Raw genomic sequence first — 54,128 nt, forward strand, 5'->3', positions numbered from 1 at the left:
AATATCGCCAGCCATAGCATGGCTGACGATACAAAAATTTATTATTTTTTATTGTCCTCTTGACGGGGAGCATACCAAAATACGGGGCTTGCTTTTATTCTGGTTATATAAATCAATCCTTATATGCTTTATTTCGCAGGTAAGAATCCCTTACTTGTCTTCACAATCACCTTATCAAATACCATGAACATCGACGGTAATACAAAGATGACTACGATCATACTGATGATTGCACCTCTCGCCATCAATATACACAACGAGCTGATCATATCAATATTTGAATACAATCCGACACCAATTGTTGCTGCAAAGAAACTCAGCGCACTTACCATGATCGACTGTGCTGATGCACGGTGTGCGGTAGTGATCGCATCGTATTTCTCCGCTCCGTGATTGCGTTCTCTCTTATATCTCGTTGTCATAAGGATCGCATAATCCACCGTTGATCCAAGCTGGATCGTGCCGATGACAATCGATGCGACGAATGGCAGTTTCGTTCCTGTATAATACGGAATTCCCATATTTACAAAGATGGCAAATTCAATAACACCAACCAGAATAACCGGAAGCGAAATGGATTTAAATAATATCAATATGATCACGAAAATGATACCGATCGATACCATACTGACTGTCTTGAAATCCGTATCCGTAATATCGATCAGATCTGCTGTCAACGGACCCTCACCGATCAACATGCCACCTTTGTCATATTTATGTAATATTTTATTCAGATCTTTGATCTGGGCATTCAATTCATCCGATGCAACCTTATACTCAGAATTGACCAATAGCAGTTGATACTTATCATTCTTCAACATATCTGTTACAGAATTCGGGATCATGTCCTGCGGAATTGCCGGTCCGATCAGTGCATCCAGTCCAAGTGCCCATTTAACACCATCGACATCATCCATCTTATCAATCATTTTTGCAACATCTGCCGATTCTACGGAACTGTCCACAAGAATCATATGCGTCGTATTCATGTCATAATCTTTTTTCAGCTTCTCATTTGCAATAATACTTGGAAGGTCTTTTGGCAGTGTCTCATCCAGATTGTAATATACGGCTGTATGGTTATTTCCATAGATTGCAGGGAACAAAAGTACAAGGAAAAGGATTACATAGATCATATACCGCTTCGTAACTTTATCTGATATCTTTCCAATATCCGGAAGGAAAGGCTTATGCATCGTCTTCATGATCCATTTGTCACAGCACAGGATCATAGATGGCAGGATTGTCACACAGGCAATCACTCCGAGGATGACACCTTTTACCATAACTACACCGATATCCATACCCAGTGTAAATGTCATAAAACACAGGGCAATAAATCCCGCCACTGTCGTAACCGAGCTCCCGATTACAGATGAGAATGTCTGTGATATCGCATGTGCCATTGCCCGTTCTTTATCACCGTTGTAACGGATCTGCTGTTCTTCATAGCTGTGCATCAGAAAGATCGAATAATCCAGTGTCACTCCGAGCTGAAGTACTGCTGCCAGTGCCTTTGTAATATACGAGATCTCTCCAAAGAAGTAGTTGCTTCCCAAATTATACACGATTGCCATTCCGATACTCAGCATAAAAAGTAAAGGAATAAAATAGGAATCCATCGTAAGACCTAATACGATCACTGCCAATACGACTGCGATCAGTACATATAACGGTGTCTCCTTCTCAGCCAGATTCTTCGTATCCGTAACAATTGCTGACATACCACTTAAAAAGCACTGTTTTCCTGCCAGTTTACGGATCTCCCCAATGGCATCCATCGTTCCGTCAGATGAAGTACCCTCGTCAAAAAAAATCGCCATCATCGTTCCTGTACCGGAATTGAACACCTCATAGACATCCTTTGGGATCATACTCTTTGGCATACTGATATCTGCCAGCGAATCATACCATAAAACTTTCTGAACATGTTCCACGTTCTCAATCTTTGCTTTCAGGGCCGACACCTCTTTATCTTCCATTCCATCCACAATAAACATGGAAAATGCACCGGTTCCGAAGTCTTTTACCAGAATATCCTGTCCCTGCATCGTCTCTATATCTTCCGGCAAATACGTCAGCACATCATAATTGACTCTTGTATTCACATATCCAAGCCCTGCCGGAATCAGGAGTAAGATACTGATGATCATTATCGGAATTCTGAACTTTACTACCTTTTTGCCAAATGCGACCATATTCATAACCGCCCCTCCTTTATGACTATTGGTCATTTTTTGTACCTAATTGCAATATACATCAAAAAAGACCAACAGTCAATACAGTTTTTGACTATTGGTCATTTTTATTCTTATACAATTTTCTCAGATTGTATCGCTGCATTTTCGGATTGAAATTTTCCTATATTTCCAGCATTCCAAGTCTTGCCAGAACCTTCAGATCCATGTTCTTTACATTGTCTCCAAACTGTATCCGGATGTGATCATCCTCCATGTCTACCACGACACCCTCACCGAATTTCTTATGCTTTACAATCATGCCTTCTCCAAGTGCATCTGCGAGTTCCTGATAGCTTTTTCCCGGTTGCTTCTGAGAGCCATGATACATTCCATTTTCCTTTACGCCATATGTTTCCGCCGGACTATAATCTCCCCATTTCTTTATTCCTGCATATTCTTTTTGCCGATTCTCTCTCAGATTCCTCTTTCCCAGCAGCTCACTGCAGAATTTAGACGGCTTATTCGTCGTAAATACATTCAGCTGATTCTTTGCCCTGGTCACACCTACATAGAAAAGTCTTCTTTCTTCCTCGTAAGTTTCAAGTTCTTCTTTCGATGCCGTCCGCGGATTTACCAGAACTTTTTCCGGCAGTATCCCATCCATAACATCCAGAAGATAGACGGTATCATATTCCAGTCCTTTACTCGCATGCATGGTAGACAGAATAAATGGACAGTCGCTTTCCGTCTTCTTTTCCCGGATGATCTTTCTAAGCTCTTCCAGACGTTCCAGTAATTTTTCCGGAGAGTCTACCCTGCTTCCAATCATCTTGACAATCTCTAATTTATTTGCATTCATGCCCATTTTCTTCAGATAATCCTGATAACCCATATATGTCAGTATCTGATCAACCGCCTCATCCCCTGTCATCTTTAAGATGCGTTCCATCTGCCGTCTCAGATTACGGATATTATCCTCCTGATACTTTTCCAGATTATCATACTTAAGTACCGCATCCAGAACCGCCATATCTTTCTCCTTGCTCAAGTTAACATATCTTAAAGCATCTTCCTTACGGAAGAACAATTTCAATCTGTAATATATCTGCATGAATCTGTCAGTATCTTTCGGATTCATTGCAAACCGTATGATATTCTCTACATCCAGAACCGTACGGTGTGTGAAAAAAGACAGCTCTGCATTCCGCATCCTGTACGGAATATTCTTCCTCTCCAAAAGATCTATCAACGGAATAGCACACTCGTTATCCCGGTATAGAACCGCCGTCTCCGCTTTCCGTGCATCCATACCGTTCTTTTGCAGGCTGCTTTCCCGGGTCATACATTCCTGTGCTACCCTCATCAGATATACATACTCTGCCTTTCTGGATTTTAAAGAAATTTCTCTGATATCCGTCCCTGCCTCTCTTGCAGGCTTCATATGTTTTTCATGACGAAGCGTATTTTTCTGGATGAATTTATCCGCTGCCTCCACAATCTTCGCATTCGATCGGAAATTTTCTTCCATCAGAAGTACCTTTGCACCTTTATGATTCTTTTCGAACGACAACAACGCTTCCGGATAAGCCGCCCGGAATCCATAGATACTCTGATCCTCATCTCCGACCATAAACAGATTTCCCGATTCTGTCGCCAGCAAAGCAATGATCGCATGCTGAATTTTTGATGTATCCTGTGCTTCATCTACACAGATATACGGATACAATTTCTGAAAATACGCCAGAAGTCCAGGATCCATTCTCAGCATCTTATATGCATACAACATCTGATCATCATAATCCATCAGATTCTGCGCACGCATCTGACTACAGTATTCACGGTAGATTCCTGCAATTCGGATATCCGACTCTTCTTCTAACTTCTGGAGTTCTTCTTCGGTCAGCATCATATTTTTTATATATGTGATCAACGTTCTTACATTCTTAAGATCACTCTCCGTCGGATATCCTATGCCATGATCCTGACAGATTCTGATCAGCATCCCTGTCGTTGTCTTTTCATCCTTCACCAGTTCGAATGGTGTCTTTCCAATCCGTCTTCCGTAATACTGGATAATCCTCGCACAGATTCCGTTGATCGTCCTAAATTCCAGTCTCTTTGCCATATCCTCGCCAAAACGGACTGCAAATCTTTCGGACATATCTTTTGTCGCTGCCACCGTATATGTAACCGTAAGTATGCTCTCCGGAGGAATATTCCTACAGTAGATCATATAACCAAGACGTGTCACCAGTACCGTGGTCTTTCCTGATCCGGGTACGGCAAGAAGCAGTACCGGCCCTTTTGTGCTCTGTACTGCTTCTTTTTGCTGTTGATTTAATTTTACCGAAAATGTTGTTTCAAATTCTTTCCATTCCATACTTCTTTTTATGTTAATTTGTGAATCCACTTATAGCTCCTAAATCGTAAAAATACCGGAATTCCTTTGAACAACTGGTCCGACTGCACTGCAATCACGACCAGTTCCACCGGGAGTTTCCACACGAATGCCGTCAAAAATGACAGCGGCATCACGATCCCCCATGTAGAGATCAGATTCATATACATGGAGAACTTTGTATCTCCCCCACCTTGAATGACACCTATCGATACCGGCATCTGATATGACATTCCTACCATAACTATGCTCATGATCATAATGAAATGATCTGCCAGGACTGCTGCCGTATCTGTCAGTTTATACATGGATAACAGCGGTCCTCTCAATACAAATAGCAGAGAAGCAAGCACTACACCGATCAGAAGATCAATCACAGAAAGCGTTCTTCCATCAGATTTTACTCTTTCAATATCTCCCTCTCCGATATCTTTCCCGATCACAACTGCAGATGCAGATGATATGGCGATTACGATCACCTTCAGATACTGGAAGAATGTGCTGGATACAGAATTTGCAGCAATTGCATCTGCGGACAAATGTCCGAGAATTGCCGTCTGCATCGGTACCGAGATTGCCCAGATCATCCCTGAGCACATGATTGGAAATGCAACTTTTAAGAATGCCCTCCATATCTTTCTATTCTCCGGCGCAAATATGATTCTGATCAAATCAACGTCAAATAACCGGACTTTCGTATCTATCTTCCACACATACACCACAATGATCAATAGTTCCAGCATTCTTGCAGTTAACGTTCCCACTGCTGCTCCCTTGATCCCCATCTCCGGAAATCCAAAATGTCCAAAAATCAATGTGTAATTGATACAACCGTTTGTGATCAATGACACTACTGATATGACAAATGAAATCTTCACTACCTCTACACTTCTAAGCATAGCAATCAGCAGATTACTTATCATGAAAAGTAAAAATGTCCACTTCAGGAGTCCCAGATATGCCTTTCCTTCCGCAATAATCTCAGGTGACGTCGTAAATATTCCCAGGAGCCACTCCGGCATGCACGTACAGGCTGTCACGACCACTGCTGCGATCAGAATACTGAGTGCCAGTGCTGCTCCTGTCAGCTTCCGGATTTCCTCAGTCTCCTGCTTTCCCCAGTACTGAGAACAGATTGCTACCAGTGCATTTCCAATAGACAATGCCAGCTGGTTCACAATAAAGAATATCTGGTTCACCGTTGCCGCACCGGACAATGCATTCTGGCTGTAACTTCCAAGCATGATATTATCAAGCATATTCACACTGTAAGCCACCAGATTCTGAAGTGCCACAACCAGCATCAACCGGAAAAATGTCTTATAAAAATTTTTATCTCTTGTAAAAAATGTTGTTCTTGCAGTTTTCATTATCTCAACAGATTTCTTACCATTTCTGCATCAAATGTAACAGATTTCACATGATCTACCTCAATCTGATACAGGGCATTCGCCGCAATGTGTTCAGCCGCCTGCTCCAGATCACGGATTCCGGATGTATTAGAATATAACTTGATCAATTCATCCAATCCTTCCTCACTCATGATACACTCGTCTTCCTTAAGGCTCATTCTCTTTAATACCTTCGGAAGTGCGAATTTGGAGAAGATCACTTTCTTCTCTTCCGGTGTGTAATCAGGGATATCGATCACGGCAAATCGTGACATCAGCGGTGCACTGATCTGAGACTTGTCATTCGCAGTCGCAATCGGATATACTCCTACGGTCGGAATCATACACTCGATATAGTTATCTGTAAATCCAAGATTATCCAGTAATGTCAGAAGTACATCGGCCGGATTGCCATTTCCTTTTCCGGATGCTGCTTTATCCAGCTCATTAATGATGAATACCAGATTTGATTCTCCTGCCATGGCAAATGCATCCATGATGATACCTGTCTTTGCATTGGCATAGATACGAGAACTTCCTGTCAGCTGCTCAGGATCATTGATCGAACTCATATCCAGAGTCGTCCATGGAAGCTTCAGGATACGTGCCACCGCATAGGCAATCTGTGATTTACCGGTTCCCGCCGGTCCCACTAACAGAAGTCCATATGCCGGCAATGTATGTGTACGGTTGATCTGGATTATGGTCTCGATGATTCTCTGCTTTACGCGCTCCATTCCGTAAAGTTCTTCATCAAGAATTCTGCGCGCTTCATCCGGATCGATCGCTTCAAAATAATTGCTCTTCCACTGTACATTCATCATAATAGAAAGCGCTCTCTGTGCATGACGTCTTTCTTCCGGTGATACTTCATGAGAACGTGCCACGGCAAGATTACGTCTTGCCCAAAGGCGGATATTATCCGGAAGGGTTCTTCCCGCACAGTTCATGAAGTCTGTGATACTCTGAAGACTGGTAAGCTTCATATCATCTCCTGCTTCGTCTTCATCTTCATCATTCTCCTCTTCTGCCGGTGCATTACTTGCCAGAAGACGCTCGATCATAAATTGCAGGAATCCATCTTCTGCAGATAACTTTGTACCGCCGCCAAATGCAATCTCGCGGATCTTGTATACTGCATATCCTTCTTCTGTATTCTCTCCTGAGAGACGCACATTAATATGATTCTCTCCGAGCCATTTTAACAGACTTACAAACCTTGCATCGATCTTTAAGATGTCTGCACTTACGGTTCCGTCTTCCTGCTGAAATTCGAATGATGTCCTCTTGATCGGATTGGTAAATACGCCGCAGGAATGATGTTCCCATTTACATTGCTTATTATCCAGGATCATCATTGGTTTTTCTATAGTTGCTTCATTTTCATTAGAGCGGATTACCGTATATGTACATTCCGCTGGTTTCTTCTCGTCCGGCGTTGCGTTAAAATCAAAAACTGGCATATTCTTTTCTCCTTTTGTATATTCTTACATTTCCATGCATAATTATTGTTCATACTGCATTAGTGTAACATAATACACGCTCTTCTTCCAGAAGTATTTGTCAGGCAGCCTGCCTAACTCGTTGCGCCGCCTCAGCTGGAACCGGCTCCCGCCGTGCATGCATAACAATGCTTATCCATCCGTATTTTACGAACCTGATATGGTTTTCCTGTCACATCAAAAATTTTCTGATTTCCAACAACCGGAATTCCTGCCGCAAGATTAAAATCACAATCATACAACTGTCCATCATAATCCACGGAAATCTGCGTCCTACACATCAATGCCCCCACTGTATCTGCATTGAATGCATCGAATAATTTTTTCATATAACGATTCAGATTCCCTGATTTTCTTAAGAACGCTCCGAATCTTCCCATCGGATTATTATACAAAGTGTAAAGACTATTGAATTCAATTCCGAAATCCTGCAATAGCTTCTGTTTATATTCTTTTTCCATTGCTTCCTGATCAGGTGGGAAGAAAGCACCTGCCGGATTATAGACCATATTCAATACCAGTTCTGGATTTCTTCCATATCCTATCGCATTCAGGTGTTTGATTACTTCAATAGCCTTATCAAATGATCCTTCTCCGCGCACCTTATCCATCTCTGCCGCACGATAATACGGAAGAGAACACACAATTTCTACTTTATTCTTTGCATACACTTCCATTAGCTGTTCATATTCTTCCTCCAATAATATGACCAGATTCGTTCTGATGATTACATGGTTACAGATTCTACTGCTTTCTTCTATCAGATATTCCAGATGTGGATTCATCTCTGGTGCACCTCCGGTAATATCTATCGTTGCAATATTCTGTTCCTTTGCAAATGTAAGACAGGCATCCATCACTTCTTTTGACATTTCTTCTGTTCTTGCAGGTCCGGCATTCACATGGCAGTGTTTGCAAAGTAGATTACATTTCCGTCCGATATTCATCTGCAATACATCCAGATGCTCTTCTGTATCCATATACTTCTTATCCGGCACCATCTCCTGGAATACCGGAATCTCTGTCAGCTCATGAAAATCTTTGATGATATCATTCATTACACAACCTCATTCAATATTTCAATGGTATCTCTTACTATTTCCGGGCAGAAATCAAACAAAAGTCCCTCTTCCAGTATCTTCTGCATGCCCTCTGGATCTGCAATATCATGTTTTAATAATCCTTTACAGCTACAGACACCATATTTTTCCTGAAATTTTGTCAGAAACTCTGCTCTTTTGGCATTCATGATATCTTTCTGTTCCATATGCTCTGTATCACAATGTCCAAATTTCAGTCCCAGTACGATCATTGCACCAACTACTGCACCGCAGGTTTCACCGATTCCCATTCCACCGCCAAATCCTGCAGCCATCTTATATGCTTCTTCCTGTGTGATCCCCAGTTCTTCTGCAAATGCCCCTGCTACAACCTGAGAACAGTCAATCCCTTTCATAAAAAGTTCCGCAATTTTTTCTTTTTCCATCTCTTTTCTCCTTATTCTCACTTACATTATTGTTCCAAAAATATTTCTATTTTTTCTAAAAATCCATCACTCAGATAATCCTCCAGCTTCCGATATGTAGATTCATTTATGATCAGTTTATCCGGCTGCTGATACTGCACCCATGCCATTGCGCACCAGGTGATTCCTCTTAAGCATGTAATCTCCATAAATACTTTTGTTCGTTCTTTTAATCCCGTTATATCAAAACGCGCCCACACACATTTCAGATATTCATTCAGAAAATTTTCTATCTCTTCTTCCCTCAATATCACATCCGTTTTCCAAAACGTCGTTGTCGGTGCAAGGAAATGTCCCAGATCCTGTGCCGGATCTCCAAATAACGGCTTTTCCCAATCAATGAGATAGTTCGGCTTTCCTTCTCCTCCAATCAAGAAATTCGTGGAATTCAGTTCTGTATTAATGCAGCATTGATACGGTGAATCTTCCATATGGAATTCTTTTGCCTTTTTCCATGCCTTATCAAGCAAATCTCGGATTTTCCTTTTCATCCTGTCTTTTCCAAGCGGTGAATCCATATATATCTTCACCATCTCTTCGCACTCTTCCAATATTGCGGTCAGTGGATTCTCTGGCCGAATCAAACCCGATTCTGATTCCGGTATTCTGACACTATGTATATCAGCCAGACACTCTGCCGCATATTTTAAATCCGTATGATAGTCTAATGCTTTTCCCGGCAGATATTCCATTACCAGTACTCCGTAATCTAAAAATTTCCTGCTCCCGTCTACATAAAGCACTTTTGGCGTTCTTCCCGATGCTTCCAGCAATTGCAGTGCATGACATTCATACCCAATCTGATTTTCCAGATGCATCTGACTCCCACAATTGACACGTAACAGAAGTTTTTTCCCTGTCTTTGGATGCGTGAAGCTGTAATTAATATTATACTCTCCCTGTGCAAGCATTGTATATTCTTCTTCCTGTTCATTCGGAAGATTTAATGCTTTCCTATACTTTTCATTTTTCACATATTCATTTAATCCTTTTATACGTTCCATAATCCCGATCCCCTATTGGCTATATTGTTTCCTGACATTTTATCTTACATCTTTATATAACTTCGATATCGTCTCTATCGGCACACCATCCCGGTACATTTTTCTTAGCCGGTTCATCTTCCACATCACTTTTAACTGCGGAATCACCTTTTTAGGGAATCTCCGGTCTGACGTATAGATTCTGTGCCTAGCAATGCCAAGCTTTACTCCCATTTCCTTTAACGTAAGCGAAAACTGGTAATCTTCCATAATCGGAAGAGCCGGAAACATCCCCGCTTTGAAGAACAGTTCTCTTGTGATAAAAATCCCCTGATCTCCAAACATCACTTTTCTGTCTTTTATCCTATGATTTGAAATAACTCTGCATGTCCACATAAAAAACTGTCTGGAATGAAATGCAATGCCAAAGCATCCTGCTTCATGATCTTTTATCACTGCTTTGATTTCTTCCAGCGGTCTTTTCGGAAGTTCACTGTCACTATGAAGAAAGAAAAGAATATCTCCGGTACTTTCTTTTGCGCCAAGATTCATCTGGTTCGCCCTGCCTTTTTCCGAATGCAGTACTTTAAATCCCGGTCTGATCATCGACAATGTTGCGTCTGTACTCCCACCATCGACTAGAATGATCTCACACTTTCCCTGTAAGTTTTCTAATTGCTCCTGCAGTTTCTCTATCGTTGTCTCTTCATTATAGATCGGCACAATGATAGAAATCTTCTGTTTTTTTAGCAGGTAACGTCCAGTATGTGTGTTCTGAAGTAACTTCTGCCTCCTCATCCGGCTCCGATACGCCGTAATATCATCTCTGTCATCCATATCCTGCAATCTTCTTACATATCCGATTGTCAGTCCCATTTCCTGTAATGGCTGCACGGTCTGCTCCAGTACATTTCCTGTTCCATATGTCTTCTTTTCAAACACTTCACATACCGGTCTTTTCATTCCGACCAGATAATACCCTTCGTCTACGGTGGGACCAAAGACTACATCATTTACATCCAAAAGCCTGAACGCATACTCCAAATCCGAACATTTCAGTTCCGGTATATCCGTTCCTATTAATACACAGGAATCATACCCTTTTTCCAGTACATATTCGATTGCCTGATACATCCTTTCTCCCAGACCTTCCCCTGTCTGGGAAATATATTCTTTTGCTTTCCTGAATAATTTTTCCAGATATGCTTTCCCTTTTTCCGGTGTGTAGCATACGAATATGTCAGCATTTACTTTTTCGCATTCCTGTGCAATATCTTTCAGAAAATTTTCATGAAGTTTTGCACATTCTTCCGGCGAAAAATATGGCATCATTCTTGTCTTTGTCTGTCCCGGAATGGGAACTCTGGTAAATACGATCACTGCCCATTTCATTTCCGTCGTTATCCCCTTATATAAATTTTGTTTTCATCCTATTCAACATCGATTTCCCTGTATCGGCTTTTTCATCTGTTTCTAATATTTCTGTCAAAATATGAGTGACATTCTTACATCCGTTCCGATTTAGATTGCCTGCACAGGACGCACAATAGCTGTAAATCTTCTGCCCGCCACTGTTTTTTAACGCTGCTCCCATATTTTTTGCAAGTTCTGGTTCTTTTACAGGGGCACAGCCACCTAAGCCACAACACTGTACCTCTTCGATTGGAGTCAGCTTTCCTTCTATGTATTGCTCTATCTCTCCTAACAGTTCTTTCTTTTCCCTGTCAGGACATGGAAGGAACACCTTTGCCGGAAGCAGATTCTTCTTTCCGATTCCGAATTCCTCAAGCTTTTCATAAATGCTTACAACCTTTACTTCTTCCATTCTTGGTTTTAAATATGCATAGCAGTTCGGACAAAGCATGATTACTTCTTTGATTTTTCTTTTATGCAATTCTGATTGTATCTGACTTATAATCCTTTTTTCATCCTCTTTCATGCCAAGTTCTACAATCGGCTTTCCACAGCAGTCATATGCCACTCCTATACCATATTTTTTCAGTTCATTTACCAGCCTCTTAGTCGTCTTTGGATAAAAAGAAGGAAAATTACATCCCGGAAACAGAATACTTTCCCCTTGTGCATGTCTGTAATTCCGATATATATAATCTTTTTTTTCTTTTAACAGCATCCCATATCCTTTTTCTTCCAAAGTTCCACCGGATTTTTCTACTTTTTCTCTCCGGAGATTTAGAATATACTCTCTTCCATCAATATTCTCAGGGCATACCTCTGTGCACTTTCCACACAGGAAACAATGATAAGAAAGCTCTTTTAACTTCTCTGTATCTCCGATATCTATTCCGTACTTTTTCAAAAATTCACACTGATTCTGGCAGACGTGACAATGGGTACACGCTTCTACTGTATTGTTATCCTTCATTTTTTTCCTCCTGCACATAATGCTTCTTAAGGAACGTACCAAGCCCTATTACCATCCCAGCCAGAACAATTGCTATCCCGATATAAAGAATACGGTTCTCTTTGTCTGCAAGTCCTGCCATTCCAACCGTATACATAGCTGTTCCCGGAAGCATGAAGATCAAAGAACAAATGGAATATGTTGAAAACTTAATATCTGTCACACCATAAGCAAAATTCTGCAGATTATACGGAAATAATGGAACCAGTCTTGTGATCATCAGAATAAATACTTCATTATTTCCAGACTCATCAAATAACCATTTTTTTAAATATTTGTTCTTCATCGCCATCGGCTTAATAATGTCCTGTAAGAAAAATCTTCCTACAACAAATGCTACCATAGCCCCAAGTGTAGTCGCTACGGAACAACAGATGGTTCCAAGTACCGGTCCAAATACCAGACCTGCAACGATTGCAAATGTCACCCCCGGAAGTGCAAGTACCACACAGCTTATGATGGTAAGTATGGTATAGATGCCAATCGCCAACACTAAATTTTCCTGTACCATGTTTTCCAGGAATTTCAGATTCTCTGTATTTCCCAGATAAGAAGACCAGCCAAATATGTGATTTAATATCAAAATCAGAACAATAATTCCGATAAATATCCACAATTTTTTATTTTTCATTCTTTTTTCTTCCTATATCCCACAATAATTAATACGATAAGTACAATAGCAGCAGCAACTGTAATATATTTTAGTATATCATAAACAGGATTCTTCTGGATCTGCATATTCTGATAATTCACCCACCGGAGCATCCCCAGTTTTTTTCTTGTAAAATATTGGAACGCATATCCTCCGATCAAAAACGCTATGGTTAATAAATCTAAACATATATAAATAATTTTTTTCATTTTTCTCCTTAATACTACCAAACGCTGTCACTGATATCCAGTGACAGCGCCCATAACCTTTGTATTATATTTTCGCAGAAATTCTCTACACTCTCTGCTATGTTTTATTTTGCAGCTTTTCCTGTAGGAAGTTCTCCAACTGTTGTGTGAACACACTCATCACTTGCCGGATCACCAACCTGTACCGGATAGTCATCATGCATTAGCCACTCATACCATCCACCATCATACACAGAAATGTTATCATATCCATTTTCATAAAGTACAAGAAATGGTACGGTTGCTCTCCAGCCTGTTCCATCATCATTTGTAAACCACAACAGATTCTTTCGAACACCTATCTTTACTCTGTTACAAAAGCTGCGGATACATCACCGTCTTTTGCTCCATTCTCAATGATAAACAAATTATCTGTATCAAATCCTGCATCTTTCATTACTGAAATTGCTGTTTTTGCACATTTATTACCACTGTAGCAGAGAATATATACAGGCTCGTCCTTGTCCATCTTGTCTTTTGCAAGATTGTACATCTCTGTCTGTGCTTCCGGTGTATCAAATTCCTTCAGGCTGCACTGAAGTGTTCCTTTCAGATGACCTGCTTTATAGGTATCATCATCACGAACATCTAAAAATTGTACATCTTTATCTCCTACCTTGTCAACGGCATCCTTTCCTGATACATATTTCCAATCGATATTTTCTTCTGTACGGTCTGTGGTCAATGCCCCATTTTCTTTACCAAGTGCTTCTGCTCCACCTTCTACTGTATAGATGGATGTTGGTTCAATTCCTGCATCTCTTAATACAGCTGTTGCTTTTTCAGCTCCACGTTTTCCACTGTTGCAGATAACATAGATATCTTTTCCGTCATTCAGATGATCTTTGGCATAAGTTGTCATCTCATCTACCAGGGAATCGTCCTCCAATGGGAAGATTGGGCACCACTCTGAATTTGCAACTCTTCCTTTGGAATAATTTTCCCATTCTCTTACATCTAACACGTGAACTCCATCTGCAATTACTGTATCTGCTGCGGATACATACTGGTATTCATCATCTGCCAGTTCTTTCTTTTCCTCTGTATCCTTTTTATCATCCGTCTGTTCTGTCTTCGTATCTGCTGTCTTATCATCAGCCTTTGATCCACATCCAACAACCATTGTACCTGTCATTGCAGCTACCAGTAATAATGTCACAATTTTCTTTTTCATCTTATTTTTCCTCTTTTCTTCTTTTTTAATTAAAACTCCAGTTTCTTTACAATATTTTTCATCTGTACCCCGTGTACAAGACTTGCTCCGCCGCGGATCGCCGCTGCTACATGTACCGCCTCTGTCATCTGTTCTTCGCTGACACCTTTATCCAGGCAGTCGTTCGTGTAAGCATCAATACAATATGGGCACTGTACGGTATGTGCCACTGCAAGTGCGATCAATGATTTCTCTCTTGCAGTCAGCGCACCCTCTTCGAATACCGCATTGTAATAAGCAAAGAATTTTTCTGCCAACTCTGATGCTTTTTCCCCGATTGTCCCAAACTTTGCAAGATCCTCCGGATTGTAATATGTTTCCATATTCTTTTTCCTCCCTTTTTTTATTTTCCGGACTGTCTGTCCATATATATCTTTCTCAGCATAAAAATTAATGCCGAAAGAGAAAACAAAATCAATAATGCTGTTACAAGAAGTTTCGCTCCGCCAGTCAGCATACCGCCCACATAAGAATAGACGATGGTTGCCGGTAACTGTCCGATTCCCGTAGCAACAAAGAATGAAACAAATGACATCGAAGTAAGACCTGCCGCATAACTAACAATGTCAAATGATACAAACGGAAGAAGACGACAGATTAAAATCGTATTCTTTCCATAACGTTCAAAAAATGTATCAATTTGTTCAAGACCTGTTTTACTTGTTAATTTTTCCGCTACGTCACGTCCTAATATTTTTGCAATATAAAAGCATATGGCTGCTCCCGCCATTGCACTGCTCCATGAAAGAATCGCACCTTTCCACCATCCAAACAGGCTGGCATTGGCAAATGTAATTAAAAATGCCGGAAGAGGTGCTGCGATTGACTGAAAAATCATTAACAAGAAAGACATCAGTGCCGCATATACCCCATATGACGCAACAAAATCTCTTACAACTGTAAAGTCTCCGCTTGCAAACATCTTAAATATCCGGTTCATTGTCTTATGTATCCCCGGTACCCATAAATATGCAGCAATGCATACCAGTAAAACTATGATCAAGATTCCCTTTTTTATCCAATCATTTTTCTTTTTCATATATTCCCCCTTCATTCATGACTTGCATGCTATCATTAAATATTATTTTACCAATAAATAATCTATCTGTCTAATTGTGTTTATTGATATGTTTTCATCATTTATATATTATTTCTATATATGCATACTTTCATCAAGTCCCTGCTTTTACCGGATAACAATACAAAGCACACAGAAAAATCGGATCTTTAAGATTTTTCTATGTGCTTATTTTTTACTTATCCTTATTCAGTTTCTTTTCCAAGCCTGATTTTTTCCATTTTCTTCACAAATTCCTCATCCGCATGGTCAAACAGATAGTTCCTGTCACTGACCCGTTGTTTTTCATTATCTTCTTCAATCAATTTCTTTGTATATTCAATCTCTTCTAAGAAATCTCTGGAAGAAATACGGGTTCCACCCTGCCCCATCGTGATTACCTGCTCTACCCCATCGGAAGTCACGACCGTCACATGATACTTTCTTCCGATATGATGAACGACCTTTTCAATGTACTGATCGGCAGTTTCGGCTTCTTTGGTATATACGACATGGATATTATGATACTTCTGGATCTCCAGTGCATAGCCTTCTACCTTATATGCGTCAAATACCAGAATCAGGACACATTTCTTATACCCCTGATAATTACACAGGATATCCATCAGTTTGTCTCTGGCAGCCTCGATGCTGACTTTTGCCAGTTCTTTCAGCTCTTCCCATGCGAAAATAACATTGTATCCGTCAACCAGCAGGTATTCCTGCATAGCCTCTTCTTTTTTGCGCTGCTTTTTCGCATACTCACTTTCGTAAGTTTTTGGTGTCAGTCCACCTTTTCTTTCTACTTTTCCATATGTGCGGATAAAGATTTCTTCCAGTTCTTTTTCTGCTGCTTTAGAATAGACTCCCGGTGTTCTGGCCGCTCTCGGTACCTGTCTTGCTGCCTGCTCGGACTGCCTCTTTGCTTCTTCTAATGCCTGTTCTTTTTCAAGCTGATTCTCCAAATGCATGTACTCTGGCACTTGATTCCATGGAACGTTAAATCCTGCACCATGGGAACAGAAGACGGATCCTGTCGGATTCTCGATGTCGCGCTCCGGATCATAACCAATCTCTTCGATCACTGCCTCTGCGTTCCGGCAAGGTTCATAGCCGCGGAACGTACAGGTCAGATGTCCCTGTCCTCTTGTATAAGAATTCACTTCCATCTGATAATCCCGCATACCTGTAACCGGTGCATATCCCTCGATCGTCGTCATCTCTCCTTCTGTCTGCGGTGTACCGGTCTCCCCATTCATCCGCTGAATATCTGTAAGTGCCCGTCCGATCATTCCCGATGGAATTTCCAGCTGAAAATCATAATACGGTTCCAGCAGCATACTTTCGGCCTGCATCAGTCCTTGACGCACCGCACGGTAGGTTGCCTGCCGGAAATCCCCGCCTTCGGTATGTTTCAGATGTGCCCGTCCTGCCGTCAGTGTGATCTTCATATCCGTGATCACAGAACCTGTCAGCACACCCCTGTGTTCTTTTTCCAGAAGATGGGTAAGGATCAGACGCTGCCAGTTCTTGTCTAACATATCCTCACTACAATTCGTTCCGATCACAATACCGCTGCCTCTTTCTCCCGGTTCCATCTTCAGATGTACTTCCGCATAATGCCGGAGCGGTTCGAAATGCCCCACACCTTCCACTGTATTCTGGATGGTCTCTTTATATACGATATTTCCCGTATCGAATTCCACATCTACACCAAACCTGTCTTTGATCAGACTTTTTAATATCTCGATCTGGACTGCTCCCATAAGTTTTGCATGGATCTCTCCCAGTTCTTCATTCCATACAATCTTAAGCATTGGGTCCTCTTCTTCGAGTATACGTAAATTTCCGAGCATTTTGTGGACGTCACACCCCTCCGGGAGTTCGATCTTGTAGCTTAAGACAGGCTCCAGTGCCGGTGCTTCGGAATCGCATTCTATGCCAAGGCCTTCACCTGGATAAGTATAATTCAATCCGGTTACTGCACATACCATGCCGCTTTTCGCTTCCTGCACCATCTCATATTTTTCACCGGAATAAATGCGGATCTGATTGACCTTTTCTTCCCAGCTATGATCGGCACCCTCTGTTTCACCTGAGTGACCGTTCTTCCGCATATCCCCTTTTAGGATATCTTTCACTTTCAGTCTTCCGGATGTTACTTTCAGATGTGTCAGGCGGTTCCCTGCTGCATCCCTGGAAATCTTATAGGCTTTTGCGCCAAAAAAACCTGTGCTTTTTCCTTTCATGTCACTTTTACCGGATGCCGGATCTGTTTTTCTCTGCTGATTTTTCTCTATGTAACCAGTCATCCCATCCATGAATTCCTGTACGCCTTCCATCTTCAGCGCCGAACCAAAATAACACGGATATACTTTCCTGTTACCGATTATCTCAGCAATTGTATCCTCTTCTATTTTCTCTGACTCCAGATACTCTTCCATCGCTTTCTCATCACACATGGCAAGACTGTCATACGTTTCTTCCGTTATCTCCGAAAAATCGATACATCCTTCATCCAGTCTGTTCTGCAGATCTGCCAGTACCTTTGCCTTATCCGTTCCCAACTGATCCATCTTATTGATGAATATGAACGTCGGTATCTGATATCTTTTGAGCAGTCTCCAAAGCGTACGCGTGTGTCCCTGTACCCCGTCTGCGCCGTTGATCACCAGGATTGCATAATCCAGCACCTGTAAGGTACGTTCCATCTCTGCCGAAAAATCCACATGTCCCGGTGTATCCAGAAGAGTTATCCCCAGATTACCCATCTTTAATTCTGCCTGTTTGGAAAAGATCGTGATTCCTCTTTCCCGCTCCAGCTCGTATGTATCCAAAAATGCATCCTTATGATCCACTCTTCCGAGCTTTCTGATCTGCCCACTTAAGTAAAGCATACATTCCGATAATGTTGTTTTCCCGGCATCTACGTGAGCCAGGATTCCAATTGTAATATGTTTCATAATTTCTTTCCTTATTATCTGTCGTTATCAGTCACTATTACCATTACTTATCAGTATTCTTTTTTACGATATTCTTATTATACATCATAATTTATATTTTGTACTTTTTTTCATAATTTTGCAATTTACTATTGTTTTTTCCTGAAAAATCTGTTTGACTATTAGTGAGGACATATTAAAAAAAATAATAAATAAGCGAGGTATTGTTATGAAACCAATAAAAGAAGGTAAAGTCCGTGAAATTTATGATAACGGAGACAGCCTGATTATGGTTGCCACTGATCGTATCAGTTGTTTTGACGTAATTCTTAAGAATATTGTTTCCAAGAAAGGAACTGTTCTGACGCAGATGTCTAAATTCTGGTTCGACCTGACAAAAGACATTCTTCCAAACCACATGATCTCTACTGATGTGAAAGATATGCCTGAATTCTTCCAGAAACCAGAATATGACGGTAACAGCATGATGTGCAAAAAGCTTGAGATGCTTCCAATCGAATGTATCGTACGTGGTTACATCACAGGAAGCGGATGGAAGAGTTATCAGGAGAATGGTACTGTATGCGGCATCAAACTTCCGGAAGGATTAAAAGAATCGGATAAACTTCCAGAGCCAATCTATACACCATCCACAAAAGCTGAGATCGGAGATCATGATGAAAATATTTCTTACGAGCAGAGCATTGCCCACCTTGAGAAATATTTCCCTGGTAAAGGCGAAGAATATGCAGCCAAGCTTCGTGACTGTACGATCGCTCTCTATAAAAAATGTGCAGACTATGCATTAAGCCGTGGTATCATTATCGCAGATACCAAATTCGAATTTGGTCTTGATGAAAATGGTAATATGGTTATCGGTGATGAGATGCTGACACCGGACAGCTCCCGTTTCTGGCCTGTAGAAGGTTATGAACCGGGACACGGACAGCCGTCGTTCGACAAACAGTTTGCACGTGACTGGCTGACTTCTCACCCGGATAATGACTGGAACCTTCCGGATGATATTGTCCAGAAAACAATTGACAAATATCTTCAGTGCTACAAGATGATCACAGGTGAAGAACTTGCTTAATTCCCCTGTATTCAGAGATAACGAACTCCTTGCTGTTTTCTCGATCATCTGATCAGGTAGCAATGCAGAGGATCTGCCACCGGCAGTTTCTCTTGCATATTTTAGTATAAATACTCCCGCCGGGACTGCCACTCTGACAGCTTCTGCGGGAGTTTTATTATAATACATGAACTACCTTTGAACATTATTTCTTCATCTTCGGCTCAAAGACAAGCGATGCCAGATAGCCAAAGATAAGTGCTGCAGATATTCCAACGGCACTTGCCTTAAATCCGCCCATAAATATCCCGATGAATCCTTCTTTATCTACAGCTTCTTTGACACCTTTCCACAAAAGATTACCGAATCCCAATAATGGTACGCTGGCACCGGCTCCTGCATATTCCTGAATCACCGGATATATCTTCAGTGCTCCTAATACAGAGCCGCTGCACACCAAAAGCACCATAATCCTTCCCGGCATCAGCTTTGTCCGGTCCAGCAATATCTGTGTCAGTGCACAGATCAGACCTCCCACCCAGAATGCATTGATATAATCCATATTATGTTTCCTCCCTGTATGTTTTTGTCTAACAGTGTTCCAGCACGATTCCATGTGCAATTCCCGGAACACTTGCTCCCTCATTGTAACTGACCGTCGACATCAGTGCTCCTGTCGGAACGAACAGTACCCTCTTCCACTCACCGCTTGCAATGGCAGGCAGGATATACGCCGATAACGTTGCTGCAGCACATCCGCAGCCACTTCCTCCCGCATGGGTATCCTGCCTGCTCTGATCAAATATTGTCATCCCACAATCCATATGTCTTTCTTTGATATCGTATTCTTTTTCCCGCATAAGATCAAATAATATACTCTGTCCCACATATCCGAGATCTCCGGTAATGATCCGGTCATAATCTTCTTCTTTTCTTTCAAAATCTTCCAGATTCTGGATGATCGTATCGCAGGCTGCCGGAGCCATACATGCGCCCATATTCTGCGAATCCTTCAAGCCATAATCCACAATCTTACCGACCGTCACTCCGGTGATCCTCACATGACTCCTGTTCTTTCCAACAATAAATGCTCCACTTCCGGTCACCGTCCATTGTGCAGACAGCGGTCTCTGATTCGCATAACTGAGCGGAAAACGGAATTCCTTTTCTGCACTTCCGAAATGGCTGGATGTCACTACGAGCATCCGCTCTCCGTATCCTGCCGCCACACACATCGATGCCAGGGCGAGTGCTTCCCCTGACGTTGAACATGCACCGTACAGACCAAACATCGGTATCTGCAGCTGTTCAACTCCAAGTGATGTTGCCACTCCCTGCCTTAGCAGATCGCCTCCGAACAGATACCGGATGGCCCCTGCCGTCAGATGTGCTTTACCAAGTGCCAGCTGACAGGCTTCTTTCTGCATACTGCTTTCCGCTTTTTCCCAGGTGTCCTCCCCGAACATATCATCCAGACCCACCATATCAAACCTGCTGCCAAGTGGTCCTTCCCCTTCTTTCTTACCGACGACAGATGCACTTTCCTCAATATACGGAGATGCATTAAATGCTATACTCTGCTTTCCTTTTATCATATTCTTATATCCTCCTGCTATATTTCCATACAGATTATCCCGCAACTCCTGCCGCTTTTAGCAGCCAATAGAACAGTCCAAGCAGCCAGCTTGTAAATATCCCATACAGGATCACCGGTCCGGCAATGGTAAATATCTTGCACCCGATTCCTATAACCTGTCCTTCTTTCTTGTATTCAATCGCCGGTGCTGCCACTGAATTGGCAAATCCCGTAATCGGTACCAGCGCTCCTGCACCGCCCCACTTTGCGATCTGCGGATACAGATTGCATCCGGTAAGCACTGCACTCAGAAGCACCAGAAGCATCGAACACCAGCTTCCACTCATATCCCTGCCCAGTCCCGCTTTCTCGCAGATATTCAGAATGCCTTGCCCGATCACACAGATGACACCGCCTGTAACGAATGCTTTCGCCATATTTACCGGCAGATTATGCACCGGTGTTTTCTGCCTGACATAATTTTCATATGACTGTTGTTGTTCTTTCTTCTCCATATCATCACCACCTCTTCCAGAAAAACAATAATGCGCCCAGACCTTTTCCAAATGCGATTCCAATCATCACCGCTGCAATCCCTCTTACCATACGGATTCTCCGGATAAAGATCGGAAACAGATCCAGCATTTCCGCCAAAGCCATTGCCCAGCAGCCCACAAAGATTCCTCCGAACAGTCCCATGACCGGAAGCAGACAGCCTGCGAACGGAACCGCCGGATGATACACAGAAATAACGGCGCCCAGGCTTCCTCCGGCTGCAACCGCATCTTCATATAACATAACCTGTTCTCCTGTATGTGTCCGGTCGGCAAAGTCCGATATCACACCCAGGCCTATGATAAAAGAAAAAAGTCCGCCTGCCGCCGTAATCCCTGCACTAAATCCCAGTAGTGCCAGACATATGTTTTTCGCCAACATCCAGTTCTTTCTCCTTTCTGGAATATGTCTCTACCAGCGTTGTCTGTATATCATTCTCGTAAAGACGCATCTCCACCTCCATCGGTGTCGGATCTACCGACAATCGTTTTTTTCCGAAATGATTGAAGAATGTCAGAATTCCTATCACAATACCAATACAGTATGTGAACTCCAGGATTGTAAATCCATCTGACTTTGTACCGGTTAAAAGTTCATATACCTGTCCAAACATTCTGGTCACACCTACATCATTATTGAATGCCATTGTTGAAAATGCTGCGCCAAAGAAACTGATCAGTACTACAGCCACAATCTTAACGCCATGGATGATCCCGCCTTTTCCATCCTGTTCCTCATACGTCACGATAAAATCCGTTTCTCCGATATTTTCTACTGCTGCATCCGGATATATCTCATGGATCTTCTGTATCACTTTCAGAAGTGATACCACTGTTCTACGCTGTCTCTTATCATCCGGATGATGAAAGGTCAGCAGATGAATGCTCCGGATCCTGGCAAGCATTGCCGGGTCTGTACACTCTATCTTCAGCACATCACCGATCATCACGGATGCCTTTGCCACCTCAACATTCCGGTCTGCCTTTATATATACAGTGCCTGCCTTCCCTGCCATCTTTCTTCACCTCCGTTTTTTCATCCTGATAGTATACCGTCTTCTTTACCAACGTTCCTTCATTTACTCCGTGACTGCCTTTTACATCATGAAAATAATAAATAAATCCTATGATCACTGCTGCTGTAATAACAAAGATCAGGCACATCCTGATCTTCTTTCTGCCTTCTTCCAACATTCTCACCCTTTCTTCCCATGCTTTCTTTTACCGGATCTCATGAGTTAGTATGCCGGATTCTGACAATTCTATGCATGGATTCCATACATAGAATCGATCCCTGACGTGCCTGTTATAACTTCTCTCTTAAATTTTTTAATATCTTCTTTTCCATTCTGGATACCTGAACCTGTGAAATTCCAAGTTCTTTTCCTACCTGTGTCTGTGTCTTTTCCGAAAAATATCGTAGATAGATCAGCTTTCTCTCGTCCTTATCCAGATTTTTCAGCAGTTCTTTCAATAGCAGATGATCTACAACTCTTTCTTCTGCCGCATCAGCCTGACCGACTTTCTCCATCAATGACATTTCCTGTCCTTCTTTTTTACAGACAGGTCTGTGCAGTGATTCCACATCCGTACATGCATCCATTGCCATCGTCAGTTCTTCCGGTGCGACCTTTAAATCTTCTGCAATCTCTGCAACCGACGGCTCTCTTCCCAGCTCTTTTCCGAGCCTTTCCTGCGTCTGATACGCTTTGTATGACAGTTCTTTCAGTGAACGGCTGACCTTGATCATTCCGTCATCTCTCAGGAACCGCTTGATTTCACCGCTGATCAGCGGGACTGCATAAGTTGAGAATTTCACTTCAAAACTCAGATCGAACTTGTCAATTGCTTTCAGCAGTCCGATCGTTCCGATCTGGAACAGGTCTTCCATTTCTGTTCCGCGCCCTGCGAAGCGTCTTACGATACACCAGACCAGTCCCGTATTTTCCTCCACAATCTGTGCTCTTGCTTCGTCATCCCCTTCGTGAGATTTCTGAATTAAAGCGATTGTGTGGTCCATATCTTTCGTCCTTTTCCGATTGTCTTTTTCATTTTCACAATGGTTCCTTTTCCCGGTTCGGAACTCACTTCAACCTGATCCATGAATGCTGTCATAAAAGAAAATCCCATTCCTGACCGGTCAAGTTCCGGCCTGGTGGTAAATAACGGCTCCATCGCTTTTGTCACATCTTCGATTCCTTTTCCATGGTCTTCCACTTCTATCTCCAATGTGTCTTCACAGGTTGTACATCGGAGGAATATCTTCTCCACCCGGCATTCATAGCCATGAATCACCGCATTCGTCACAGCCTCCGACACAGCCGTTTTTACATCTGCAACTTCCTCAACTGTCGGATTCAGTGATGTCATAAATGCTGCAACGGCAACTCTGGCAAATGATTCATTCGAGGAATAACTGTCAAAAATAATCTGCATTTCATTGGTATTTTCCATTTTATTTCTCCTCCTCATATATCTGCATGATTTTTGTTACCCCTGACATAGTCAGGATCTTACGGATCCGTTCGCTGGTATGTACCGCACAGACTTCGCCGCCCAGCATATAGATTTTACGGTAACGTCCCATGATCACTCCGATTCCCGAACTGTCACAGAATTTCGTATCTGCAAAATCAAAGATCACATACCGGATATGATTATGTTCAATCAGATGATCGGATTCCTTTCTTATCTCTTCCGCATTGTGATGATCCAGTTCCCCCGGTAAAAATATAGTCAGATAATTCTCCTGTACCTGATACTTCATGTTATAACTCCCCATTTACATCTTTCTATTATTTTGCATAGTGCATAAACAAAAAAGGACATACACCTCTTACGTGTATATCCTTCTCTTTTTGTATTTCTGCCATTTCTATACCAGGACAATCCATATCCTAGTTATTATTCTTCTTACTCTTCTGTGCATTCTGCGTATCAAGTGATTCCTGTGCATCGGTCGCAGCCTGTGTTCCCTCATGCTCTTCTATGATTTTCTGATAATACGCATTCGCCTTATCCTGCTCACCCTGTTTTTCATAAGACTGCGCAAGCAAAAGCATGGCTTCTCCGTCCTGGTATCCCTCATCCATCTGTACCACCTGCTCCAGATTTGTTACCGCCGTGTCATAATTTGCCGCTTGATAATTCTTCTGGGATGTTGCATACAGGCTTTCACAGACTCTTGGATAAATTTTCTCTGTCAAACTGTCATATTCTTCTTTTCCGGATGTGCCAAGTGTATCTGCATTAATCTTCAGCAGTTCTTCTGCCAGCGCAGAATTACTCATATCTCCGGTTGAATAATGCGATACAACCGTCATCAGTGACTCATAACTTGACTTTGTCACCTCCGCAGTCTGTTTCTGTTCCTCTGCAGCTTTGGTATCTGTACGGTATGTTTCCAATTCTTTTTTCAGTGCACTGATCTGTGACTTCTGCGTCGCAATCTGATCACTGAACTTCACCGTCTGCTTGTTCACCTTGCTCTGTCTGGATGCAGATACTGCCGGCATGACCAGGAAAGCCATAACCGCAACTCCGACAGCTACACCAATTGCAATATTTATCATTGTGTGCAATCCGACATTATCCTTAAGACCGGATGCGACAGGCTGGATGATCGTTTCATTTCCGATATTATAAGTTACCGTCTGTCTTCTTTTTTTCTTCTTTCCCGTATCTTTATCATCGACCAGGCGCACATTCCTTGACTTCCGCACCTGATTCAGTTCATGCATGTAACGCATGGTGATATCATCTGTCTTGTCCAGCTTGTGTGCGATCCGGATATTCTTTCTCGCCTCGGAATACTGTTCATCCATAATGTAAAGCAGTGCCAGAAGCTGATATGCTTTCACATATGTCGGATGCATCTCAATTGCTTTCTTAAGCTGGAGTACAGCCAGATCCTCACAGCGCTGGTAACAGTAATCCAGTGCCTGATTGTATCTTTTGATCGCCTGATTGATCTGATCCAACTCATCTTTTTTCTCTTTTATCTTTATAATATAATAATTGGCAATGTTCTCTTTCGGCTGGAGATTCTTGCTTAACACCCATTCCGTCAGTGCTTCTACCACATCACCTCTTCCGTAATAGACAAGTCCCAGAAGATTTCTCGATGCGATGTTATCTCTGTTATATTGTAAACTCTTTTTCAGCGATGTGATTGCTCCGGTCAGATCCCGGATGTTCGCTCTTTTAAGCCCGTCATTATACCAGTAGTTCGACTGATACGCCAATTTTGTTGTATAATCCATATACTTCCCTCTATATTTCCGTTACTGTTCGTACAGCGCTGAGACTTTCCATTCCGGAATTCTTTCCTGTGAACCGTAACCGCTTTTCTTTGCCGCAGTTTACTGTGGATCGTCCTGCTTCGTCTGTTCGATCACTTCTCTTAAAAGATCTGTCATATCTGTCAGATCATCCTGGTAAATCGCATCTCCCAGTTCCTCTACTTCCAGACTAGGCTGGAATTTCTTTAATTCTTCTTCAAAATCAAGCATCTATGGCACCTCCTGCCAGTAACTTTTTTATCATCCCTACAAGGTATAATGAACCAAGACAGTATATCTCTCCTGACTCCCCCCGTTTATCCAGTGCCGTTCTGACGGCATCTTCCAATCGTTCTTTACAATACACCGGTCTGTCTGTATACCGGCGGAAGATATCTGCAAGTTCCTCACCCGGAACACCTCTCTCGTCTTCGATCTGTGTGACGATATATGCTTTCACATCCAGATTCCCGCACAGGTATTCTATCATCTCATCGTACTTCTTATCCGATACTGCGGAAAATAATAATATCATCTCACCGCGTTCAGACTCATCCAGTGCCTTTACGCTTTCTACAAACGCCTGCATTGCACCCGGATTATGCGCACCGTCTACCGTGATATGTGCTCCAATCCGTTCCATACGTCCTTCCCAGTGAAGCTGTGCAAGTACCTGTTTCCACCGGTCCATATGTATCTCTTCTCCCGCAAGCAGATATTCCGACGCTTCCAGTGCAAGTTCTGCATTCATCGCCTGATAGCATCCGCACATCGGCACCTGAAAGATAACATCTTTATCATACGCACTCCGTCTGGAAAATGCAATATATTTCCGGTGAACTTCCCGGATTTCATACGCATGATTCGTGACTTCTCTACAATATACGCCCAGTTCTTCTCCCTTTGTCCGGATTACTTCTGCCGCTTCTTTATTACTTCCGTCAAAGAATACCGGAACTTTTGGCTTAATGATTCCGGCTTTTTCAACTGCGATCTTCCTGATCGTATCACCAAGAATCGCCGTATGATCCAGACTGATAGACGTAATGATGGACAGTGCCGGCTTCTCAACCGCATTTGTTGCATCCAGTCTTCCGCCCAGTCCGGTCTCCAGGATAATATATTCTACATCTGTTTCTGCAAATGCAGTCATCCCCATTCCGAATAAGAATTCGAAATAAGACGGATGTTCGATTCCATCTTCCACCATCCGGCGGACTGTTTTTAAAACCTTACGGAATACTTCAAGAAAGGTCTTATTATCTATCTGTACATTATCCATCCGTATCCTTTCATTTACAGATACAAGATGAGGGGATGTAAAGAACCCGGTTCTCTTCCCCTCTGCCATAAGTATGGCCTGTAAGTATGCACATACAGACCCTTTTCCATTGGTTCCGGCAACGTGGACGATTTTCCTGTCCACTGCCGGATTCCCTAATCTTTTTAAAAATAATTTTGTGTGTTCCAGCGTATGTTTTTTTGTAAATTTTGGGATTTCTTCGATATATGCGGCTGCCTCTTCATATGTGAACACTTCTGGTTCTTTTTTATTTAACATCATATTCCTGATCCACCCAAGATTTGTTCTTATCGGTTGCTGTACCTTCCTGTTTTACAAGCTGTCCGTTCTGATAAATATATTTATCGGACATCCGGAAGATTGTATCACTGGAACCAACCTGTCCGACCTGTATTACATCTCCGTCTTGCAATTCTGTATCTGATAGATTAATACGTGTATTATTCAGGAAACTGCTCTTCTGCTTTTCTCCATTCACATATATGCGGCTGTATTTTGTAAAGTTCTCGCCGTACAGACTATATCCGCTGCTAAGCTGCGGAACAATACTGCTCAATGACACATCACGGATTCCCATTACCATATGCCCTTCCGCGATCGGAGGATGATTGTTATAAACGTACTGCTTTCCATACAGGATATCATACTGCAAAAGTTCCAGGTCTGAAAGATAATTCTTCGTTCCTTTTCTCTGCTGATGGTAATTGAACACTGTACCGGAATGAATATCCAGTCTGTTCAGGATCTCTGACATCAGCTGGTAAGCAGGAATATTCTTGTCCTGTTTCTGAAGTCCGACATTATCCCAGATTACATAATTTGTATTATATAAATAACGGCTCTTTAAGTCTTCTGCTTTCAGTCCCATGGTTGGAAGATGATCCCCATAAAATACAACTACAGATGGTTCCTTTCTTGCTTCCACTGCCTTGATCAGATCACCAACAAACTGATCCATCTCATAGACCTGATTCACATAATATTCCCATTTATTTTTTAGTGCTTCATCTTCAATTCCTTCAACCTTGATCTTTGGATTTTCGATCAACTGCGTCTCCGGATAGTTTCCATGTCCCTGGACACTGACAGTGAATACAAAGTCTTCCTGATCTGATGTATCCATGGCTTCCATGATATGCTGTGTCAGGATCTCATCCTTCGCCCAGCCGTTCTCTGTCGTCTGAAGGACATTCATGAACTCCTTACTGGTAAATGTATCAAATCCCATATTGTTAAAGACATTGGCACGGCTATAGAAGTTACCTGTATTATCATGCAATGCATGTGTCCCGTATCCAAGTGCGGCAAGTGCGGTTGCAGCACTCTCTGTCGGATGTTTCTTCGAGTATGTCTTATATGGATATTCTCCCGGTCCGAAGTAACGGAGATTCATTCCTGTCAGTACTTCAAACTCTGTATTTGCCGTACCGGCTCCCACCGACGGTACCTTGAAATATCCGGATGAATAATTCTGGTATAAATTATGCAGGTTTGGACACGCATCTTCAGATGTGGTAAAGAACTCTGCATTTGCCACATCAAAATATGACTCCAGCTGTACTACAATAATATTCGGAAGTTCATCGGAAGAACGGCTTGTTGTGCTCTTATTCAGCTCTTCGTTTTTATTGATCTTTGCCATTTTTTTCTTTGTGTACCCGTTTGGCTCACTGATTCCGGTATTGAACAGACTCGCCGAAAAACAATATGGAAGACCGTAATCTTCATAGGCAAATGCAATATTTCCAAAATACGTAGATACTACTCTTTTGTCTATTGCCGCATTCGTGACAAATGTGTAAAGTATGCAGCACACAACAATTCCCAGCAGCGATGCTACGTGGTGTACCTTTCCTGTATACTGTCCGCCGCGTCTCCACATCGAGACCAGCCAGACCACAAGCGCAGCTGCTCCGATAGCGATCACAACGACTTCAAAGCCATTACAATAGTTATTGATCAGTGCGATTCCGTCTCCTGCGATCTTAAGATCCTGTGCATTAAACGGTGTGACCCTCTTTAGCAGAATATATCCGTTGGCAATTCCGAGGATAATCCACAATGCGCTGATAATGATACGGACAAATATCCTTCGCTTGAACAGATATACAATAGAAAAGGTTACGAAGATCATAAACGTATTGTACAAAAATACCAACGGTGTTCCTGTCATATAGTTCCAGGCAGCAACGAGCGAATGTCTGGAAATTGCTTCTATTGTAAAGTTAATGATGCACGCAAGCAGTGCATGAAATATCAAAGAGAATCGGTTCATGAATGCATAGACCGGCTGCATCTTCTTTGCAAATGCACTGTTACGTCTTGCTTCCAGTATTCTCTCGCGTCGTTCATGTCTGCCTTTCCAGTATGCAATGACATCCTCTTTCTTCAAATTTCTTATTTTGCGGATTTTTCCCTTGATATCCGGTTTCTTTAACTGAAATTTTTTCATATAATCCCCTTTGATATCTAATCCGCAGCTATCCTGTTACTGATAACTGCGGAAATATATGGTTGTCTATAGGTTTTAATATTTATAACTTTCTTCTCTTAAGACTGTTTTGCTTTTAATCCTTCCAGCCTTTCTTTTACCTGAGCCATCATCTGCTGATAAGTTTCCAGTTTTTCTCTTTCTTCCTGAACCTTTGCAGCCGGTGCTTTACTTACAAATTTTTCGTTGTTCAGCATTCCGTTTGAACGTGCAATCTCTTTTGTCAGTCTTTCCTCTTCTTTTGTCAGACGTTCGATCTCCTGTTCAAAATCGATCAGTTCTTCCAGTGGAACATATACCGTTGCATCCGGAACTACAATAGATACTGCGTCTTCCGCAATGCCTTCTGTCGTCTTCTGAAGTACCAGTTTGTTCAATGCTGCCATATTCTGAGCTGCATTACTTAACATTGCAAGTCCTGATCCGAGCTGTTCATCTTCACATACAACATAAGCAGTTGCTTTTCTTGAATTTGGAACATTCATCTCTGCACGTACGTTACGGATACCGCGGATGATCTCTTTGTAGTGTTCAACAATGTTCTCTGCAATTGGGAAGTTCCAGTCTTTTTCATATACCGGCCAGTCAGACATCATCAGTGACTCTTCTTCCGGTACCAATTTGCTGTATATTTCTTCTGTAACGAACGGCATATATGGATGAAGCAGTTTCAATGATTTTTTCAATACTTCTTTTAATGTCCATAATGCATCGTTTGCCCCCTGTGGATCTTCCTCTGCATGATAGATACGGTATTTTGCGATCTCAATGTACCAGTCACAGAACTCATCCCACAAGAAGTCGTATATCTTGGAAAGTGCAATACCAAGTTCGAACTTGTCCATATTTTCTGTTACATCTTTTACAAGGTTGTTGCACTTGGACATGATCCATCTGTCAGCCGGACGGACAGTAAAGTCAGCCGGTTTTTTCAGTTCTTTATCGCCCAGATTCATCATAATAAATCTGGAAGCATTCCATACTTTATTTGCAAAGTTACGGCTTGCTTCTACACGTTCATTATAGAAACGCATATCATTACCAGGTGCATTACCTGTCATTAATGTCATACGAAGTGCATCTGCACCATACTGATCGATGATCTCCAACGGATCGATACCATTTCCAAGGGATTTACTCATCTTGCGTCCCTGTGAGTCACGGACCAGACCATGAATAAATACTGTATGGAACGGTGCTTTTCCAGTATGTGCATATCCTGAGAATACCATACGGATTACCCAGAAGAAGATAATATCATAGCCTGTTACCAGAACATCTGTCGGATAGAAGTAATCCAGATCCTCTGTCTTATCCGGCCATCCGAGTGTTGAGAATGGCCACAGTGCTGAACTGAACCATGTATCCAGTGTATCTTCATCCTGTGTAAAATGTGTGCATCCGCATTTCGGGCATTTCTCCGGTGCGCCGTGTCCAACTACTACTTCACCACACTCGTCGCAGTAATAAGCCGGAATTCTGTGTCCCCACCAGATCTGACGGGAAATACACCAGTCACGGATATTCTCAAGCCAGTGCAGGTAGATCTTATTGAAACGTTCCGGAACGAATCTTAAGTCGCCGTTCTTGATCGCTTCAATCGCCGGTTTTGCAAGGTCTTCCATCTTAACGAACCACTGCTGCTTGATCATTGGCTCTACGGTTGTGTGGCAGCGGTCATGTGTTCCTACATTATGTGAATGTGGAACCACTTTTACCAGGTATCCCTGCTCTTCCAGATCAGCTACCATCGCTTTTCTTGCTTCGTAGCGTTCCATTCCGGCGTATTTTCCACCGTACTGCTCGTTGATCGTTGCATCATCGTTCATGATGTTAATCTCTGGCAGGTTGTGGCGTTTTCCAACTTCGAAGTCGTTCGGGTCATGTGCCGGTGTGATCTTAACCGCACCTGTTCCGAACTCTTTGTCTACATAGTAATCGGCAACGATTGGGATTTCTCTGTCTGTCAGAGGCAATTTACACATCTTTCCTACGATGTCTTTGTATCTTTCATCATCCGGATGAACTGCGATCGCAGTATCTCCAAGCAATGTCTCCGGACGTGTCGTTGCGATCTCCAGATAGTCATCTGTTCCAACGATTGGATACTTGATATGCCAGAAGAATCCGTCCTGCTCCTCATGTTCAACCTCTGCATCAGAAAGAGAAGTCTTACATACCGGACACCAGTTGATGATTCTGGAACCTTTGTAAATATATCCTTCGTTATATAATTTGATGAATACTTCTTCTACCGCCTTGGAACATCCTTCGTCCATTGTAAAACGCTCTCTGTCCCAGTCGCAGGATACACCTAATTTTTTAAGCTGTCCCTCGATCGTTCCGGCATATTCTTCTTTCCACTGCCATGTTCTTTCCAGGAATTTCTCTCTTCCTAATTCTTTCTTGTCAATTCCTTCTTCTTTTAACTGGTTTGTAACCTTAACTTCTGTCGAGATAGCTGCATGGTCTGTTCCCGGAATCCAGAGTGCATTGTATCCCTGCATTCTCTTATAACGGATCAGAATATCCTGCAGTGTATTATCAAGGGCATGTCCCATGTGAAGCTTACCTGTAATGTTCGGTGGCGGCATTACTGTGGTAAATGGTTTCTTACTTCTGTCAACTTCGGCGTGGAAATATTTGTTATCACACCATTTTTCATATAACTTTGCTTCAATCGCTTTGGGATTGTAAGTCTTTTCCAGGTTTTCGCTCATAGTTTCCTCCTCATTTCACACTTTTTTCACATTTTTTTATTACATGAAAAAACCCTTTACATTACGTAAAGGGCGATTGTAGTCGCGGTACCACCTTCATTATACAGGAAAACTCTTTCCCATATATCTCATCTTATTCTTTAACGGGAACGACTCCGGGATGAACTACTACCGTCTTATCATATGTCTCAGGTTCACTCATCCGGCTCCGAAGCTACCTTCCTACGTCTCGTATTCCTTAAGTGTCTCTCAGCCGATGGATCACTCTCTCTGGTATGGACGAACTTACGTGTACTCCTCTTCATCAATGCCTTTACGTATAAACTACTGAATATGATAGCCATCGAATCCCCATTTGTCAAGGATTTTAGGGATTTTTCAGAAACTCTTAAGGAGTTACACCAGACCGAAACATTTCATGATGAAAAGCCATCCCGTTAACGTAAATGCACTGCACATCGTCGTCAGCATAACTACACTTGATGACACGACACCTTCATGTCCCATATTCTTAGCCATGACAAAACTGCTGACCGTGGTTGCTGAACCAAGCATGACTAAGATTGCGATCAGTTTCTCTCTTCGGAATCCGATTACTACCGCAAGCGGCATGAACACTGCTACAAATCCCACTAATTTGATAAATGCGGCGATCACGGTCGGTTTGATCTTGCCAAACGCTTTCTTAATATCAAAGGTTGCTCCCATTGCCATCAGTCCCATCGGTGTTGCTACGCCGCCGATACTGCTGACCGCCTTATGTAAGATCACAGGCATCGGAAGTTTCAGCGCTGACCATAACAGACCTGCTGCAATACCGATGATGATCGGATTCATAATGATACCGGTCAATGTTTTCTTGAGCAGTGCTTTATCCATACCATTTTGTCCCGGTTTGAAAAACGACAGCACAACCACCGCCATAATATTATAAAGTGGTACACTTCCTATGATCATAAGTGGTGCCTGTCCGGAATTACCATAGATATTCTGGATAAATGCGATTCCCAGAAGCGCCGCACTGCTCCGGTAAGCCGCCTGGATAAATTCTCCCCGAATGCTTCTGTCTTTCAACAGGCAGGAGATTCCAATTGCGATCGTGATACTGATCAATGTAATAATAAAACAGAAAATTACGAATTTCGTATCCCACGCTTCCTTTATATCTACGACCGCCAGATCGCCGAATAATAATACCGGCAGTGGTATCCGGAAGACGAATTTGTTCATCTTATTGGCAAACTCTTCGTCCATCCACCCGATCTTATTGAAAAACAGTCCCAATACCATCATTAAGAAAATGGGAACTGTTGCATTTAAACTAAACACCAGATTGTCCATTATACTATATCCTCTCTTGCTTTGAAATCAGAAAATATCTGACTCCTTATTCCAGATATTTTCTGATTTCAAAATATGCTTCATAGAGCTGCTCATACGATGTTCTGCAGTTTGCCGGACTGGTGGATGGTAACCCGATTGCCATAATCCCAGTCTTCGGATAACAGAACTTCTTATATAATTGGAACGCTTTCGTTCCCGTCGTAAAGATTGCTTTGATATCAGCACATTCAAGTATCCTGCTCATATCATTCGGCTGTGGATTGCGGATACTGCTATCATCTGCTCCTTTGATATCACATCCCGCCAACACATCCCATACTGCAATACCATTTCTTAATGCAAATGTAATCTTATCTTCTCTTGTCTCCGGATACGCTTCTCCACAGACATCCGATACAACTTTCCAGAATCTGTTTCTTGGATGGCCGTAGTAGAAGCCGACTTCACGGGATTTCGGAGACGGCATGGTTCCGAGCATCAGGATTTTGGAATGTTCATTGTAGATTGGTTCGAAATTGTGGATGATATGTTGTGTTTCCATGTCTGAATCAGCTCCTATTCTTCAATCTTTAATGCAGCTTTACATGTCTTTTTATAACATGCAATTCCATACTTCAAAATTTTGGATTTTTATCTGTCATCTTTCCAGCTCACGATCAGCCCTGCAAGCAGGAATACCACTCCTGCTCCGGCAGAGATACATCCCATCCAAAGGAATGCCTTCAAATTCACATCAATCGTACGTCCAAGTATTCTGTCCGTCAGTAAGCTGAGTACCTTATTTCCCATAAGTCCGATTCCCGGCGCAAAGACAACACCGCAGATCAGACCTTCTACACCAAGTGAAAAGAGACCTCTGTATCTTGGATAGCCCAGTAGAATCGTCAGAACCGCAAGAATCAGGATTGCTGCTCCCGCTGCCACACGGCACGGCATAGACAATAATATGGTATAAAGCTTTGCAACTTTTCCCTGCACCGTACTGGTATCGTTCATATTATCATACAGGTTTGAAGCATAGCTGTTCAGCACATCCTGCACATCAACCAGTTCTTCTTTCAACTGCTGTTTCATCATTGCCAGCATATCGTCATTTAATTCCGGATTCGTATCCTTAATTTCCTGCATACTGTCATCCAGAATCCGATTCAGTTCTTTTGTTACATCTACGTCTTTGTACGCTTTTCCGCTGGAAAGATCCTCTGTTATCTCGTTCATGACCTTTTGTGTAATTGCCTGTACTTCTCCGTTTTTCTCGATCTTGTTCTGTATCTTTGCGATCCATTCCGTATCATCCGCTCCTGCATAACCGAATACAGCATCCATCATCCGGTGTGAAATTGCAGTATCGACTCCTGCCTGACTGATTGCATCCACCAATACCTTTTTCGCCAGAAAACTTGATCCCAATACCGTTACACTTATGATAAACAACAGTCCGATCAGTACATTTAATATTCTTTTGCCGATTCCCATAATTTGTTTCCTTTCCTTTTTATTTATGCTGCCACACTACATTCCAAAGTTTCCAATGAATTTATTGTCTACTCTTATTAATTAGTATGATATACTATATGGAGATGATTATCAACAACCAGCAATTAAAGGACAACTATAAATGAATACAGATAACCAAAATCAAAAAAGTTTCATTGATAAATTACACAAGGAACATACACTTACCAAAGAAGAATGGATCACACTGATCGAGGGACGCACTCCGGAACTTTCCGAATATCTCTTTTCCCTGGCACGCAAAGAGCGCCACCGCTATTACGGACACGACGTCTACGTGCGCGGACTGATCGAATTTACCAACTATTGTAAAAATGATTGTCTCTACTGCGGCATACGGAAAAGCAATGGAAACGCACACCGGTATCGTCTGTCAGAAGAAGACATCCTGAATTGTTGTAAAGAAGGATATGACCTTGGCTTCCGTACCTTTGTCTTGCAGGGTGGAGAAGACGGATATTATACAGATGAACGTATCATCCATCTGATTCGGATGATCAAAGAGCAATATCCCGACTGCGCCATCACCCTCTCCATCGGTGAAAAATCAAAAGAAAGTTACCAGGCTTACTTCGATGCAGGCGCCGACCGTTATCTTCTGCGTCATGAAACTTATAATCACGAACATTACAGACAGCTTCATCCATCAAACCTTAGTCCCGGCCACAGACAGCAGTGTCTGCGTAACTTAAAGGACATCGGTTATCAGGTCGGCTGCGGCTTCATGGTGGGATCGCCTTATCAGACACCGGAACATCTGGCGGAAGATATGCTTTTCATGAAAGAACTGAATCCACACATGATTGGAATCGGTCCGTTCATCCCACACCATGATACCCCATTTGCCGGAGAAGCTGCGGGAACACTGGAGCTTACCTTATATATGCTTGGTCTGATTCGTCTGATGATTCCAAAGGTTCTGCTTCCGGCCACAACTGCACTTGGAACCATCCATCCGAAAGGACGTGAACTCGGAATCCTTGCCGGAGCCAATGTTGTAATGCCAAATCTCTCACCGACGGAAGTCCGGAAAGATTATCTTCTATATGATAATAAAATCTGTACCGGAGATGAATCCGCCCAGTGCAGACATTGTCTAGAAATGCGGATGAAATCCGTTGGATATCAGGTTGTAACAGACCGTGGAGATTCCCTGAATATTTAATCATTGAAACAATACCGCAGATTTATACAGTTTTAACATTTTTATATGGTCAGCTTTACACATAGCTGTCAGAAAGCGAGGAATACATCATGAGTTTAAACAGCACACCCTCTTCAGAACGTACACATATCGGAATCTTTGGCAGACGTAATGCCGGAAAATCAAGCCTGATCAATGCACTTACCGGACAGAATCTGGCAATCGTATCCGATGTACGCGGAACCACGACCGATCCGGTGTTCAAAGCCATGGAACTACTTCCGCTTGGTCCGGTTGTCATGATTGACACTCCAGGTCTCGATGACACAGGAGAACTCGGAAAACTTCGTATCCAGAAAGCCTATCAGGTCTTGAACAAGACGGATATTGCTGTACTTGTAGTTGATGGAACCACCGGAATCACCCCACAGGACAATGCAATTCTTACACGTATACAGGATAAAAAAATCCCTCTCCTGCTCGTCCTCAATAAAGCTGATCTAGTATCCGAACATGTACACCAGGAAATGATCGTATCCACACACCTGAAATATAAGATTCCTCTGGAAAATATTCTGTGGACCAATACCACAGAACATCTTCATATTCATGAACTGAAGGAACGGCTCGGATCTCTGGTTCCTTCTGAGGATTCTTCCAGATTCATTGTGCGTGATCTTGTAAAACCCGGGGATTTTGTCGTGCTGGTGGTTCCGATCGACTCGGCGGCACCAAAGGGAAGACTGATTCTTCCGCAACAGCAGACGATCCGTGATCTTCTCGATGCCGGTACAACTGCCATTGTGGTAAAAGAGACGGAACTTAAGAGCACTCTGGACTCACTGGGCAAAAAACCTGCGCTTGTGATCACCGACAGTCAGGCATTTAAAGAAGTTGACAAAGATACACCTTCTGATATCCTTTTAACTTCATTTTCTATCCTTTTTGCAAGATACAAGGGAAATCTGGAAACCGTTGTCAGAGGCGCACGTGCATTAGACACTCTAGAAGACGGAGATACCATTCTGATCAGCGAAGGCTGCACCCACCATCGTCAGTGTGACGATATCGGTACTGTCAAACTGCCTCGCTGGGTATGCGAATATACCGGAAAAGACGTGTCCTTTGAATTTACCAGCGGAACCGAATTTCCTCTGGATCTGACCCGATATAAGATGATCATCCATTGTGGTGGATGTATGCTGAACGAGCGTGAGATGAAATACCGCCTGAAATGTGCCGATGATGCAGATATCCCGATCACAAATTATGGCACTGCGATTGCATACATGAAGGGAATTCTGGAACGGAGTATCGAGATATTCCCACAATTACGAAAATAAACGAACGCTTTATATATAAAGGAGATTTTTATGCAGATCAGAAAAGCGACAATGAATGACCTCCCGGATATCCTTGCAATCTATGCCTATGCCCGGGAATATATGAAAGAACATGGAAACCCTGACCAGTGGAAGGACAACTATCCTCCGTTAGAACTGACTACACAGGACATCCGTTCCGGCTGCTTACATGTCTGTATCATCCGGGCAAATGACCGGGAACAGATTGGCGGTGTATTCTATTTTCATCCGGAAGAAGATCCCGATTATCTGAATATTGACGGTTCCTGGTTGAATTCCTGCCCTTATGCCGTTGTTCACAGAGTTGCCACAGCACCGGACACGAAAGGCATTGCCACCTTCTGCCTGAACTGGGCTTATGAACAGTTTCCGAATATTAAGATTGATACACACGATGATAATATCCCGATGCAGCATCTGCTCGCCAAATTAGGCTTCACATGCTGTGGGCATACTACATTGAAAAGCGGTGATAGCCGCCTGATCTATCAGAAAGCTGAATAAACTCAGCAGAGCAGCAGTTACACAGGGATAATTTTTTTGATTTTACTGTGCTAACACCTTCTCAACCTCTTCTATCGGAAGTCTTATTGCTCACTTTAGATTTCCTACAGATTATCTTAAGATTTTTCATATTTTCTTTAGCCTTATAACACAAATTAGAAACATTTGCCATGTATTATATAATCATCAACAACAAAGAAGTCACTCAGGTATCAGAAATATGAAGCAACTTTTATCTGATCTGGCTTCGCCTAAAAAATCCTTCGGTTATTTAATAAAAGACAACAACCGAGTTTATATATATCATTTTTCTTTTTCATAACTTTTTTCCTTTTGGGCATCCGGTGTGGATGCCCATTTTTAATACTGGCATGCGGACAAGCATCTGCTATTCTTTATTCTTTTCCAGCGAATAACTCTCTATTTTCACTTTCCTGTTTAAGATTCCCTTCTCCCAGATCATCAGATGAATCTGATAACCGATACTGTCTTTTGCAATCTCGAATGGTTCTTCTCTTAAAATAACAGAATCTTTTCCTTCCTTTTGCAATTGCTGTCTTCTTTCTTCCACCTTGTGCATCAGTTGCTGACATCTTACATCCATCTCTTCTCCAAATGAACGTTTCTTGTAGCCTGAAACTGTTTTTCTCAACTTTTCATCCAACAGATCGACCACTTTTGCATGCGCATTCCGGTGAAGCATTGCTGCAATTTTCTTTGCAATATATGGCTTTGGATATTTCCGGTAGTTCTTTAATATCTTCAGCAATCCTTTATCATCCGCCTCTGCGGCCAGTTTCTCCATCACTGCAATTGCTTCTTCTGTCGGCACCCATGGCTCTACTCTTGGGACGATGTATTGTTCCGGCACTGCAGGATAACAGCAGTAATTAAGCGGCGGAAAATCCACCAGCATCGCAAGCTTTCGTTCCTCTGGTGTACAGTATTCCCCTCCCAGATAATCATACTTGTCTCTCATGATTGCCAGACGGTATTCCAGCTGCCGCAGATATTCATAATCCTTCATCCAGAAATGTCCGATTTCCCCATAATTATATAGATGGACATCTGTCAGCAGATCTTCGAAAAATATCGTGACGACTGAATCTCCCTGATGGACCACAAGAATGTACTCCTTATCTTCAAAACTCATCGATGCCGATATCTCTCCTTCATAGTCCGGTCTGTATTCCCCTGTCATTCTGGCATTGTGAAATACAAGAAAGCTTTCCACCGCATCATTCATCAGATATACCAGTCGGATATCCGGTTGCCCTGAAATTGATCGCTCCGGAAAAATCAGCTCAAACTGTTCCTGTTCCAGAAGCTCTTGCAACATTACAAATGCATCCACTATTCTTTCTCTCCTTCATTTGCCTCTTCAACCACAACTTCCGGTTCCACTTCCCCATGATCTTCTACATAATCAAATCGCAATACCGCCTGCGGCCAGTTCAAACTGATCCTTGCATTCTTCTGCTTTTCTTTTCCGGCTTTCTGAATCAGCTCCAGAAGTTCTTCCAAAACAGCTTTCGTCAGATAACCGCCCCGCCAGTGAAACGTAAATACTCTTCCTTTTTTTGCGGTCTGTAATGCTCTTCTATATACATCTTCTGTCTTTGTAAACGACAGTTTCTTCTCTTTATAATAGAAATGGTCCCCTTCTTCGCACTTTGGTGCCGGAGCGATCAGCGGCTCATGATCTCTGAAAATGCTTTTATCATCCAGGTTGAAATAGTCGTAGCGGATTTCTTTTTTGTCATTTCCAAGTGTATTGTCAAATGTCGCATCCAGATGATAATAATTTCCACCAATTCTCACAATGTTCCAAGTATGGCGGTATTTGATCCCTTTCTCCGGATTGTTACCGCAGACTGCGATCATACACCAGATCCCGAGTGCGTCGCACAGCACTTTCACTGATTTTGCAATCCCTTCACAGACCCCGACACCCTGTCCGAGCGGTCCGATGATCTCATGGGAATATGACTTTTTTAATTTATCATAGTGTACATTTGCACAGATGAAATCATGTACATATTTTTCCTTTTCCCATTCGGATTTATCTTTTACCGGTCTTACGAGCTTTTCTACTCTGGACTTCAGTGCTTTTTGATGTTCCTTTATTTTGTTTTTATCAAATAAATATTCCGGGATAAAAATGAAATTGGGCGAATCCGGATAATACTTGTACTTATACCCGGTTGCCCAGAAGATTTCCGGATGATCCAGACGCAGGCGGAAGAATACATTATAAAGTTCCTCCGCCTCCATTCCTGGAATCTGTATTGAATCTGAGATTTCAAGTAGTCCCTGCCGGATGGCATGATAGGCTGCCTGCTGTACTTTGTTCATCTTGCTATAATAATATGGTTCCACGATCATCTCTCCATTTTTATCTTTTTAAATCTGAACCCATTATAGCAAATTTTCACATATTTTGTATATTTCATATCCATTATGTATTTTGTAGCGGTTGTAAATTTTATATAGATTCTACATTTTTCGTCGCCACAATATCCACACCGGTACCGGCCACATCCTTCACCAGTACATCTCCGATATGTACCGGTGCCGGAACTTCCACACTCTTCAGTGCTTTCACACATTCAAAGATTTTTCCTTTCGGAATATCTTCCTTTGTCTTCACCGATACCATATCCGCATCACCGCCGGATACTCTTACCGTAGAAGTTACGATTCTGGTTGGATTAGTCACTTCTTTTCTTGCATATACGTCTCCTCGTTTGCAGGTATTTCCTGTTACACTGATCACTTCACCGGCTTCCATTGTCACGATCAGAGGGCAGCCCATCGGACAGCCGATACATGTCAGTTCTCTCGTTGTTACTGTTTCCATCCTCTACGCCTCCTCTATCTTTACTGTAATTGTCTTCAGACCCGGATACTTCATAAGCTGTTCTTTCGTAAGTTTAATCTGCTCCATCTCTCCCGGTGCAACAACCGGACGTTTCTTATGTATCACACGTTCTTCATCAAAATATACACTTACATAACAGTTCTTGTATACACCGCCCACACGGAAGCGCACCGTAAGATTCTCATCCATATGAACCGGATTAATGGTACTTGGAACTGTATAACGCACGCCTTCTACCGGATTCAATACAATCTCCGCTGCTTCTTCCCTACTATGCTTATCTCTATCGTCGGTATCTGCCTGTAAGTTCTTCACATATTCTGCTGCATTTCTTCCCGCAGTCTTCGCTTCTTCCGACACAAAATCCACCAGGTCATGTACATGCAGTACATTTCCACATGCAAATACACCTTCGATATTAGTCTCCAGGCTTTCATTGACTTTCGGTCCGGATGTCACAGGATTCATATCTACGCCCATACCTCTGGATATCTCATTTTCCGGAATCAGTCCGCAGGAAAGTAATAACGTATCACAAGTGTATTCTTCTTCTGTTCCCGGAATCGGCTTTCCTTTACCGTCCACTTCTGCCAGTGTGATTCCTTCAACTCTTTCTTTTCCTTTGATATCTACAACCGTGTGGCTTAATTTCAAAGGAATATCATAGTCATTCAGGCACTGTACAATATTACGCTTTAAACCACCGGAATATGGCATCAGTTCTGCTACAACTTTGACCTTTGCACCTTCCAGTGTCATACGTCTTGCCATGATCAGCCCGATATCGCCAGAGCCTAAGATTACAACTTCTCTTCCCGGCATATACCCTTCCATATTGACCAGCCGCTGCGCCGTTCCTGCTGAATAAATGCCTGCCGGACGATACCCCGGAATGTTCAATGCACCTCTGGAACGCTCACGGCATCCCATAGCCAGGATGACTGCACTTGCCTGTATTTCAAATAATCCTTCTTCCCGGTTCATCGCTGTTACAATTTTATCTGAGCTGATGTCCATAACCATCGTATGTAATTTGTATTCGATTCCAAGATCCGTTACCTGTTTGATGAATCTTCCGGCATATTCCGGTCCTGTCAGTTCCTCTTTAAATGTATGAAGACCGAAACCATTATGAATACACTGATTCAGAATTCCACCCAGTTCTTTATCTCTTTCCAGGATCAGAATATCCTGAATCCCATTTTCTCTTGCTGATACGGCCGCCGCAAGTCCTGCCGGGCCTCCGCCAATAATTACTATATCGTATGTTTTCATAATCTATCTTCCTTTTTCTATTACAGCTGATCCTTATTCGTTCCTGTGATAATTTGGGATTTTCCGCCGGATTTCGTGATCTCTGATATCGGAATATCCAATTCTCTTGCCAGTATCTCCATCGTTCTAGGGGAACAGAAACCGGCCTGGCACCGCCCCATACCTGCTCTGGTTCTGCGCTTTACGCCGTCTAATGACTTTGCTCCAAGTGGTCTATGGATTGCATCGATAATCTCACCTTCTGTGATCATCTCACATCGGCAGATAATATTACCGTATGCCGGTTTCTCTTTGATCAATGTCACTCTTTCTTCTTTAGTCAGAGTGTTTGGATCCAGGATTCCTTTTCTTGTTGCAATGAAATTTTCTTTTTCTTCCAAATGAAGCTTTTCTTTCAAAATTCCCGCAACCATCTCACCGATTGCCGGACTACTGGTAAGTCCCGGAGATTCAATTCCTGCACAGTCAATAAATCCTTTCGCATTTTCTACTTCTTCTATGATAAATTCATGTCCTTCTTCATGTGCACGAAGTCCTGCAAATGAAGTAATTACCTGACGCATCGGTATATCTTTTACATTCTGTCCTGCTTTTGTAAGTACCTGATCCAGTCCTTCTCTTGTCGTATTCGTTCCTTCTTTTTCTTCTATATCGATCGCTGTCGGTCCAAGAAGGAGATTGCCGTGTGCAGTCGGTGTAACCAGAATTCCTTTTCCGAATTCATTTGGCAGAGCAAATATTGTCTTGCTCACATGTGCGCCTGCTGTTTTATCCAACAGACAATAATCACCTCTTCTTGGTGTGATGTGTATCTTCTTTTCACTGACCATATTGTGGAATTTGTCTGCATAAACACCGGCCGCATTCACCACATATTTCGTCTTGAATACACCCTGATTCGTGTGAATTTCCCAGATATCATCCTTTTTTTCCAATCTCTGTACTTTTGTATCAAATTTGAATTCCACACCATTTTCACAGGCATTTTCTGCCATCGCAATATTCAATCCAAATGGACATACGATTCCGGCTGATGGTGCATAAAGTGCTGCATATGCATTATCTACAATATTCGGCTCCATCTCGAGCACTTCTTCTCTGTTCAGGATCTGAAGTCCCGGCACGCCATTTGCCACTCCTCTGTCGTATAATGCCTGCAATTTATCCATATCTTCTTCTCTCAGACAAATTACCAGCGAACCAACTCTCTGAAATGGGAAATCCAGTTCTTTCGATAACTGTTCCATCATTGCATTTCCGCGGACATTTAACTTTGCCATCAATGATCCTTCTTTTGCATCATATCCTGCATGTACAATTCCACTGTTGGCTTTTGACGTTCCACAGCAGACATCTTCTTCTTTTTCTAATACACATACCTTTGCTTTATAACGGGACAACTCCCTTGCTGCTGCCGAGCCTGAGACTCCGCTTCCAATTATTATCACATCATACATATTTTTATCTCTCCTTATCTAATATCTGTATGATTTTTTGAAAAAAGAGCCTGACAAGTAAACGCATCACGAATATGCGGTTATCCTGTCAGGCTCTCTTCTCTCACGCCTCTTGTTCTATTTTCTTTGTCATTTTACCACGGAATAGCACCAAAAAGCAATACCGCAGCAACAGCTCCTATTACCTGTCTTTATTTAGTTTTTAATCTTCTTTTGCCCAGCCGTAAGCATATTTTACAGCTTTGTTCCAGCCTTTGATCATCTTGCTTCTCTGCTCGTCATCAATCTTAGGCTCGAATGTCTGATCGATTGCCCAGTTCTTGATCACATCTTCTTTGCTTTTCCAGTATCCGACTGCAAGACCTGCAAGATAAGCAGCTCCCATTGCCGTTGTCTCTACACACTGCGGACGGTTTACCGGTGCGTTAATGATATTTGCCTGTGTCTGCATCAGGAAATCGTTGGCACTTGCGCCGCCGTCAACCTTCAGTGCAGCAAGATCAATTCCGGAATCTGCTTTCATTGCAACAAGAACATCATTTACCTGATATGCCAGTGATTCCAGTGTTGCACGGATAATGTGATATTTGTTCACTCCACGTGTAATTCCTACAATGGTTCCTCTTGCATACTGATCCCAGTGTGGTGCTCCAAGTCCTGTAAATGCAGGTACCACATAACATCCATTCGTATCTTTAACTTTCTTTGCCATATATTCAGAATCCGGTGCAGAATCAATAATACGAAGTTCATCTCTCAACCACTGGATCGCTGCTCCTGCTACAAAGATCGAACCTTCCAGCGCATAATTTACTTTGCCGTCTAATCCCCATGCAATGGTCGTAACCAGACCATTTTTAGAAAATACCGGCTTTTCTCCTGTATTCATCAGAAGGAAACATCCTGTTCCGTATGTATTCTTTGCTTCTCCTGCATTGAAACATGTCTGGCCGAATAAAGCTGACTGCTGATCTCCTGCTGCTCCTGCGATTGGGATTGGACCTCCGAGATAAGATGGATCTGCCTCTCCGTAGATGCAGCTTGATGGTTTTGGTTCCGGTAACATACATTTTGGAATATCCAGTTCTTCCAGAATCTCGTCATCCCACTCCAGTGTATTAATGTTAAATAACATTGTACGTGATGCATTCGAATAGTCTGTCACATGTGCTGCACCTTTCGTCAGTTTCCAGATCAGCCATGTCTCAACGGTTCCAAATAATAATTCTCCTCTTTCTGCTCTTTCTCTTGCTCCCGGCACATTATCAAGGATCCATTTTACCTTTGTTCCCGAGAAATATGCATCGATGACCAGTCCGGTTTTTTCACGGAATTTATCTGTTAATCCTTTTTCTTTTAAGGAATCACAATATTCTGATGTTCTGCGGCACTGCCATACGATCGCATGATGCACCGGTTCTCCTGTTTCTTTATCCCAGACGATTGTTGTTTCACGCTGATTTGTGATACCGATCGCTGCAATATCTTCTGCCTCTGCATTAATCATATTCATTGCTTCTACCGCAACACCAAGCATACTTGCCCAGATCTCATCTGCATCATGCTCTACCCAGCCCGGTTTTGGGAAATACTGTGTGAATTCTCTCTGTGCCACACTGCACATCTCACCTTTCTCATTAAACAGAATACATCTGTTACTGGTAGTTCCTGCATCCAATGCCATTACATATTTTGCCATATTCATTTCCTCCTGATTTTTCGTTTCATTTTACTTGTTACTTTTTCGCATGCGTTCTATTTAAATTGCTCCCTCAAGCAATTAAATACTCTGTTTTCTCTTATACAGTTATTACATCTTCCATACTTGATGATTGGTTGATGACACTGCAATTGCTCCGGCTGATAATGCAGCCATCACATCTTCTTTATCTGTGATCAATCCTCCTGCTATGATCGGTGTCTTCACTGAACCACAGATCCGTTTGATCACTCTTGGCATCACACCCGGAAGTACTTCTATAAAATCCGGTCTCACCATATGTTGTTGCTGTCTGATATTTTCAAATGCCATGGAGTCCAGCAGAAAATATCTGAGAACCGTATACATTCCAAGTTCTTTCGCTTTCTTGATCAGTGACGGCTTTGTTGATATGATTCCATCTGCTTCTGTATGTTCTTGCAGATATTCTACCGAAATTTCTTTCGGGCTGAGTCCGCTGATCAGATCTACATGTACCATCGCAACCTTTCCGGCATCTTTCACCCGTTTTACAATCCTGTCTATCGAACAGACATCTCCAAATAATATAAAAATCACCTGTATCTCTTCTATTGCACAACATTTTTCTATATCTTCCATACTTTTCACAGCCGCAATGATCGGATTACTCCCGACTGCATCATAAAATATCTGATCCATTTTTCCATCTCTCATCCTTTTGTCAAACTTTTATATTTTCAATTTATTCTATTACATTTTGTATTATTTTTCAAAAAAAGGAGCGCGACTAAAAGCAATCGTTTGATTACTTGTATCCGCTCTCCTATCTCAACTCTTTTGTTCAACTGCGTTTACTATATCACAGTGCACAATTTTTCTCAATGACATTTACAGAAACTGACTAAACTCTACCTTCTCTTCATTAGGTCCTTTAATCGTAAAAAATTTTACTCCATTGTCCCAGAATGGCAGGAAATGAATCTCGTCATTTGTCGTATTCAGATCCATTGCACAGACTTCTTTGTATGTCTCTTCGATATCTTTTACATCAATTGCGACATGATCAATGGCTCCGGCTTTCATCGTTGCCTCATCTGATTCATATGTCTCGATCACCAGGTTTTCTAATTTTAAGAATGCTACTTTTGCACCCTCATTCACCGTCTCAAATGCCGGTTCAAAACCAAGTTTTGCAAAAAATGCTTTTGTTGCTTCCATGTCCTTTGTTGGAATTCCGATGTGCTGGATTCCTGTTGCGTAATTTTTCATGTTGTTCTTCCTCCTTTTGATTGTCATATTTTATTCGTTTGGGAATATCATCATTTTACCATTTTTGCCACGGATTTTGAATACTTCATTGATCTCACCCAATGGAAATCTGTCGGAGATCAAAAATACTGCTGTATCCTCTCCTCATTCAGTTCTTCTCCGATCACGATCACAACTTCCTGTCCTTCCGGAATTGGACAAATTCTCATCTCCTGATGTGTGGCATTTAATTCCAGCCACTCGCCAGCTTCATCTTTCAAGAATCCTTTGACACGGAATACTCGTCCACATTCTTTATCCTCCAGAATGTTCTTTGCTGCTTCTATGATCTCGTCTGTCGTCTTATCCAGATTCATAAAATACAGGGATTTAAATGCCTCTCCCTCTTCGATATGCATCTTCCGGTAATTCTCCGGTACATATCCACAGGATAAAAATGTCTCATAATCTGCCTCATCAAATGCCGTCCAGTCTTTTACCACAATCTCATCCTTAAATCTTCTTTTGCACTGTACTTTCTCCATTGCAGCATTCAGGTGTGAGACTGTATTTTCAATCTCTTTCTCCGACGCTTCCTGGCTTCTACTGAGTACGATGCATCCTGCATTCGCAGCCTCGGATGCCAGCAGATAGTCTGCTTCATCCGACAGTTTCTCCTCCAGTTTTGCGTCAACGACCGTGATCACATTCCCAATCTCATACCATCTGTCGATCGGATCATCCCGTAATACATCGAAAAATTCATCCACATCATAGATACCCGACGGCTCTACGATCACACGGTCATAGCCGCACATTCCCATTGCGATCAGTTTTGTGCGGAAACGTCTTTTGTGACAGTCCGCATCACATCCTCCGGCAATCATCTCCAGTTCACAGTTCTCGCCTTCCAGATCTTTTAACAGCATCATATCTACGTTGACTGCACCGTAATCATTTTCCAGTATTCCGATATTTGCCCCACTGTCGATCAGATATTTTGCATATTTTTTTATAAATGTTGTCTTTCCGGATCCTAAGAATCCTGTGATCAAATCTATCTTTACCATTTCACCCTGCTACCTCGAATATTTTCTTTCCTGCAAATTGCAATTCCATAATTCCGGTTTAGCGATGCTTCCATATACATCTTATTATTAACTGTCATGTCAAACAAAAAAACATATCATAAAGTATAACCTTTTTTTCAAGGCTATGCAAGAACACAAAAAGCGGCTGCCCTACAACAAGCAGCCACTCTTTATTATTTTTTATTATTTTATTTATTTCTTTCCACCAAAGATAAATCCCATAAATCGGATATAAGTATACACAACCAGAACAACCGCAATAATCGTCTCGATCAATACCACATATTTCAGGAACGGCATCGGATGTCCCATATTCATTGCACATGCCATCGTCTGTTTTGAAGCGATCGCACTGATGACAAATGGGAAGGTGAATGCCGCATAGCTTGGAAAGAATGGCATCTTCAAATAGCCGATTGCTTTTACAAGTGCAAAGATATAGATCACCGTTGCAACTACAAACATTCCCATCAGAAATCCGTAAGATTTCGGCATGACAGACTGTACATATCCTGCGATACAGAGGCTTGTCGGTGCCGCATAGATACAGATCAGTGGTTTTGCTGGATCCGGTACTTCTTTCACCGTCACATAGCGGTATGTAACCAGGATCAGTAACAGGATCAGTGTCACAAATCCAAACCAGAATGCTGCACTTCCGATTGCAAGTTTCTCATAAGCAGGTGCCGTGACTGATGCAACGACAATTCCAACATATACGATATAATAACTTGCGAATACCTTTGGCATCTGCAATTTGAATACAAATTTCACCGTAAAATAAATGATCAGCACGATATGTAATGCGATCGCAAACAGCCAGATATAATAAGCCGCCTGTCCGATGAATGGTTTTACATAGGTACTTAAGATCATAAGTGCCATCGGAAATGTTCCTAATACGCTTGCCATGATCGGATTCTTCATATCTTCCTTCACAGCTCCCGGAAACATAATTAGCTTCAGAAGTGCCAGGATCAGCAGAAATGCTGCGAACACTCCACACACATAACGAATTCCTTCGGAATAGCTCTGAAGCAGGTTACCTAAAGCTGCCGCTCCAAGCATGACTCCGCAGATTGGAACCGGTACTTTTTTGATTACATCTTTCATAATATCTTGTCTTCCTTTCTAGTCTGTATCTATGTATTCTAGATATCTGCAATTGCACGACGTTCTGCCGGTTCATCAATTTCGTCCAGATTCTTGATTCCCAGTTCACGACAGACAATCTGTGCTACTTTCCATGCACACAGTCCTGTGAAAAAGATACATTGTTCTTTGTGCTCACCCTGTCCCATGTTGAATTCTTTTGTCAGAACTCTGCAGCAGATTGCATTCTTCCCATTAGCTTTCTTGAACCAGTCATGCAGTTCGTGAACCAGTTCCATACATTTTACGCTCTTTGGATTGGTTGGCCCGTCCTGCTCTGTTCTTCCGAAGAACATTCCAAGTGCAAGCAGACCTCCGTTGAATGCGCCACAGACACATCCCGATTTGCCTGCTCCGACAGCCATACCGGATGACATTGCGATGACTTCTTTTGGTACATCCAGTTTAAATTCATCACGGATGGTGCACATCAATGCCTCACAACAGTAATACCCGCTTTTAAAATTCTTCTCTGCTGCTCTCTGCACCGCTCTTGGGCTGATTTCTGTTACTCCGATGTTCATAAGTAATTCCTCCTGTTTTCCTTTTATTGAATATTTTCAAAAAACTTCTGTTTTTATTATATATAGATATAACTTATTTGTTAAAATGATATTTTATATATATCACATTACTTATCATGTCTCTCTATATCCATAAATACATATACAAAAAGTCATATATCAGATTCATGCCATTATAATCTGATATATGACTTCTTCCATATTTATTCCATATTTATCCGACCAGATGCATCATATTGATCAGGAAGATCCAGCTCAGTCCATAATATGATATAACCGCTACAAGGTCGTTGACCGTTGTGATAAGTGGTCCGGATGCTACCGCCGGGTCTACATGGATCTTCTTGAAGAACAGTGGAATCAGTGTTCCGACCGCTCCCGAGATTACCATTGCCAGCAGCAGTGAGACTCCGATACATCCGGATACCGCATATGCGAATACAAACGTCTTTCCTTTGAATAATGCAATGTAAAGTCCGATCAGTGCAAACGACAGAATTCCCAGGATCGAACCGTTCGAGAATGCAATCTTCATTTCCTTAAATACCAGCTCTGCCTTCTGCTTTCCGGTCAGCGATTCATCCATCAGTACGCGGATTGTTACAGCCAGTGACTGGGTACCTACGTTACCTGCCATATCCAGGATCAGTGACTGGAAGCACATGATAATCGTAAGCTGGCTTACCACTTCTTCAAATAGACCGACTACAGATGAAACGATCATTCCAAGACCTAATAATACCAGCAGCCATGGAAGTCTCTTCTTGATACTCTCCTTTAACGGCTCCTTCAGATCTTCCTCTGCGGTCAGACCGGCGAACTTCGCATAGTCTTCACCCATCTCATCATCGACCAGGTCTACCATGCTCTGGGATGTGATGACTCCTAGGAGCTTGTTGTCATTATCCAGTACCGGAATCGAATCCTCGGAATAATCTTTCAGTCTCTCAATACAGTCATCGATCAGCTCATTACCATATACATATGGATATGATGTTGCGATCAGATCCTCCAGCAGGGATTCTCTTCTCGCAATGATCAGATCTTTCAGATCCATTGCTCCGTAAAATGTATTATCTTCCGTTACCATAAATAACGTAGAAATGTTATCATTCTTTGCCGCCTGGTCTACCAGACTGCTCATTGCCTGCTTCACCGTCAGATTCTCACGGATCATGATGCAGTTTGTTGTCATTCTGCTTCCGATCTCCTCCTCATCAAAGGAAGCGATGATTGCCATATCCTTTCTGGCATCGTCATCCATTAATTCTATCAGAAGATTCTTCTTCTCCTTTGGCATCATCTGCAGAACATCTACTACAGCATCTGTCTCCATCGCAGACAGGATTGCTGCTGCTTTCTTGATATCCATCTCATCCAGATATTCGGCTGCTGCCTGTTCATCAATATGCTCAAAGATGTCTGAAAGCATGTCCAGATCCAGAATTCTACAGATTTTTCTTCTTTCGGTGATCTTCAGCTGCGGAAATACTTCAGCAAGGTCATTCGCATGATAATCTTCCAGTCTGCTTCTCATAATCCCCGGTGATGTATTGCTTCTGATGATTTCCAGTATTTCAACTGTGTAATCTTTATTTTCCATACCTTTACCTCCTACCCTTTTTTCCTCACGTGAAATATAACCATGGCACAGATTGCCCGGTTTTCTTCACCACAAATACACTGCAGGATATGTAACGATCATATCCTCCATCAACGACTGCTACTATTCACTTGTCATACTCATTGGGAAATAGGATAAGAAATAAAAGAAATCTATAATGTATATCGCAGCGACACTTACATCCAACAGAACCGACTGTTGCTTAATAAACTTTTTTGTTCCCATCCTATGCTGCTACTTCGCCCATGACTATCGCAACCGTCCATTCTGTTCACCTGCCTTTTTCTTTGAATTTTATTATTTATTTTCTAACTATTTTGTGCGGCATATAACTGCCCGCAACATATTATAAACGCTCAGAATATGAATTTCAAGCTTTTCCCCGATACTTTTCCTTAATCCAACATAATGTTTCCGGAGATTTTATTTTTCCGGAATTGTACATAAATATAAACATCTCCGTTCCCGGTTTTTGCAAATTGCTTCCTATGTTATACTGAATTGTTGTTTTTATAAATTAGAGGAATAAAAAAGAGAGAGAGGGTAAAATCAACACATGAACTCATTAAAACCAATGTTACTGACTTCACTGAAATCTTACGACCGTTCCCAGTTTGTAAAAGATGTGACCGCAGGAATCATTGTCGCAATCATTGCACTTCCGCTGTCCATAGCACTTGCACTTGCATCTGGTGTCGGACCAGAAGCCGGAATCTTCACTGCGATTGTTGCAGGATTTGTCATCTCTGCACTTGGCGGAAGCAGTGTCCAGATTGCCGGACCTACTGCTGCATTTGCAACTATCGTTGCAGGTATCGTTGCAAAAGACGGGTTAGACGGACTTGTGATTTCAACCATCCTTGCAGGTATCTTTCTGATCCTGATGGGATTCTGCCATTTTGGAAGTCTGATCAAATTCATTCCATATACGATCACAACGGGCTTCACTTCAGGAATTGCAGTTACGATCGTGATCGGGCAATTGAAAGATTTCTTCGGCATAACTTATCCCGACGGCGTAAAACCAATCGAAACGACCGAAAAATTCAAAGCATTTGCAGAAAATATCTCTACGATAAACACAGATGCCTTAATCGTCGGAATCGTAAGTCTCGCGATCCTGATCATCTCACCGATGCTCTTAAAGAGAATTCCGGGATCGCTGATCGCCGTTATTGTCGGAAGCCTGATGGTACAATTCCTGCCGCTTAAGGTCTCCACGATTGGGAATCTTTACACGATCAGCAATTCCCTTCCTTCATTCCATCTGCCGGAGGTTAATGTACAGATTGTCCAGAATGCGATTCCAAATGCATTTACCATTGCAGTACTTGCTGCCATCGAATCACTTCTTTCCTGCGTTGTTGCAGACGGAATGATCAACGGGAAACACCGTTCCGACATGGAACTGGTTGCACAGGGTGCAGGTAATATTGCTTCTGCTTTATTTGGAGGAATCCCTGCCACAGGTGCAATTGCAAGAACTGCTGCCAATATCAAAAACGGCGGACGTACACCCGTTGCCGGAATAGTCCACTCCGTCACACTGGTCATCGTACTTGTTGTCCTGATGCCATTTGCCGGAATGATCCCGATGCCGACTATTGCAGCGATCCTGTTCATCGTTGCCTATAATATGTGCCAGTGGCGTACATTCACCCATCTGGTGCGCACCGCTCCGAAGAGCGACATCATTGTATTGTTCACCACATTCCTTCTGACCATCCTGTTTGATCTGGTGGTTGCGATTGAGATCGGTATGGTACTTGCATGTCTCCTCTTCATCAAACGTATGAGCGAAGAAACTCATGTAGACAGCTGGGTCTATGTAGATGATGACACCCCGGATGTTGATGAACAACTGAAGGAACTGCCATTGCAGATCCGTGTCTACGAAATCACCGGACCATTATTCTTCGGCGCTGCAGATGCAATCGAACACATTGTTGTCAAAGACTTTACACGCTGTCTGGTTCTTCGTATGCGAAGCGTTCCTGCAATTGACAGTACTGCTATGAACGTATTATTCAATCTTACAAAGGTATGTGAAAATAAAGGAATTACGCTGGTATTCTCGCATGTAAATAAACAGCCTCTGAATGTTATGAAAAAATCCGGATTCGTAGATTTGGTTGGACGTGAGAATTTCTGTCCAAATATATCAGCCGCGCTTAAACATGCGGAAGAGTTAATTCAGTAGTAGATAGAATCTACAGGTATACAAAAAGGCAGAGCACTCTCTGCCTTTTTGTTTCGCCCGCAGCTTCAATTTTCCATTCTGAACGTCCAGATTATCCTCATCCGGATAATTTCCTATCAGTTTTTCAGCTTTTTCTTCTTCCCATTCAACTTCACTTTCCTCTTCTTTTAAATTACAGAAGACTGCTAATTTCTGATTATCCGTTGTTCTTGTATAAGCCATCACTTCCTCTTTATCCTCTTCCAGGAACTGAATCTTTCCTTCTGAAATTACCGGCATTTCTTTCCTGAGAGCAATCAATTTCTTATAGAAATTTAAAATAGAATCATCGTCTTTTTCTTTTGCTTCCGCATTAATCTGCTGATAATTATCTTCTGTCTGTATCCACGGTGTTCCATCTGTAAATCCCGCATTTTAATTGGGATTTAATTCAGGAAGGCTGTGGATACCCGAACCGGAATAAAGCTTGAAAAGGCAAATGCGTAACCGTAGTGGTTTCCACCGGGTTACACTTCCGGGCATTTTATTTATTAACATTCGCTGCCAGTCACGACTTGAAGGAAACAATAGATAAGGATTATTGTGAATGTGGAATGCCGTTAGAAACAATTAGAG

Annotated in this window: 50 protein-coding genes, 1 pseudogene and 1 other annotated feature; of the genes and pseudogenes, 5 read left to right on the top strand and 46 right to left on the bottom strand. The window is 42.2% G+C overall.

What is annotated here, in order from left to right; translation table 11 throughout:
- Positions 1-128 precede the first annotated feature (128 nt).
- The 16 genes from GT508_RS09180 to GT508_RS09255 all read right to left on the bottom strand — a co-directional run bounded on the left by GT508_RS09180 (position 129) and on the right by GT508_RS09255 (position 18,534).
- Positions 129-2,198: an efflux RND transporter permease subunit gene (locus GT508_RS09180; protein ID WP_161144115.1), complete on the bottom strand. Its 2,070-nt coding sequence runs from the start codon at positions 2,196-2,198 to the stop codon at positions 129-131.
- Between the two features lie 163 nt (positions 2,199-2,361).
- Entirely contained in the window at positions 2,362-4,590 is a 2,229-nt protein-coding gene (locus GT508_RS09185; RefSeq protein ID WP_330576909.1) for an ATP-dependent helicase, read from the bottom strand.
- Positions 4,569-5,948 carry an MATE family efflux transporter gene (locus GT508_RS09190; protein ID WP_161144091.1) on the bottom strand — a complete coding sequence of 460 codons (1,380 nt, stop codon included), beginning with the start codon at positions 5,946-5,948 and terminating at the stop codon, positions 4,569-4,571. Before GT508_RS09190 ends, GT508_RS09185 begins: the two co-directional genes overlap by 22 nt.
- A complete protein-coding gene (locus GT508_RS09195) occupies positions 5,948-7,432 on the bottom strand; it encodes an AAA family ATPase (protein WP_055180556.1) in 1,485 nt (494 codons plus the stop codon). The genes GT508_RS09190 and GT508_RS09195 overlap by 1 nt, the downstream gene beginning before the upstream one ends.
- A 131-nt stretch (positions 7,433-7,563) precedes the next feature.
- Positions 7,564-8,529, bottom strand: a complete 966-nt coding sequence (gene arsS / locus GT508_RS09200; RefSeq protein WP_161144092.1) for an arsenosugar biosynthesis radical SAM (seleno)protein ArsS — start codon at positions 8,527-8,529, stop codon at positions 7,564-7,566.
- Positions 8,529-8,957 (bottom strand): C-GCAxxG-C-C family protein, encoded by a 429-nt coding sequence (locus tag GT508_RS09205; RefSeq protein ID WP_055282928.1) that lies wholly within the window; start codon positions 8,955-8,957, stop codon positions 8,529-8,531. The genes arsS and GT508_RS09205 overlap by 1 nt, the downstream gene beginning before the upstream one ends.
- Before the next feature lie 26 nt (positions 8,958-8,983).
- Positions 8,984-10,000, bottom strand: coding sequence for an aminoglycoside phosphotransferase family protein (locus GT508_RS09210; protein WP_161144093.1), 1,017 nt, complete (start codon positions 9,998-10,000; stop codon positions 8,984-8,986).
- 39 nt (positions 10,001-10,039) lie between these two features.
- Entirely contained in the window at positions 10,040-11,371 is a 1,332-nt protein-coding gene (locus GT508_RS09215; RefSeq protein ID WP_118224361.1) for a TIGR04283 family arsenosugar biosynthesis glycosyltransferase, read from the bottom strand.
- 16 nt (positions 11,372-11,387) lie between these two features.
- On the bottom strand, positions 11,388-12,362 hold the full coding sequence (locus GT508_RS09220; RefSeq protein ID WP_118224362.1) for a (Fe-S)-binding protein: 975 nt from the start codon (positions 12,360-12,362) through the stop codon (positions 11,388-11,390).
- Positions 12,352-13,032 (bottom strand): TVP38/TMEM64 family protein, encoded by a 681-nt coding sequence (locus tag GT508_RS09225; RefSeq protein ID WP_161144094.1) that lies wholly within the window; start codon positions 13,030-13,032, stop codon positions 12,352-12,354. The genes GT508_RS09220 and GT508_RS09225 overlap by 11 nt, the downstream gene beginning before the upstream one ends.
- Positions 13,029-13,262, bottom strand: coding sequence for a hypothetical protein (locus GT508_RS09230; RefSeq protein ID WP_161144095.1), 234 nt, complete (start codon positions 13,260-13,262; stop codon positions 13,029-13,031). Before GT508_RS09230 ends, GT508_RS09225 begins: the two co-directional genes overlap by 4 nt.
- A 104-nt stretch (positions 13,263-13,366) precedes the next feature.
- Positions 13,367-13,582, bottom strand: a complete 216-nt coding sequence (locus GT508_RS09235) for a hypothetical protein (RefSeq protein ID WP_192934804.1) — start codon at positions 13,580-13,582, stop codon at positions 13,367-13,369.
- Positions 13,583-13,605: 23 nt separating this feature from the next.
- Positions 13,606-14,475, bottom strand: coding sequence for a rhodanese-like domain-containing protein (locus GT508_RS09240; protein WP_022415878.1), 870 nt, complete (start codon positions 14,473-14,475; stop codon positions 13,606-13,608).
- Between the two features lie 29 nt (positions 14,476-14,504).
- Positions 14,505-14,837: an arsenosugar biosynthesis-associated peroxidase-like protein gene (locus GT508_RS09245; RefSeq protein WP_022415879.1), complete on the bottom strand. Its 333-nt coding sequence runs from the start codon at positions 14,835-14,837 to the stop codon at positions 14,505-14,507.
- Between the two features lie 20 nt (positions 14,838-14,857).
- On the bottom strand, positions 14,858-15,553 hold the full coding sequence (locus GT508_RS09250) for a TVP38/TMEM64 family protein (RefSeq protein WP_022415880.1): 696 nt from the start codon (positions 15,551-15,553) through the stop codon (positions 14,858-14,860).
- Between the two features lie 224 nt (positions 15,554-15,777).
- Positions 15,778-18,534 (bottom strand): translation factor GTPase family protein, encoded by a 2,757-nt coding sequence (locus GT508_RS09255; RefSeq protein WP_161144096.1) that lies wholly within the window; start codon positions 18,532-18,534, stop codon positions 15,778-15,780.
- Between the two features lie 208 nt (positions 18,535-18,742).
- Here GT508_RS09255 and GT508_RS09260 point away from each other — a divergent pair, with 208 nt between their 5' ends.
- A complete protein-coding gene (locus tag GT508_RS09260; protein WP_022415882.1) occupies positions 18,743-19,606 on the top strand; it encodes a phosphoribosylaminoimidazolesuccinocarboxamide synthase in 864 nt (287 codons plus the stop codon).
- Between the two features lie 184 nt (positions 19,607-19,790).
- Here the strand turns inward: GT508_RS09260 and spoVAE are convergent, their stop codons facing one another.
- The 17 genes from spoVAE to GT508_RS09335 form a co-directional block, all read right to left on the bottom strand.
- Positions 19,791-20,147: a stage V sporulation protein AE gene (spoVAE, locus tag GT508_RS09265; RefSeq protein WP_028087137.1), complete on the bottom strand. Its 357-nt coding sequence runs from the start codon at positions 20,145-20,147 to the stop codon at positions 19,791-19,793.
- A 28-nt stretch (positions 20,148-20,175) separates the two neighbouring features.
- Positions 20,176-21,180: a stage V sporulation protein AD gene (locus GT508_RS09270; protein WP_161144097.1), complete on the bottom strand. Its 1,005-nt coding sequence runs from the start codon at positions 21,178-21,180 to the stop codon at positions 20,176-20,178.
- A gap of 34 nt (positions 21,181-21,214) precedes the next feature.
- Positions 21,215-21,676, bottom strand: a complete 462-nt coding sequence (locus tag GT508_RS09275) for a SpoVA/SpoVAEb family sporulation membrane protein (RefSeq protein WP_161144098.1) — start codon at positions 21,674-21,676, stop codon at positions 21,215-21,217.
- Positions 21,677-21,680: 4 nt separating this feature from the next.
- Complete coding sequence (locus GT508_RS09280; protein ID WP_144101106.1) at positions 21,681-22,097, bottom strand: stage V sporulation protein AB; 417 nt, start codon at positions 22,095-22,097, stop codon at positions 21,681-21,683.
- On the bottom strand, positions 22,057-22,731 hold the full coding sequence (locus GT508_RS09285) for a stage V sporulation protein AA (protein ID WP_161144099.1): 675 nt from the start codon (positions 22,729-22,731) through the stop codon (positions 22,057-22,059). The genes GT508_RS09280 and GT508_RS09285 overlap by 41 nt, the downstream gene beginning before the upstream one ends.
- A complete protein-coding gene (locus tag GT508_RS14440) occupies positions 22,682-22,915 on the bottom strand; it encodes a hypothetical protein (protein ID WP_144101105.1) in 234 nt (77 codons plus the stop codon). The genes GT508_RS09285 and GT508_RS14440 overlap by 50 nt, the downstream gene beginning before the upstream one ends.
- Before the next feature lie 106 nt (positions 22,916-23,021).
- Positions 23,022-23,735 (bottom strand): SigF/SigG family RNA polymerase sporulation sigma factor, encoded by a 714-nt coding sequence (locus GT508_RS09290; protein ID WP_055282906.1) that lies wholly within the window; start codon positions 23,733-23,735, stop codon positions 23,022-23,024.
- On the bottom strand, positions 23,714-24,169 hold the full coding sequence (gene spoIIAB, locus GT508_RS09295; RefSeq protein ID WP_028087131.1) for an anti-sigma F factor: 456 nt from the start codon (positions 24,167-24,169) through the stop codon (positions 23,714-23,716). The genes GT508_RS09290 and spoIIAB overlap by 22 nt, the downstream gene beginning before the upstream one ends.
- A gap of 1 nt (position 24,170) precedes the next feature.
- On the bottom strand, positions 24,171-24,482 hold the full coding sequence (gene spoIIAA / locus GT508_RS09300; RefSeq protein WP_055282902.1) for an anti-sigma F factor antagonist: 312 nt from the start codon (positions 24,480-24,482) through the stop codon (positions 24,171-24,173).
- A 130-nt stretch (positions 24,483-24,612) separates the two neighbouring features.
- A complete protein-coding gene (locus tag GT508_RS09305; RefSeq protein WP_161144100.1) occupies positions 24,613-25,977 on the bottom strand; it encodes a tetratricopeptide repeat protein in 1,365 nt (454 codons plus the stop codon).
- A 99-nt stretch (positions 25,978-26,076) separates the two neighbouring features.
- Positions 26,077-26,226, bottom strand: coding sequence for a hypothetical protein (locus GT508_RS14445; protein WP_006428236.1), 150 nt, complete (start codon positions 26,224-26,226; stop codon positions 26,077-26,079).
- Positions 26,219-27,559 (bottom strand): bifunctional folylpolyglutamate synthase/dihydrofolate synthase, encoded by a 1,341-nt coding sequence (locus tag GT508_RS09310; RefSeq protein ID WP_161144101.1) that lies wholly within the window; start codon positions 27,557-27,559, stop codon positions 26,219-26,221. Before GT508_RS09310 ends, GT508_RS14445 begins: the two co-directional genes overlap by 8 nt.
- On the bottom strand, positions 27,546-29,750 hold the full coding sequence (locus GT508_RS09315) for an LTA synthase family protein (protein ID WP_161144102.1): 2,205 nt from the start codon (positions 29,748-29,750) through the stop codon (positions 27,546-27,548). The genes GT508_RS09310 and GT508_RS09315 overlap by 14 nt, the downstream gene beginning before the upstream one ends.
- A 98-nt stretch (positions 29,751-29,848) precedes the next feature.
- Positions 29,849-32,509, bottom strand: a complete 2,661-nt coding sequence (locus GT508_RS09320) for a valine--tRNA ligase (RefSeq protein WP_161144103.1) — start codon at positions 32,507-32,509, stop codon at positions 29,849-29,851.
- Between the two features lie 65 nt (positions 32,510-32,574).
- Positions 32,575-32,826: a binding site (T-box leader), on the bottom strand.
- A gap of 79 nt (positions 32,827-32,905) precedes the next feature.
- Entirely contained in the window at positions 32,906-33,850 is a 945-nt protein-coding gene (locus GT508_RS09325) for an AEC family transporter (RefSeq protein ID WP_161144104.1), read from the bottom strand.
- A gap of 46 nt (positions 33,851-33,896) precedes the next feature.
- The gene (locus GT508_RS09330) at positions 33,897-34,394 is read right to left on the bottom strand and encodes a DNA-deoxyinosine glycosylase (RefSeq protein WP_028087124.1); all 498 of its coding nucleotides are present in this window, start codon (positions 34,392-34,394) and stop codon (positions 33,897-33,899) included.
- Positions 34,395-34,483: 89 nt separating this feature from the next.
- Entirely contained in the window at positions 34,484-35,329 is an 846-nt protein-coding gene (locus GT508_RS09335; protein ID WP_161144105.1) for a hypothetical protein, read from the bottom strand.
- A gap of 142 nt (positions 35,330-35,471) precedes the next feature.
- Here GT508_RS09335 and hydE point away from each other — a divergent pair, with 142 nt between their 5' ends.
- The 3 genes from hydE (at position 35,472) to GT508_RS09350 (ending at position 38,380) form a co-directional block, all read left to right on the top strand.
- The gene (gene hydE, locus GT508_RS09340) at positions 35,472-36,533 is read left to right on the top strand and encodes a [FeFe] hydrogenase H-cluster radical SAM maturase HydE (protein ID WP_161144106.1); all 1,062 of its coding nucleotides are present in this window, start codon (positions 35,472-35,474) and stop codon (positions 36,531-36,533) included.
- A gap of 89 nt (positions 36,534-36,622) precedes the next feature.
- Positions 36,623-37,855: a [FeFe] hydrogenase H-cluster maturation GTPase HydF gene (gene hydF / locus GT508_RS09345; RefSeq protein ID WP_028088083.1), complete on the top strand. Its 1,233-nt coding sequence runs from the start codon at positions 36,623-36,625 to the stop codon at positions 37,853-37,855.
- 30 nt (positions 37,856-37,885) lie between these two features.
- Positions 37,886-38,380 (top strand): GNAT family N-acetyltransferase, encoded by a 495-nt coding sequence (locus GT508_RS09350; RefSeq protein ID WP_161144107.1) that lies wholly within the window; start codon positions 37,886-37,888, stop codon positions 38,378-38,380.
- Positions 38,381-38,768: 388 nt separating this feature from the next.
- Here GT508_RS09350 and GT508_RS09355 read toward each other — a convergent pair whose 3' ends face one another.
- The 12 genes from GT508_RS09355 to mgtE all read right to left on the bottom strand — a co-directional run bounded on the left by GT508_RS09355 (position 38,769) and on the right by mgtE (position 51,292).
- Positions 38,769-39,734 carry a DUF3878 family protein gene (locus GT508_RS09355; RefSeq protein WP_330576911.1) on the bottom strand — a complete coding sequence of 322 codons (966 nt, stop codon included), beginning with the start codon at positions 39,732-39,734 and terminating at the stop codon, positions 38,769-38,771.
- Entirely contained in the window at positions 39,734-40,759 is a 1,026-nt protein-coding gene (locus tag GT508_RS09360; protein ID WP_055282878.1) for a transglutaminase domain-containing protein, read from the bottom strand. The genes GT508_RS09355 and GT508_RS09360 overlap by 1 nt, the downstream gene beginning before the upstream one ends.
- 106 nt (positions 40,760-40,865) lie before the next feature.
- The gene (locus GT508_RS09365; RefSeq protein WP_161144108.1) at positions 40,866-41,240 is read right to left on the bottom strand and encodes a DUF1667 domain-containing protein; all 375 of its coding nucleotides are present in this window, start codon (positions 41,238-41,240) and stop codon (positions 40,866-40,868) included.
- A 3-nt stretch (positions 41,241-41,243) separates the two neighbouring features.
- On the bottom strand, positions 41,244-42,536 hold the full coding sequence (locus GT508_RS09370; RefSeq protein ID WP_161144109.1) for an NAD(P)/FAD-dependent oxidoreductase: 1,293 nt from the start codon (positions 42,534-42,536) through the stop codon (positions 41,244-41,246).
- A 20-nt stretch (positions 42,537-42,556) separates the two neighbouring features.
- Complete coding sequence (locus GT508_RS09375; protein WP_161144110.1) at positions 42,557-43,993, bottom strand: NAD(P)/FAD-dependent oxidoreductase; 1,437 nt, start codon at positions 43,991-43,993, stop codon at positions 42,557-42,559.
- A 202-nt stretch (positions 43,994-44,195) separates the two neighbouring features.
- Positions 44,196-45,692 (bottom strand): glycerol kinase GlpK, encoded by a 1,497-nt coding sequence (gene glpK, locus GT508_RS09380; protein ID WP_161144111.1) that lies wholly within the window; start codon positions 45,690-45,692, stop codon positions 44,196-44,198.
- A 111-nt stretch (positions 45,693-45,803) separates the two neighbouring features.
- Entirely contained in the window at positions 45,804-46,373 is a 570-nt protein-coding gene (locus GT508_RS09385; RefSeq protein ID WP_055214851.1) for a glycerol-3-phosphate responsive antiterminator, read from the bottom strand.
- A 189-nt stretch (positions 46,374-46,562) separates the two neighbouring features.
- Entirely contained in the window at positions 46,563-46,943 is a 381-nt protein-coding gene (locus GT508_RS09390; protein WP_055214853.1) for a VOC family protein, read from the bottom strand.
- A 119-nt stretch (positions 46,944-47,062) separates the two neighbouring features.
- Entirely contained in the window at positions 47,063-47,992 is a 930-nt protein-coding gene (locus GT508_RS09395; protein WP_161144112.1) for a GTP-binding protein, read from the bottom strand.
- 213 nt (positions 47,993-48,205) lie between these two features.
- Positions 48,206-49,126 carry a TDT family transporter gene (locus tag GT508_RS09400; RefSeq protein ID WP_117598455.1) on the bottom strand — a complete coding sequence of 307 codons (921 nt, stop codon included), beginning with the start codon at positions 49,124-49,126 and terminating at the stop codon, positions 48,206-48,208.
- A gap of 38 nt (positions 49,127-49,164) precedes the next feature.
- Positions 49,165-49,689, bottom strand: coding sequence for a C-GCAxxG-C-C family protein (locus tag GT508_RS09405; protein ID WP_006426142.1), 525 nt, complete (start codon positions 49,687-49,689; stop codon positions 49,165-49,167).
- A gap of 214 nt (positions 49,690-49,903) precedes the next feature.
- Complete coding sequence (gene mgtE, locus GT508_RS09410; protein ID WP_118309110.1) at positions 49,904-51,292, bottom strand: magnesium transporter; 1,389 nt, start codon at positions 51,290-51,292, stop codon at positions 49,904-49,906.
- 577 nt (positions 51,293-51,869) lie between these two features.
- Between mgtE and GT508_RS09415 the strand changes: the two genes are divergently transcribed.
- The gene (locus GT508_RS09415; protein ID WP_161144113.1) at positions 51,870-53,513 is read left to right on the top strand and encodes a SulP family inorganic anion transporter; all 1,644 of its coding nucleotides are present in this window, start codon (positions 51,870-51,872) and stop codon (positions 53,511-53,513) included.
- On the opposite strand, the pseudogene GT508_RS09420 reads toward GT508_RS09415, so the two are convergent.
- A pseudogene (locus tag GT508_RS09420) lies at positions 53,502-53,915 on the bottom strand (alpha-amylase family glycosyl hydrolase); the annotation flags it as partial. The gene GT508_RS09415 and the pseudogene GT508_RS09420 overlap by 12 nt on opposite strands.
- Positions 53,916-54,128 lie beyond the last annotated feature (213 nt).

This window comes from Dorea sp. BIOML-A1, from assembly GCF_009875615.1.
Lineage (GTDB): Bacteria > Bacillota > Clostridia > Lachnospirales > Lachnospiraceae > Dorea_A > Dorea_A amylophila.

Coding starts and splice junctions, on each gene's coding strand:
- GT508_RS09180 (WP_161144115.1), bottom strand. CDS start 2,198: ATGGTCGCATTTGGCAAAAAGGTAGTAAAGTTCAGAATTCCGATAATG.
- GT508_RS09190 (WP_161144091.1), bottom strand. CDS start 5,948: ATGAAAACTGCAAGAACAACATTTTTTACAAGAGATAAAAATTTTTAT.
- GT508_RS09195 (WP_055180556.1), bottom strand. CDS start 7,432: ATGCCAGTTTTTGATTTTAACGCAACGCCGGACGAGAAGAAACCAGCG.
- arsS (WP_161144092.1), bottom strand. CDS start 8,529: ATGAATGATATCATCAAAGATTTTCATGAGCTGACAGAGATTCCGGTA.
- GT508_RS09205 (WP_055282928.1), bottom strand. CDS start 8,957: ATGGAAAAAGAAAAAATTGCGGAACTTTTTATGAAAGGGATTGACTGT.
- GT508_RS09210 (WP_161144093.1), bottom strand. CDS start 10,000: ATGGAACGTATAAAAGGATTAAATGAATATGTGAAAAATGAAAAGTAT.
- GT508_RS09215 (WP_118224361.1), bottom strand. CDS start 11,371: ATGAAATGGGCAGTGATCGTATTTACCAGAGTTCCCATTCCGGGACAG.
- GT508_RS09220 (WP_118224362.1), bottom strand. CDS start 12,362: ATGAAGGATAACAATACAGTAGAAGCGTGTACCCATTGTCACGTCTGC.
- GT508_RS09225 (WP_161144094.1), bottom strand. CDS start 13,032: ATGAAAAATAAAAAATTGTGGATATTTATCGGAATTATTGTTCTGATT.
- GT508_RS09230 (WP_161144095.1), bottom strand. CDS start 13,262: ATGAAAAAAATTATTTATATATGTTTAGATTTATTAACCATAGCGTTT.
- GT508_RS09240 (WP_022415878.1), bottom strand. CDS start 14,475: ATGAAAAAGAAAATTGTGACATTATTACTGGTAGCTGCAATGACAGGT.
- GT508_RS09245 (WP_022415879.1), bottom strand. CDS start 14,837: ATGGAAACATATTACAATCCGGAGGATCTTGCAAAGTTTGGGACAATC.
- GT508_RS09250 (WP_022415880.1), bottom strand. CDS start 15,553: ATGAAAAAGAAAAATGATTGGATAAAAAAGGGAATCTTGATCATAGTT.
- GT508_RS09255 (WP_161144096.1), bottom strand. CDS start 18,534: ATGAAACATATTACAATTGGAATCCTGGCTCACGTAGATGCCGGGAAA.
- GT508_RS09260 (WP_022415882.1), top strand. CDS start 18,743: ATGAAACCAATAAAAGAAGGTAAAGTCCGTGAAATTTATGATAACGGA.
- spoVAE (WP_028087137.1), bottom strand. CDS start 20,147: ATGGATTATATCAATGCATTCTGGGTGGGAGGTCTGATCTGTGCACTG.
- GT508_RS09270 (WP_161144097.1), bottom strand. CDS start 21,180: ATGATAAAAGGAAAGCAGAGTATAGCATTTAATGCATCTCCGTATATT.
- GT508_RS09275 (WP_161144098.1), bottom strand. CDS start 21,676: ATGGAGAAGAAAGAACAACAACAGTCATATGAAAATTATGTCAGGCAG.
- GT508_RS09280 (WP_144101106.1), bottom strand. CDS start 22,097: ATGTTGGCGAAAAACATATGTCTGGCACTACTGGGATTTAGTGCAGGG.
- GT508_RS09285 (WP_161144099.1), bottom strand. CDS start 22,731: ATGGCAGGGAAGGCAGGCACTGTATATATAAAGGCAGACCGGAATGTT.
- GT508_RS09290 (WP_055282906.1), bottom strand. CDS start 23,735: ATGGACCACACAATCGCTTTAATTCAGAAATCTCACGAAGGGGATGAC.
- spoIIAB (WP_028087131.1), bottom strand. CDS start 24,169: ATGGAAAATACCAATGAAATGCAGATTATTTTTGACAGTTATTCCTCG.
- spoIIAA (WP_055282902.1), bottom strand. CDS start 24,482: ATGAAGTATCAGGTACAGGAGAATTATCTGACTATATTTTTACCGGGG.
- GT508_RS09305 (WP_161144100.1), bottom strand. CDS start 25,977: ATGGATTATACAACAAAATTGGCGTATCAGTCGAACTACTGGTATAAT.
- GT508_RS14445 (WP_006428236.1), bottom strand. CDS start 26,226: ATGCTTGATTTTGAAGAAGAATTAAAGAAATTCCAGCCTAGTCTGGAA.
- GT508_RS09310 (WP_161144101.1), bottom strand. CDS start 27,559: ATGATGTTAAATAAAAAAGAACCAGAAGTGTTCACATATGAAGAGGCA.
- GT508_RS09315 (WP_161144102.1), bottom strand. CDS start 29,750: ATGAAAAAATTTCAGTTAAAGAAACCGGATATCAAGGGAAAAATCCGC.
- GT508_RS09320 (WP_161144103.1), bottom strand. CDS start 32,509: ATGAGCGAAAACCTGGAAAAGACTTACAATCCCAAAGCGATTGAAGCA.
- GT508_RS09325 (WP_161144104.1), bottom strand. CDS start 33,850: ATGGACAATCTGGTGTTTAGTTTAAATGCAACAGTTCCCATTTTCTTA.
- GT508_RS09330 (WP_028087124.1), bottom strand. CDS start 34,394: ATGGAAACACAACATATCATCCACAATTTCGAACCAATCTACAATGAA.
- GT508_RS09335 (WP_161144105.1), bottom strand. CDS start 35,329: ATGGGAATCGGCAAAAGAATATTAAATGTACTGATCGGACTGTTGTTT.
- hydE (WP_161144106.1), top strand. CDS start 35,472: ATGAATACAGATAACCAAAATCAAAAAAGTTTCATTGATAAATTACAC.
- hydF (WP_028088083.1), top strand. CDS start 36,623: ATGAGTTTAAACAGCACACCCTCTTCAGAACGTACACATATCGGAATC.
- GT508_RS09350 (WP_161144107.1), top strand. CDS start 37,886: ATGCAGATCAGAAAAGCGACAATGAATGACCTCCCGGATATCCTTGCA.
- GT508_RS09365 (WP_161144108.1), bottom strand. CDS start 41,240: ATGGAAACAGTAACAACGAGAGAACTGACATGTATCGGCTGTCCGATG.
- GT508_RS09370 (WP_161144109.1), bottom strand. CDS start 42,536: ATGAAAACATACGATATAGTAATTATTGGCGGAGGCCCGGCAGGACTT.
- GT508_RS09375 (WP_161144110.1), bottom strand. CDS start 43,993: ATGTATGATGTGATAATAATTGGAAGCGGAGTCTCAGGCTCGGCAGCA.
- glpK (WP_161144111.1), bottom strand. CDS start 45,692: ATGGCAAAATATGTAATGGCATTGGATGCAGGAACTACCAGTAACAGA.
- GT508_RS09385 (WP_055214851.1), bottom strand. CDS start 46,373: ATGGATCAGATATTTTATGATGCAGTCGGGAGTAATCCGATCATTGCG.
- GT508_RS09390 (WP_055214853.1), bottom strand. CDS start 46,943: ATGAAAAATTACGCAACAGGAATCCAGCACATCGGAATTCCAACAAAG.
- GT508_RS09395 (WP_161144112.1), bottom strand. CDS start 47,992: ATGGTAAAGATAGATTTGATCACAGGATTCTTAGGATCCGGAAAGACA.
- GT508_RS09400 (WP_117598455.1), bottom strand. CDS start 49,126: ATGAAAGATGTAATCAAAAAAGTACCGGTTCCAATCTGCGGAGTCATG.
- GT508_RS09405 (WP_006426142.1), bottom strand. CDS start 49,689: ATGAACATCGGAGTAACAGAAATCAGCCCAAGAGCGGTGCAGAGAGCA.
- mgtE (WP_118309110.1), bottom strand. CDS start 51,292: ATGGAAAATAAAGATTACACAGTTGAAATACTGGAAATCATCAGAAGC.
- GT508_RS09415 (WP_161144113.1), top strand. CDS start 51,870: ATGAACTCATTAAAACCAATGTTACTGACTTCACTGAAATCTTACGAC.